The sequence below is a fragment of the Nocardia sp. NPDC023733 genome, from assembly GCF_040639775.1.
GTDB classification, from domain to species: domain Bacteria; phylum Actinomycetota; class Actinomycetes; order Mycobacteriales; family Mycobacteriaceae; genus Nocardia; species Nocardia rosealba.
On record NZ_JBFAAN010000004.1, the window covers coordinates 336,738 to 394,408 of the forward strand.

A 57,671-nucleotide genomic window follows, 5' to 3' on the forward strand; every position below is an offset into this window, starting at 1 on the left:
CGGCGAGCACACCCACCGCGAGCACCCCCGCCACCATCATTGTGCGCACCATCAGCCACCTCCATCCGGACCATTCCCGACGCTACTCCCGCCCGCGGCGAGCACCACAGGTGCGCCGCAGAACGGACAGCTGGCCACAGTTCTCCGCCGACCCACGGCAGGCGGCGCTGGAGGTCAGATGGTGGCGCCGTAGCTGCTGCCTGCGATGCCGCCTGCGACCGCACCGGCGGCCGCGGCGGGAATGCCGAGAACTGCGGCGCCCGCGGCCGCGCCGACGCCCGCACCGATCGCTGCGCCCGCACCGGTGGATGCGGCGGTGGCGGCAGCAGCCGTGCCGAGCGCGACCACGGCGCCGATACCTCCGGTGGGGACCGCCGACGCGGCGGCGATGATCGCGCCCGCGGTGCCGGTGGTGACAGCGCCGACCACGAAGCCGGCGCCAGCACCGACAGCGGCACCGGCAAGTCCGCCGCCGACCGCGCCGACGGCGGCCGCCGGAACACCGGCGAGGGCGGCACCGGCAAGGGCACCGCCGACGGTCGCGGCGGCGATCTTGTCGGAGCGGCTCGGGTTGATGCCGATGGAGCGGCCCTGGGTGGCGATGGCCGCTTCGACGTCGGCGGCGGTGGTGTTCACATCGTCGAGGATCTCGGCCGGAAGTTCCTCCGGAGCTGGAGCGGTGAAGTCACCCACGCGCAGAGTGCGCGGCGGCGGCGCGATCGGGGCGACGGGCTCGACCGGTTCGGGGAGGTGCAGCTCCTCGATCACGACGGGTGGCGCAGGGGTGGTGTATTCGGGCACCGGACGCGTTTCCTGCGGTTCGGGCGCCAGATAGGCCAGCGAATCAGGTCCCTCGAAATCCCCGAGACTGGAACGCCCCTCCTCGCCCGGCATGTTCACTCCCGGCTGCTCCGGCACCTCATCGGTCACACCCGGCTGCGGCACGGCGAGCGCGACACCCGCACAGGCCACCGCAACCGCCATCGGCAACACACCCGCGACCGCCCGAGCGCTCATCCGCCCCGTCGATCCCCACACACCAGCACACCGACGGACCACGTCGAACACCCACTCACACGCTAGAAGAAACCGGCACGTCCCCGCGTGCCGCAGCGACCATAGCGTTAGCCAGGTGGATGCTCAAATCGATAGCGTGTCCGCATAGTCCGAGCGTGTCGGGGGTGTAGACGACAAAGCCCGGCGCCGCTGCTGCGACGCCGGGCTCGACGACAGAACTACGCCAGCACGTCGTGGCGGACGATCGTCTGGTCACGCCCCGGCCCCACGCCGATGCACGAAATCCGAGCACCCGAGAGCTCTTCCAGCCGAAGCACATACGCCTGCGCGTTGGCCGGCAGATCCTCGAACGTGCGGGCGGCGGAGATGTCCTCCCACCAACCCGGCATCTCTTCGTAAATCGGCTTGGCGTGGTGGAACTCGGTCTGCGTGGTCGGCATCTGCTCGACCCGCTCGCCGTCGATCTCGTACGCCACGCAGATCGGCACCGTGTCCAGCCCGGACAGCACGTCCAGCTTGGTGAGGAAGTAGTCGGTGACGCCGTTGACGCGGGTGGCATACCGGCTGATCACGGCGTCGAACCAACCGCAGCGGCGGGCGCGACCGGTGGTGACGCCGACCTCACCGCCGTTCTTGGCGAGGAACTCACCGAAGTTGTCGAACAGTTCGGTCGGGAAGGGGCCTGAGCCGACGCGGGTGGTGTAGCACTTGAGGATGCCGAGCACCGTGTCGATCTTGTTCGGGCCGATGCCCGAACCCACCGCGGCACCGCCCGCGGTCGGGTTCGAGGAGGTGACGAACGGGTAGGTGCCGTGGTCGACGTCGAGCAGGGTGCCCTGCGAACCTTCCAGCAGCACGGTCTCGCCCCGCTCGAGCGCCAGGTTCAGCTCGAGGCGGGTGTCGGAGATGCGGTGCTTGAACGACTCGGCCTGCGCGAGCACCTCGTCCACCACCTGCTGCGGGTCGAGCGCGCGGCGGTTGTAGATCTTCACCAGCACCTGGTTCTTGAATTCCAGTGCGGCCTCGACCTTCTGGGTGAGGATCTTCTCGTCCAGCACATCCGCGACGCGCACGCCCACACGGGCGACCTTGTCCTGGTAGCAGGGGCCGATGCCGCGACCGGTGGTGCCGATCTTGCGGTTGCCGAGGAAGCGTTCGGTGACCTTATCGATGGCCACGTGGTACGGCATGATCAGGTGCGCGTCGGCCGAGAGCAGCAGGCCGGTGGTGTCGACACCGCGCTCCTCGAGCCCGGCGAGTTCCTCGAGCAGCACACCGGGATCGACGACGACGCCGTTGCCGATGACGTTCTTCACACCGGGGGTGAGGATGCCGGACGGGATGAGGTGCAGCGCGAACTTGTCACCGTTGGGGAGCACCACCGTATGACCGGCGTTGTTGCCGCCCTGATAACGGACTACCCACTGCAACCGCTCACCGAGCAGATCGGTAGCTTTGCCCTTACCCTCGTCGCCCCACTGGGCGCCGATGAGGACGATAGCCGGCATTTCGGAGTCTCCTACAGATCGACAGCAGCACGCTTGTACTGCAGCTACCTGCCGTACTGAGGCGGTGGCCGGAGACACAGTCTAGCCGACGGCACTCGCGCGCCCTGTCCAGCGCCCCGACCCGCGCCCGGCGGGCGTGCCATCATCGGTTACGGTTACTTGCCGGCAGGGGGATTGCCGCGCTCATGGGCGACACACCGTCGACCCGACCGAGGAGGGTGTACCGCAGTTTGAGTACCCACGTTCTCCGATGTGGTGACCTGCCGGTCCCGATCGCTCTCGCCTCACTCCCCACCACGCAGACCGAGCGGTTACCCGATGTCGCCGTGATCGACGAGCTGCTGCCGGTGCTGGCCGCCGACAGTCTGCCCCGCCTGATCGTGCTGGGCGACGACGCCGGCCTGGCCTCCGTGCTCACCCATCTGATGCGCACCGAACGGCTGCACGTGGAGATCGGCTATGTGCCGGTCGAAACCACCTATGCCTCGCGGGTCTATCAGACCGGCACCGGCAACGCGGCCGCCAAGACCGCGCTGGAAGGGCGGGCCGTCGAGACGCCGCTGATCCGCGACGACACGGGCACGGTGCTGGTGGGCCGGGCGAGCATCACCGGCGTCGAGGGCGCCAAGCTCGAGGGCGAGGCCTATGTCGACGACACCCTGCTGTTCACCGGCACGGTGACGACCATGCTGATCTCCCCGACGATGGCGATGCCGGGTGTGCGGGCGCGGGTACGCAAGGGCCTGCGCAAACGCCGCTGGGTCGGCGGGCGCGCCGCCCAGCTCGGCACGCCCGGCGCGATCGTGACCCGCGACGGGATCACCGCCGAACGCACCGTCCCCCGGTCGACCTTCTACCGCTTCGAACAACCCTGGCTGCTGGTGCGATGAGTTACTCCTTTCCGAGCACCCGTGGCGCGGTGCGGCCGAGTCCGGTCTTTCTGCTGATCGTGGCCGTCACCGTGCTCGGTGGTGCGCTGGCGTGGGACGCCGACGTGTCATCGGTGCGCGCCAAGGTCGGCGTGTTCGTGCTTGTGGTGTTCGGCTGGATCGTGAGTCTGTGCCTGCACGAATTCGCGCACGCTTATGTGGCGTGGCGGGCCGGTGACCACGATGTGGAGGCGCGTGGTTATCTCACGCTGAATCCACTGAAATACAGCCATCCGGTCTTGTCGATCGTATTGCCGCTGCTGTTCATCGCGCTCGGCGGAATCGGTCTGCCGGGTGGCGCGGTTTATCTGGACACCACCCGATTCCGTTCGGGCATACAGCGTTTGGTGAGCGCGGTCGGCCCGTTCTCGAATTTGCTGTGCGCGATCGTGCTGCTGATCGTGATCCGTGCGATGGGGTCGGCCACCGAACACGCCGCCTTCTGGTTCGGGCTGAGTTTCCTGGCGTTCCTGCAGCTCACAGCGTTTCTGCTGAATATTCTCCCGGTGCCGGGCCTCGATGGTTACGGGATCGTCGAGCCGTCGCTGAGCTATCAGACGCGGCGCTCGCTCGACCAGTTCAAGCCGTACGGCATGTTGATTCTTTTCGCCGTCATCTTTTTCACCCCGCTCAGCCGGGTGTTCTTCGAGGCTGTGTACTTACTGTTCGATTTCTCCGGCATCCCGCGGTATTGGGCGGGCAACGGCAGCCGGCTGACCCGCTTCTGGTACTGACGGCCTGCCGATCAGGTCACTCCTCCGGCGGGACATACGGGTTCGGCACGGTCGGCGGGAGCAGTGCGATCGCGGAGATGCGTTGCATCCCGCACACCACCATCAGGTCGACCACGATCGAACGAATCTGGGCGAACACCACATGTGCTGAAAGGCCCGCGCCCACAACGAGTTCCGGGCGGGCGTTCTTGGCGACGCTGCGCAGGCAGCGGGCCGCCTCGGCCTGGTCGGGTTGCTCGCCCGGGTCGGCGAGCATCATCTTGCGCACCACGTCGGTGGCGCCGCCGAGCTGACGGAGCAGGTCGATCAGGCGCGGATCGAGCACCTCGTCGTCGCGGACGAGGGTGAGCGAACGGCGCAGCAGCACACGGGTGTTGCGCACGGCGTTGTCGAGCGGGTCGGCGGTGGCCCGGATGCGGGCGAGACGTTTTCGCGAATTCCAGTACAGCGGGGAGATGCGGCTCACCTCGCGGCCGCCCTCCAGCGCAGAGCGGAGTCCGTCGATCTGGCTCTGGGTGGCGCGTACGGCGGTGAGCGCGTCGTGCACCTTGTCCGCACTCTGCTCGAGCAGACCGTCGGCGCACTCGGTCATGGATTTGCTCATCACATCCAGCACCTGCGCGGCGTGCTCACGCGCGCGACGAACCGGATGCAGCGGGATGGCGGCCACCATCAACACACCGACGAGGCCACCGACGAGCGCGTCGATCATGCGGGACGGACCCGCGCCCGGAGCCTGGTTCAACGTGGAGACGAGCACGGCCGAACCCGCCGCCTGAATCGTCATGATGGCCCCGGAGTCGAGGAACACCGACACCGCCATCGCACCGCCGACGACCAGCGCCACCTGCCACACACCGGTGCCCACCTGGGCGATGAACAGGTCACCGATACCGATGCCGACCGCGACACCGACGACCAGCTCCACCGAGCGGCGGATCCGTGCGCCGAAAGAGATGCCGATCGACACGACGGCCGCGGTCGGGGCGAAGAACGGCTCGATATGGCCGATCACATCGTGGGCGATGAACCAGGCAAGCGCGGCGCCCAGCGCGCACTGGATGATCGGGATCGCCGACAGCCGCAACCGCTCGACCGATTGCCGGAACCGGCCGACGGTACTCACCTTCGCGGCCGCTACGACGGGCGTAGCGACCTCGACGAACGGCCTGTGCTCGCTCACCTGCGAACCGGTGACCGGCTAGTCGAGACCGAGTTCGGTGGCGGCGTTGGGGTCGCAGTCCTCGAGCAGGTCGAGGCAGCGGGCGTATTCCTCGGTCTCCCCGATCACCTGCGCGGCCTTGGCCAGCGCGCCGACGCTGCGCAGGAACCCCTGGTTGGGTTCGTGCGACCACGGCACCGGGCCGAAACCCTTCCAGCCGTTGCGGCGCAGCAGGTCGAGGCCGCGGTGGTAGCCGGTGCGGGCGAAGGCGTAGGCGGCGACGGTGTCGTGATCGACCTCGCCGTTGCTGCGCTCGAGCGCCGCCTCGGCGAGCTGGGCCCACGCGATCGACGCGGCCGGATGATCGGCGGCGACCTTCACGGGGTCGGTGCCCGCCGCGATGGCGTCTTCGGCGTCGATCAGTTCAGGGAGGAGGACCGGCTGCGGTCCGAGCAGGTCACCGAAGGAGGTCATGGGTTCATTGTGCACCGCCACGCCCACCCACCCCGCCACGGGTGATCGACGAACTCCCCCGCGCGCCGCGCATTAGGCTGGGCGGGAGTTCAACGTTCGAGCCTGAGCGAGGGGTACTAGGTGTCCGACCCGACCGACGAGAACAACCCAGCAGCCGAGGACCGTGGTCCCGGTGCGGCCGGGACACACCATGACGCCGACCCGTCGCCCGACGAGTCGACCCGCCCGGGTTCCGAAGCCCCGAAATCGGTGCCGCACGCGGTGACCGAGCCGGAGCGCGCGACCGCCGGGACCTCGGAGACTGTTGTCATCCGGCGCAGTGAGCTGCCGGGCGATCAGGGTGCGGGACGTTCTTACGGACCCGGGTTCCGACCTGCCGGTGGGGCTGGTGCGCCGCAGGGTCCGGCCGGGCCGCGGGTGAGTGGTCCGCAGGGGCCCGGTTCTCCGAGTCCCGCCGGTCCGGGAAATCGTCCTCCCCAGGGTGGGAATCCGATGCCGCCGGGAGCGGGCAGCGCGGCGGGCCGTGGTCCGAACAACCCCGGCGCTGCCGGGCGGCCGGTCGATGCGCCGGGGGCGAACGGTCCGGGAAACGCGTCCGGGGCGGCTGGGCGTCCCGTGAACGGGCCCGGAGCTGGATCGGGCGGGCGACCAGCGAGTGGACCCTCGAACGATCGCTCGGGTACACCGGGGTCCGGTGACCCCAGGGCTGCGGGCCGGCGACCGGGGAACGCACCAGGGCCGAACGGGCCCAACGCTTCTGGCGCGCCCCAAGGAGGTCGGCCCGGCCCACAGCAGGGGCCAGGACGTGCGGCGCCGGTCGCGCGGGCAACGAATGGTCCTGCCGCACAGCGCCCTTCGGGTGAACAGGCAGGCGGTCGAGGTCGTCCCGGAGGCGTTGTCGAGAGTCAGCAGAGCTCTGCGGCTGGAGCACCAGCGAACCAGCCTGGACAGGGCGGCCACCCCGGTGGCGGCGAAGGTGATACTCGCGGCGGTAGTGGTGTGGGCGGCGCGGAGCGTGGAGCCGGATCGCAGCAGCGTGGTGACCGGCCGTCGAATGGGCCGGATGCGACCGCCGGACGTGGCAGTGGGCAGGGCCAGGCTGCCGGGCAAGGACGCGAGCCGGGCGGAAAGCAGGGCTCGGCAGCGGCGGCGAGCGGATCGCCGTTGGCAGGGTTGTCGAAGGGACTTCCCGGGGAATCGACTGGCGGCGAAGGCGATTCGCCGGTACAGCCTGATCCCGCAGGCCTCGGTGGTGCCGATGCGCCGACCACCGCGATGCGGATCCCCGGACGCGGACCGTCGACGTCTGCCGATCGAGGCGAGCAGGGTGCGGCAGATGTGCCGACCGTCGGGATGGAGCCGGGTGATCGTCCCAACGCCGGGAAGCAGGGCGCGCCCACTGACGCGCGTGGATCCGGACCCGGCACAAGCGATTCGATCGAACCCTCCGGTGCGTCCACCAACCGTGACACTTCCGCAGCGAACAGTGGCGTTTCGGCGGGGAGCCGAGGCGACGCGGAGCGCGTGGACCACTCGGGGGTTGATGAGCAGCGTGGCGAGCAGCGCCCGAACGCGGTCGAACGGGCCGTAGCCGCGGATACTCGAGCGACACAAGATGATTCGCGCGGGGAGCAGACTGCACGCGACATCGAGCGGGCTGGAGCACCCGACGCCCGTGGTGCGCGAGAAGAGTCGCGCGGCAGCCACGATGCGGGGCAGCCTCGACCTGTTGGCTCTGAATCCGCTGTGCGTGAGGGTGATTCGCAGGGCGCGGATGCGACGGAGAAGTTCTCCACGAGTTCCGGGCAGCAGCGCGGGGATGCCCGGGCGCAGGACCAGACGGGTGGGAGCGGCGGCAAAGCTCTCGGCGGTGCGGCTGGGGCTACGGCCGCTGCGGCTGGAGCTGGGGCTGCTGCCGGGGCCGGCGGGTTGTCGAAGAAGGGCGAGAGTTCTTCCGGCACGGGCGAATCCGGGTCGGAGGATCAGACCGTTGCTATGCGCGTGGTCAATCCCGCGGATGCGCCTACGACCACTTTTCCGGTGCAGCGGGGGACGGATCGGGTTGTCGGTGGGCGGGCCGTGACGCCGCCACCCAGCACGCCGCGCGGCCCTGCGGGGCCCAGGCAGGCAGGGCAGCAGGGAGCGCAGGGGCCCGGTGTCGAGGACGCGCGCCCGTCGGGACCGCAGGGTGGCCGTGGGGCCGGGGCCGAAGACAGACGGCCGTCCGCACCGCAAGGACCCCAGGGGCCGGGCGCTCCCCGCGGACCGCAGGGAGCCGGCGTCGAAGACACACGGCCATCCGCATCCCAAGGGCCGCGCGGACAGCAAGGACCGCAAGGACCGGGGGCATCTCGCGGACCGCAAGGACCACGGGCCGAAGACGCACGGCCATCGGCACCTCAAGGACCGGGAGTTCCGCGCGGCCTGCAAAAAACAGGGGCCGAGGACACCCGCCCGTCCGCACCCCAGGGTCCGCAAGGGCCAGGAGCTCCTCGCGGACCGCAAGGACCAGGGATCGAGGAGACCCGCCCGTCGGCACCCCAGGATCCGCAAGGGGCAGGAGCTCCTCGCGGACCGCAAGGACCAGGGATCGAGGAGACCCGCCCGTCGGCGCAGCAAGGTCCGCAGGGGGCGGGTATTGCTCGCGGCCAAGGGCCAGGGGCACCTTCTCCTGCTGATATCCAGCCGACGCGGCCCGCGCATCACCTGGCGGATGGGCAGCGGCAGGTGGCGCCTCCGCAACGGATCGAGCCGGGTCAGCAAGGGGCCGCACCGCAGCAGCAGGCGAACGCCGCGGGGGCGGGTCGTTCGAAGCGGTTGCTGTTGGCGGCGGCGGGTGCGGCGGTGCTCGTCATCGCGTTGATCGTGGGCGTCGTGCTGATGACGACGGGTGACAATTCGCCGGAGGGACAGGTGCGGGCGGTGATCGGTGAGTACACCGACGCACTGCGCGCCGGTGATCTCGAAACTCTGAGGTCCACCACCTGCGGGCAGCTGCACGACTTCTACCAGGGCATCAGCACCGAGCAGTTCCAGGGCGTGCATCAGCTCTCGACCGAGCAGGGGTCCATTCCGGTGGTCGACAGCGTGGACGCGGTACGGATCACCGACGACACGGCGCTGGCCGAGGCCACGGTGTACACGGCGGCGGAATCCAAGCGCACCGCACGCACCTTCGACCTGCAGAAGACCGACGGCGGCTGGAAGGTGTGCGACCCCACGGCGGCCCCCTGAACGGGTGATGACCCGTCGTAGCGCCGGTCAGAGGTGCTATGACGGGTCACACATAACTGGTATCGGGCACTGTGCACCCAGTATCATTTTTCGGATCATGAGCACGGAACACACAACGTCGCAGCCGGACATCGAAGCTGTGGTCCCGGAGGCGGCGCTGGTGGGCCAGCGCTTCGGATTCCGCGATCACTACGAGGTGGGGCGCGAGAAGATCCGCGAATTCGCCCGGGCGGTGCAGAACACGCATCTCGCGCACCAGAACGAGGTCGACGCCCGCAAGCTCGGCTACGACGCGGTGATCGCACCGCCGACCTTCGCGTCGGTGATCGGGATGAGCGCCACCCGCGCCCTGCTCGACGGGGTACTCACCGAGTACGACCTGTCGCAGGTGCTGCAGACCGACCAGGTGTTCGAGATCTTCCGCCCGATGCTGGCAGGCGACCGGATCCGCACGGAGATCGAGATCGAGTCGATCCGCCAGTTCGCCGACAACGACTTCGTCAATGTCGGCTTCAAGCTGGTGAACCAGCACGACGAGGTGGCGGTGCAGGGGACGACGACCATCGTCGCGCGCCGCGGCGTGGAGGTCGACCCCAATATCGTCGAGGCCGTCGAGAACATCAGCATGCACCCGCGTCCCGGCGACACCGGCATCGCCGACGACCTCCTGATCCGCCGCACCGGCCCCGCCCCCGCCGTGCCGCCGCGCGAGTTCGTGCCCGTGCACACCGGCCCCGCGTTCGAATCGCTGACCAAGGGCATGGAGCTGCCGGTCGCCACCGCGCGCGTCACCCGTGGCGACCTCGCCAACTACGCGGGCGTCTCGGGCGACCCGAACCCGATCCACTTCAGCGACCGCGCCGCCGAACTGGCCGGCCTGCCGACCGTCGTCGCCCACGGCCTGCTCACCATGGGCCTGGCCGCCCAGTACCTCACGGACTGGCTCGGTGACCCGACCGCCATCGAGAAGCTGGCCGTGCGTTTCTCCGGTTTCGTCCCGGTCCCACCGACCGCGGCGGGCGAGATCCAGTTCTCCGGCAAGATCAAGTCGATCGACACCGACCGCCGCGCGGCCACCGTGCTGCTGAGCGGAACCTCGGAGGGCCGCAAGCTCTTCGGCCGCGCCGCCGCGGAAATCCGCCTGACCTGAGGTGAAGCCCTGTGCACCGCGTAGCTGATACGCGGTGTCACATGTCGCTTACCTGCGTGTTGTCGTCCCGCAACACCCCGCGCGCACGCTTCGTTGATGAACGGGAATGTGCGGTTCATCGAGGTGCACGGGTATCGGCGTGCGTATCGGATGGCCGGGACAGGTCCGCCGGTGCTGCTCATCCACGGCATCACCGACAGTTCCGGGACCTGGGCTCCTGTCTTCGACGCGCTCGCCGAGCACTACACCGTCATCGCACCCGACCTGCTCGGGCACGGTGAATCCGCCAAGCCGCGCGCCGACTACGCGGTAGCCGCCTATGCCAACGGCATGCGTGACCTGCTCAGCGTGCTCGGCGTCGAACGGGTCACCGTGGTCGGGCATTCGCTCGGCGGCGGGGTCGCCCTGCAGTTCGCCTACCAGTTCCCGGAGAAGGTGGAGCGGCTCGCGCTGGTGTGCCCGGCCGGCATGGGTGCGGGCGTGCACCCGGCGTTCCGGCTGGCCACGATCGCGGGCGCCGGGCCGGCGCTGATGGCCGTCACCAGCTGGCCGGTGCGTACGGCGGTGCGTGCCGCGATCCCGCTGGTCACGGCGGTCGGCGGGCTCGGCCTCGGACCCGACGCCGAATACGTGCTCCGCCTCTACGGCGGCCTGGCCGAATCGGGCGCCCGCAACGCCTTCCTCCGGACCATCCGCGCGGCAGCCGACCGGCGCGGGCAGACCATCACCATGCTCGATCGCGGCTACCTGGCCGCCCACCTGCCCACCCTTGTCATCGGCGGCACCCGCGACACCGTCATCCCCTCCGGACACGCTACCCGCGCGCATCGCGCCTTCCCGGGCAGTCGCATCGAAATCTTCACCGGCGCGGGCCATTTCCCGCACCACTTCGATCCGGACCGCTTCGTGACGCTCATCCGGCAGTTCATCGAGGAAACCGAACCGGCCGTCTACGATCCGCTGCGCTGGCAGCGCACCCTGCGCCGGGGCAGCCCCCTTGTCGCGCTGCCCACCCCCGAGCCGGATCCCCCGATGATGACCGAGCAGGGTTGATGCCCCGGCTACCATGCGGCCTATGAGTTACCCGCTACCGCCGCAGGGCTACTACCGCCCGCCGGACCACCCGGAGTCCACCCTTGTGCTGGTGCTCGGGGTGATCGGGGTGTCGTTCTGCGGTCTCACCGCGCCGTTCGCCTGGCTGAAGGCCAAGTCGGCGCTGGCCGAGATCGACGCGTCCAACGGCACGATCGGCGGCCGTTCGCAGGTGTACGCGGGCTACATCATGGGCATCATCGGTTCCGCGATGCTCGGCATCATGCTGCTGTTCATCGTGCTCGCGGTGGTGCTCATGGTGATCGGTGCGTCGGCGGACACATCGACCTACTGAGCTAGCATCCTGCGGGTGATCGAACCAGAGGCCGACGTCGCGGGACCCACCGAGTGGGGTGAACATCCACACGGTCTCGGCCCGTGGGAGCAGGAGTACGGCACGCCCGCCCCCACCGACGAGCGCTACGACCCGGTGCTGCTCGCCGAGGGCGACCGCCGCAATGTGGTCGACGCCTACCGCTACTGGAAGCGCGAGGCGATCGTCGCCGACATCGACGCCCGCCGCTTCCCCTTCCACGTGGCCATCGAGAACTTCGGCCACGACGCCAATATCGGGACCGTGGTCCGCACCGCCAACGCCTTCGCCGCCGCCGCGGTGCACATCGTCGGCCGGCGCCGCTGGAACCGGCGCGGCGCCATGGTCACCGACCGCTACCAGCACCTGGTCCACCACGCCGACCTGACCGAGCTGCGTGACTACGCCGTCCGCGAAGGACTCACCGTGGTGGCCGTCGACAATGTGCCCGGCTCGGTGCCGCTCGAAACCGCCCAGCTGCCGCGCGAATGCCTCCTGCTGTTCGGCCAGGAGGGGCCCGGCGTCAGCGACGACGCGAAAGACGCTGCCGCCCTTACGGTTTCGATCTCCCAGTTCGGTTCGACCCGCAGCATCAACGCGGGTGTCGCGGCAGGTATCGCCATGCACACCTGGATCCGTCAGCACGCCGATCTGTCACTGGCCTGGCCGATCACCTGAATCCCGCGCGTCACATCAGGTCTGCCACGCCACACCGGTCGCCACAGACCACAATTTCCTTGCCCCGCATGCACACCGACCTGGCAACATGGACCCCATGACCTCGCGTGGGGGCCGGCGCCCGCAGCCGACTGATACCGGATCCGTACCGACCCCTGCGCTGTGGTCCGAACGCGCCGACATGGCCGAATCGGCCATCATCTCGCGCCACCTGCGCGCGCTGTGGGGTTGTCCCGGAACGGAATTGGGTGTCGTCGGCTGGCCGGCCACCCGGCGTGAACGCCTGTTCGGCAGCTGGCACTACTGGTGGCAGGCGCACCTGCTCGACTGCGCGATCGACGCCGCGAACCGGGTACCGACACCGGCCCGGCGCAGGCGCATCGCCGCCATCGCGCGCTCGCACCGCATGCGCAACATCACCGGCTGGACCAACCGCTACTACGACGACATGGCCTGGCTGGCCATCGCACTCGAACGCGCCGAACGCACCCAGGAACTCAGCGCGGCGCGTGGCGGTCTGCTCGCCCTGGAACAGCAGCTCTACAGCTCGTGGAACCCGGGGGTCGGCGGCGGCATCCCGTGGCGGGTGCGGTCCGACTTCTACAACGCACCGGCGAACGGCCCCGCGGGCATCGCCCTGCTGCGACTCGGCCAGGTCGAACGCGCCCAGCAGATGGCCGACTGGCTGCACGACACCCTGCGCGACCCGGCGACCGGTCTCGTCCTCGACGGCATCCACCTGCCCTCCGGCGAGATCGAACGACCCACGTTCACCTACTGCCAGGGTGTGGTGCTCGGCCTGGAAGCCGAGCTGGCGGTGCACACCGACGACGACCGCCACATCGACCGCGCCGTCGACCTGGTCGACGCGGTGGAAGACCACATGACCCACCGACTGGTGATCTCCGGCGGTGGCGGGGGCGACGGCGGCCTGTTCAACGGCATCCTCGCCCGCTACCTGGCCGTCGTCGCGCTGATGCTGCCGGGCGAGGGCAAACGCCCCGAGGCCGCGCGCCGCATCGCCGCGGCCATCGTGAAGACCTCGGCCACCGCCGCCTGGAGCAACCGCCTCGAGGTGGAGGGCGAACCGCTGTTCGGCTACGACTGGAGCAAACCGGCCCGCCTGCCGGGCGGTTCGGCGGGCGCGGGCAAGTTCACCGCGGGTGGTTCGGTGACCGCGTCGGTGGTTCCCGAACGCGATCTGTCGGTGCAGCTGTCGGGCTGGATGCTGATGGAAGCCGCCTACCAGGTGAGTGCTGCGGGCCTCTAGCGCTCGCCGACGCCCGCCTCGCACTCGACTTCGTAGTCCTCGGCGGGCTTGGCCATTTCCTGGCGGTAGTGCCGGATGCCGATCACCGTGCCGATGATCAGGCCGACGACGAGGGTGCCGATCACCGCGGGCATCAACCACGACACCCGCTCGAGGAACTCACCCGCGTAATAGCCGATGAGCAGCAGCACCGGCGCCCAGATGATCGCGCCGATGGTGCTGGCGATCGTGTACTTGCGGTGGTCCATCCCGGCCGCGCCCGCGACCATCGGGCACAGCGTGCGCACCCACGGGATCCAGCGGGCGATCATCACCGCGAAGAACCCGTGCCGTTCCAGCAGATGCGTCACCTTCGCCAGGTTCTCGGTATTGATGTAGCGGCCGTTCTTGCGCGCGACCACACGATGGCCGGTGCGCTGGCCGACCAGGTATCCCACCTGGTTCCCGGCGATCGCCGCCAGCATGGTGCCTACGGAAAGCCCCCACACCTGCGCTTCGCCGTTGGCGTGGGAGGCGAGCACGATACCCGCGGTGATCAGCATCGAATCGCCGGGCAGGAACAGCCCGATGATGAACGCGCATTCCAGGAACACGAACACCAGCACGACCGTGCAGACCACAGCGGGCCCGGCCGAGACCAGCGGATCGAAGCTGCCGACGGCGTAGGTGGATGGTCCCGCTGTCACGTCGATCAGAGCGTCTTGTTCGTCGAGACGGCCAGTTCGGCAGGCTCGGCGGGCACCACGGGGACAACCGGGACAGCGCGACGCGCGAGCACGACCTTCTTACCGACGGTGATGATGGCGGGCAGGATCGAGACGAACACGATCAGCAGGAAGATCGCTTCCACATGGTCGCGAATGAAGGGCACATTGCCGAGGAAGTAACCGATGATCGTCACACCGCCGCCCCACAGCACGGCGCCGACGATGTCGAACGCCACGTACTTGCGGTAGCTCATCTTCGACACACCGGCGAGCACCGGCATGAACGTGCGGACGATCGGCACGAACCTGGCCAGGATGATCGTCTTGGGGCCGTGCTTCTCGAAGAACTCGTGGGTCTCGACGACGTACTGCTTCTTGAAGAAGCGGCTGTCCTCCTTGCGGAAGATCGCGGGCCCGATTTTTCGCCCGATCCAGTACGCGCACTGGTCGCCCGCGAACGCGGTCGCGATCACCAGCGGGACGAGCACCCAGATGTTCGGGCTGCCCTGCGCGGCCAGCATGCCACCGGTGAACAGCAGCGAGTCACCGGGCAGCAACGGGAAGAGCAGGCCGGTCTCGATGAAGACAATCGCCAGGATGGCGGGTAGCACCGCGTTCTTCAGCCACGTGTCCTGGAGCAGATACATCGGGTCCAGCAACTGGGTCAACGCGAGGTTGTGCGTCATCACATCGGAAACCGCCAGCAAAGTCACGGGCCCCACAGTACCGGTCGCGGCTGTGAAGTGAATGGGTGTGGGCGAGGAGGTGGAAACCAGCCGGTGAACTCATCGATCACTTCCTAACCTAGGGTGTGGCCTGACAGAATTGGTTTTTTGCTCCCCACAGACGGAGGTCACTGCTGTGCCTATCGCGACTCCGGAGGTCTACGCCGAGATGCTCGGCCGGGCCAAGGCGCACTCGTTCGCATTCCCGGCTATCAACTGCACTTCGTCGGAGACGATCAACGCCGCCATCAAGGGCTTCGCGGAGGCCGGGAGCGACGGCATCATCCAGTTCTCCACCGGCGGCGCCGAGTTCGCTTCGGGCCAGGGCGTGAAGGACATGGTCACCGGCGCGGTGGCGCTGGCCGAGTTCGCGCACGTGGTCGCCGCGAAATACGACGTGACGATCGCGCTGCACACCGACCACTGCCCCAAGGACAAGCTGGACACCTACGTGCGTCCGCTGCTCGCCATCTCCCAGGAGCGCGTGAACAACGGCCTCAACCCGCTGTTCCAGTCGCACATGTGGGACGGCTCGGCCATCCCGATCGACGAGAACCTCGAGATCGCCAAGGAGCTGCTCAAGCTCTCGAAGGCCGCCAACATCATCCTCGAGGTCGAGATCGGCGTCGTCGGCGGTGAAGAGGACGGTGTCGAGGCCGAGATCAACGACAAGCTCTACACCTCGCCCGAGGACTTCGAGAAGACCATCGACGCGCTCGGCGCCGGCGAGAACGGCAAGTACCTGCTCGCCGCCACCTTCGGCAACGTGCACGGTGTGTACAAGCCGGGCAACGTGGTGCTCAAGCCCGAGGTGCTGGCCGAGGGCCAGCGCGTGGCGGCCGCCAAGCTCGGCCTCGACGCCGACGCGCAGCCGTTCGACTTCGTCTTCCACGGCGGTTCGGGCTCGCTGAAGTCCGAGATCGAGGACTCGCTGCGCTACGGCGTGGTGAAGATGAACGTCGACACCGACACCCAGTACGCCTTCACCCGCCCCGTCGCCGGGCACATGTTCACCAACTACGACGGTGTGCTCAAGATCGACGGCGAGGTCGGCAACAAGAAGACCTACGACCCGCGCAGCTACCTGAAGAAGGCCGAGTCCTCGATGGCCGCGCGCGTGCTCGAGGCCTGCAACGACCTCAAGTCGGCCGGTCGCTCCGTCAGCGGTTCCTGAATTCGGTATCGAACAAACGGGGCCCGAGCTCATGAGTCTTGATGTCCGTGTGCTCGGGCCCGTTCGACTGCTCGTCGGCGGTGAGCCGGTGGCGGTCGGCGGGCCCAAGCCGCGCGCGCTGCTTGCCGCGCTCACCGTCAACCGGCGGCGCGCGGTGTCGTCGGCTGTGCTCGCCGAGATGGTGTGGAACGAGGATCCGCCCGACTCGTACGCCGCGAGCCTGCAGGTGTTCGTCTCCAATATCCGCAAGGCGCTGCGCAATGCGGGGATCGACTCCGCACAGGTACTGCGCACCGAGGGCGCCGGATATCGGCTCGAAATCCCCGACACCGCTTGCGATCTTGGCCGCTTCGAGAACGCACGCGAGGCCGGTTCGCGCTGCCTCGACGCCGGTGACCACCCCGGTGCGGCCAACCTGTTCGGCGCGGCGCTGCGGGAGTGGTCGGGGCGTGCGCTGGCCGACCTGGCCGGTCTGCAGTTCGCCGACGGTTTCGCCACCGCGATGAACGAGGAGCGACTACTCGCCGCCTCTGCCCGCATCGATGCCGAAATCGCCTGTGGGCGTTCGTCTTCGGTGATCGGTGAGTTGGTCACCATGACCAACGAGAACCCGCTGCGCGAACCGCTGTGGGGTCAGCTCATCACCGCGCTGTACCTGTCTGGTCGTCAGGCCGACGCGCTCGAGGCGTGCCGCCGGGTTCGTTCCGTCCTCGCCGAGGAACTCGGCATCGACCCGGGCGCGGCGCTGATCGAACTCGAGCAGCGCGTTCTTCGCCAGGAACCGTTGAATGTGCAGGCCTTCAAGCGATCCGAGCAGGTCGCCGCCGCGATGACGGAGACAGTCACCGAGGTGCCACGCTCGATCCGCAACGGCAACCTGCGCTTCGCCGACGGCCGCACCATCCCGATTCCGCACGGCGGCTTGCGAATCGGGCGCATGACCGACAACGAACTGGTCCTCGACGACCCCAAGGCGAGCCGCTACCACGCCCACATCATGCCCAGCCGCGCCGGCCTGCTGATCAAGGATCTGCATTCGGCCAACGGTGTCTATGTGAACGAATTGCCCATCGACAGTGGGGCTTTGCTCGGCGACGGCGACATCATCCGCATCGGCGCGACCGTCCTGACGTTCCTCGCGGTGAGCTGACCAGCGGGTCGGCACGCGTCGACCCGGCCTGAGGGTCGACGCTCGCGACCTAGTGCACCCATGCCGCCAGGTCGCCGTCGAGGCAGTCAGGGTGCAACTCGAGCCGCGTTCAGCGCACCTTCTGGTCGGCGGCTGTCGCAGCCCGGGTCGGCGGTGCGACGGTGAGGTGGTACTGGGCCGCCGCGTAGGTGGCGAGGATGATGCCTTCGGTAATGCGGCGGGATCTTTCGGACTTCGCGAAGAGGCGGCGCAGGACGATCAGGCCGTCGGAAACGGTGAACAGCAACGCGCCCGAGCCGTAGCGGCTGCGCGGGTCCTCGTTCGGAATGTTCAGTCCGGCAATATTTTTCGCATCGGGAGCCAGGGCAGGGTCCGAGGCGAGGGTCGCGGCGGTTCCGAGCGTCGCGCCGTACGCGGTGAGCGGCAGAGCAAGTGCCGGGGCCTTGGCGCGGAGCAGCGCGGCCGCGCCCGCCCAGGCGAGCAGGCGCGGCACGGCGATCTCGGGACGGGGACGGGCCCCACGCTGCCACCACAGCAGCGCGTATCCCGTCTGCATCACCGCGAACGACGACGCGCCCGCGATGAGGCGGCGGTCGTCGTCCGGGTCGATGAGCAGGACGTCGCCGACGGTGGCGGCGGCCAGTGAGGCGAGCAAGATCCGGCGCTCGGCCGGGTCGACAGCGCCGCTGGTCACCGCGTCGGCCGCGAGCAACGGCATCAGCAGCGGCTTGGCCACCCATTGCAGGCGTTCGCGGCCGGTGACGGCACCGAGAACGGTGACCGCCGCCGCCGCGAGATAGCCCGCGCGCAACGGACGCATCGTCAGAAGCTCGGTTCCTTCGGGGCGGGCGGCAAGGTGACGACCTGGCCCGCGTAGCTCAGGCCCGCGCCGAAGCCGAGCAGCAGCGCCAGCTGACCGCCCTTGGCCTTACCGGTCACCAGCATCTCCTCCATCGCCAGCGGGATCGAGGCGGCCGAAGTGTTGCCGGTGTTCTCGATGTCGTTGGCCATCGGGATGTTCTCGGCGAGGCCGAGGTTCTTCTTCATCAGCTCGTTGATGCGGGCATTGGCCTGGTGCGGGATGAACACCTCGATGTCCTCCTTGGCCACACCGGAGGCGTCCAGCGCCGCCGACAAGGCGCGCGGCAGGGTGACCGCGGCCCACCGGAAGACCTTGGGGCCCTCCATGTGCAACGACATGCGGCCGACCGGCTCCACCTCGGGATCGGTGCCCTGCATGGCCTGGGCCTTGTTCATGTAGGCGAGGAAGTCGACGTCCTGGGCGATGGCTTCGGCGTTCTCGCCGTCGCTGCCCCACACCGTGGGCGAGATGCCGTTCTCCTCGGCCGGGCCGACGACGACGGCGCCCGCGCCGTCACCGAAGATCATCGCGGTGCCACGGTCGGTCGGGTCGAGACCGACCGTCATGGTCTCGGCGCCGATCACCAGCACGTATTCGGCCGAACCGGCGCGGATCAGGTCGGCGGCGACGCCGAGGCCGTAGCCGAAACCGCCGCAGCCGGAGGTGAGGTCGAACGCGGCCACACCGTTGAGGCCGAGGTCGTAGGCCACCGACGGCGCGCCGTGCGGGGTGAGCTTGAGCCAGCTCGAGGTGCACAGCAGGACCGCACCGATCTTGGCGCGGTCGACCGGGCTGTTCTTCAGCGCGCGCTCGCCCGCGGCCGCCGCGATCGAGCGGATGGTCTCGTCGCCGCTGATCCAGCGCCGGTTGTGGATGCCGGTGCGTTCGAAGATCCAGTCGGGCGTCGAGTCGAGAACCTCACACACCTCGGCATTGCTGACGATGCGCTGCGGGCGGTAGGCACCGATCCCGAGCATCGCGACGTTGTCGCGACCTTTGTTAACTGCAATGCTCACCACGGGTGACTCACACGTCCTTCTCACCTGCCGGACGGCTTCGTCGCCGTCCGAGTTTTCCGATGTTCAGGCTAACTCAGAGCCAAGTCGTCGAGACCGAGGATGGAGCGGTATTCCAGCCCCTCGGCGGCGATCACCTGGTCAGCACCGGTTTCGCGGTCCACGACGGTGGCCACACCCACCACGATGGCGCCCGCGTCACGCAGCGCGCGCACGGCGGTGAGCGGCGAATTGCCCGTGGTTGTGGTGTCCTCGACCACCAGCACGCGCTTGCCGACGACGTTGGGGCCCTCGATCTGGCGCTGCATGCCGTGGGCCTTGGCGGCCTTGCGGACGACGAAGGCATCGATCGGGCGACCGGGCGCGTGCATGACGGCCATCGCGACGGGATCGGCGCCCATGGTGAGCCCACCGACGGCGTCGAAGTCCCAGTCGGCGACCAGCTCACGCAGCAGCGACCCGATCAGCGGGGCGGCCTGGTGGTGCAGCGTCGCGCGGCGCAGGTCGACGTAGTAGTCGGCCTCCTTGCCCGAGGACAGTGTCACCTTGCCGTGCACGACCGCGAGCTCGCGCACGAGCGCGGCCAACTGGTCGCGATCGGCTTCGGTGAGCGCCTGACGTGCCTGGTCGATCATGCGGTTTCCTTTCGGTCATCTGCGTGGGCCCTGCGCGATTACGCTACGCTGCCGCCGCCGGGGCCCACGCCATGCCCTAGGTCCTGCCGCGTGCGTTGAACAGGCCGCGATTGAGCCGCGTGATGAGGGTGCGCGGAACCATCCCCGCCACCGTGGTGATGACCTTGTACTGCAGACCGGGAACGCTGATGACCCGGCCCGCTTCCAGGTCGTGCAGGCAGCCGTCGACCACCTGGTCCACCTCGAGCCACAGCGCCTTGGGCAGCGAACTCATCTCGATTCCGGCGCGCTCGTGGAACTCGGTGTGCACGAAGCCGGGGCACAGGGCCTGGATGCGCACACCGGTGCCGGACAGTCCACCCGCGAGACCTTCGGTGAAGGCGACGACATAGGCCTTCGACGCCGAATAGGTGGATCCGCGGCCGGGCACGAGCCCCGCCACGCTGGCCACATTGACGATCGAACCGGACGCGGCCGCGATCATCGCGGGCAGTGCGGCCCTGGTGAGCTGCACGACCGAGGTGACGTTCACATCGAGCTGGGCCTGCAACTCGGCGGGCTCAAGGGTCCAGAACTCCCCCGAGTGCGCGAAACCGGCGTTGTTGACCAGGAATTGGAGGCCGGCCTCGGCACGTTCGGCGACGCGGGCGCGGTCGTCGTCATCGGCGAGGTCGGCGACGAGGACCTCGGCGGAGGTGGCGTACCGGCGGCCGAGTTCGTCGGCGAGGCCACGCAACCGCACCTCGTTCCTGGCGACGAGCACCAGGTCGTAGCCGAGGGCGGCGAGGCGATGGGCGAAGCCGAGGCCGATGCCGGAGGTGGGGCCGGTGATCAGGGCGACGGGTCGGGACGCACCGGGCAGGCGCGCGGGAATATCGGTCATAGCTGGTCGATTCGGGTCGACGGATGATGCCGTGTCACGGCATCGGGATCACTTCGGGACGGGGCCCTGGTAGGGGCGGAAGCCGGGGTGGAAGGGGCCGCCGGGCTGGTCGGACTCGTCGTCGGCACGCTGTTCGTCCGCGCGCGGACGCGGGTCTTCCGTGCGCGGACGCGGCGGCTCCACGCGCGGGCGCGGTTCCGGGACGACGGCGAGCGACGGGCGCTTCGGCGGTTCGCCGAGCGGACGGCGGCCGGGCGCGGGCTGGTCCTCGAAATCCGGGTCGTCGAGGTCGGGATCGAAATCCGGGTCGGCCGCGAAGGCGGGTTTGCGCGGCGGCAGGCGGTCGTAGTCGTCGTCGGGTGCCTGGGCGGGGCGCGCGGGGAACAGCGGTTCGGCGGCGCGGCCGTAGTGGTCGTCGACATCGGTTTCGTCGTCGGGACCGGGGAAGCGGGCGCGGCCGTCGGTATCGGGCACGCGGGCGGCCGGAGCGTAGTCGTCGTCGTACTCGTCGCGGAACCCGTCGGGCGAGGGTTCACCGATTCCCGAACGGGGACGGGTGTATTCGTTCGGCTCGGCCACCGGCGGCAGCACGTGCAGCAGACCCGACAGACGAAGCACGGCGTCGATCGCGGTCTCCCAGTCCTTGGACCCGCTGCCGACCGGGAGCATGCCGAGGGTCCAGTTGCCCTCGCTCCACAGCATCTGCACGGTGTCGGACAGGGATTCGATGAAGCCGACCATCCGCTGGTCGACGGCGTGCCGGGCGATCTCGGGGTCGGTGGCGAACACCACCCGGTCGCCGATGGCGCCGAGCAGTTCCAGATCGTGGTCCTTGGGCGGCGACGCGGTCTTGAGCCGCATGTCGACGTCGATCTCGGACCCGATCTGGCGGCGCACGGCCACCAGCGTGGCGGCGTCTTCCAGGTCGAAGAGCACGAACTTCTCGCCCTTGCGGATGCCGGAGACCACGTCGACCGCGGACAGGTACCCGAGCTTGGTCAGCGCGCCGCGCCGCCACGTCGAGGCGAGGGCGGGCTCCACCGACACATAGGTATAGCCCTGGGACTTCGCCCACACCTGGCGGGCGTGTCCGGTGCGCTGTCGCTGGACCCGATCGAAATACAGCAGTACGACCGCACCAACGAGTGCGATCGCCGCCAAGCCGAACCACATAGCCGTCATCGTCGCCTAGCCTATCCAGCCGTCGCCGTGATTGCCCGGTAGCACCGGGGATTCGACGCGCGGGTCGCTCATCGGGGGCCGCTCGGGAGCGCCGTGCTGATGATGATCTTGGCGCGGATCGACCCGTCTGGGTTCTTGTCGCCCTGCACCATAACCATGTCACCCACCGGAAGTTCGCTCGCCTTGGTGGTGCTCAGCGAGATCACCTGCGTGGCCTCGTCGATCAGCACCCGCACACTCGACCCGCCGAGGGTGCTCATGGTGATCTCGGAGCCGGTGTTGGCGGTGATGCTGCCCATGGTGGCGCCGAGGTCTTCGGTGCCGCCGAGGCCGGGTAAGCCGGGCAGGCCGCTCGCGTTCGGCGGCGCGGTCGGGGTGGTCTGTCTGGTCGGTGGTTGCAGGGTCTGGGTGGTGGGTGGTGCGGCGGCGGTGTCGTCGTCGGAACCGCCGCCACCGGTGAGCATCAGACCGGCCAGGATGCCGCCGAAGGCGATGAGCGCCACGACGGCCAGGCCGAGCGCGATCCACAGGCCGGTGTGCTTCTTCGGCGGTTCCTGGTCGCCGTCCTGTGGTCGCGGTGGATATTCGGGCTGCTGCGGCGGCCCGTAGCCCGGCGGCGGGGCGGGCGGATATCCCTGCCCGTAGGCCGGTTGGGGTGCGGGTTGCTCTGCGGGATAACCACTTTCATACGGTCCCCATTGAGCGTCGTGCGGCGGTAACGCCTGGGTGGGGTTCGACGGTTGGCCCCACTCGTCGAACCCACCGCCGTACGGCCGTGTGGTTTCGTTCCCTGGCGAACCCAGCCGTTCCGTCGGCGAATCCTCCGGGCGTTGTCCCCACGGATCGTTCGGATTCGTCATGTCCCCAGCGTAGGTCAGCCCGGCGCGTAGAGAGGGTCCTACGCACCGGGCTGTGGATAAATCATGAACTGTGGACAACTTCGCGGCCGACGACCAGCTTGTCGGCGGCGTCGTCCACACTCACCGACACCGTGTCGCCATCGGTGACCGTGCCGGAGAGCAGTTCCTTGGCCAGGCTGTCGCCGATGGCCTGCTGGATCAGCCTGCGCAGCGGGCGCGCGCCGTAGGCGGGGTCGTAACCGCGCACCGCGAGCCACTGCTTGGCCTCCTCGGTGACATCGAGGGTGAGCCTGCGCTGTGACAACCGCTTCTGCAGCTGACGCAGGTTGATGTCGACGATCGACTCCAGCTGTTTCGCGTCGAGCGCGTGGAACATCACCACGTCGTCGAGCCGGTTGAGGAACTCCGGCTTGAACGCTCGGCGCACCGCGTCCATCACCTGGTCCTTGGTGCCACCGGCGCCCAGGTTGGAGGTGAGGATGAGGATGGTGTTGCGGAAATCGACCGTACGGCCCTGGCTGTCGGTGAGCCTGCCCTCGTCGAGCACCTGCAGCAGGATGTCGAACACGTCCGGGTGTGCCTTCTCGATCTCGTCGAACAGCACCACCGAATACGGCCGCCTGCGCACCGCTTCGGTGAGCTGACCGCCCTGGTCGTAGCCGACGTAACCGGGAGGCGCACCGACCAGGCGAGCCACCGAGTGCTTCTCGCTGTACTCGCTCATATCGATGCGGACCATGGCGCGTTCGTCGGCGAACAGGAATTCCGCCAGCGACTTGGCCAGCTCGGTCTTACCGACACCGGTCGGCCCGACGAACATGAACGAGCCCGTCGGCCGGTTCGGGTCGGCCACCCCGGCACGCGAGCGGCGCACGGCGTCGGACACCGCCTGCACGGCCTCTTCCTGGCCGACGACACGCCCGGCGACCTCGGTCTCCATCCGCAGCAGTTTCGCGGTTTCGCCTTCGAGCATCCGCCCCACCGGCACACCGGTCCACGAGGACACCACATCGGCGATGTCGTCCGGGGTGACCTCCTCGTTGAGCATCACCTCACCGCTCGCGGCCGCACCGCTGGCCTCTTCGGCCGCGGCCAGCTGCTTCTCCAGCGCCGGGATGCGGCCGTAGCGCAGCTCGGCGGCCTTGCCGAGATCGCCGTCGCGTTCGGCACGTTCGGATTCGCCGCGCAGGCGCTCGAGCTCCTCCTTGAGCCCGCGCACCGAGTCGATGGCGTTCTTCTCGTTCTGCCAGCGGGTGGTGAGCTGGTTGAGCTTCTCGCGGTCGTCGGCCAGTTCCTGGCGCAGTTTCTCCAGGCGCTGCTTGGACGCCTCGTCGGTCTCCTTCTCGAGCGCGACCTCCTCGATCTCGAGTCGGCGCACCGCGCGCTCCACCTCGTCGATTTCGACCGGGCGCGAGTCGATTTCCATCCGCAGCCGCGACGCCGACTCGTCGATCAGGTCGATCGCCTTGTCCGGCAGGAAGCGGGAGGTGATGTAGCGGTCCGACAGCGTCGCGGCCGCCACCAGCGCGGAGTCGGTGATCCGCACGCCGTGGTGCACCTCGTAGCGTTCCTTGATGCCGCGCAGGATGCCGATGGTGTCGGCCACCGTCGGCTCGCCGACCAGCACCTGCTGGAACCGACGTTCCAGCGCGGCGTCCTTCTCGATGTACTTGCGGTACTCGTCGAGCGTCGTGGCGCCGACCAGGCGCAGCTCACCGCGCGCGAGCAGCGGTTTGATCATGTTGCCCGCGTCCATCGACGAGTCGCCGGTGCTGCCCGCGCCGACGATGGTGTGCAGTTCGTCGATGAAGGTGATGATCTCGCCCGCGCTGTTCTTGATGTCGTCGAGCACGGCCTTGAGCCGCTCCTCGAACTCGCCGCGATACTTCGCGCCCGCGACCATCGCGCCGAGGTCGAGGGAGACGACCTTCTTGCCGCGCAACGACTCCGGCACGTCACCGTCGACGATGCGCTTGGCGAGGCCCTCGACGATGGCGGTCTTGCCGACGCCCGGTTCGCCGATGAGCACCGGGTTGTTCTTGGTGCGCCGCGACAGTACCTGCACCACACGGCGGATCTCGGTGTCGCGCCCGATCACCGGGTCGAGCTTGCCGGTGCGGGCGGCCTCGGTGAGGTCGGTGGAGTACTTCTCGAGTGCCTGGTAGGAGGCTTCGGGGTCGGGATTGGTGACCCGCGCGCTGCCGCGCACCGTGGTGAAGGCATCACGCAACGCTTCGGGAGTGGCGCCGTGTCTGCGCAGCAGCTCGGCCACCTCGCCGCTGCCGTCGGCCAGGCCGACCAGCAGGTTCTCGGTCGAGACGTATTCGTCGCCGAGTTCGGTGGCCAGCCTTTGCGCGGCGGTGATCGCGGCCAGCGCCTCACGGCCGAGCTGCGGTGTGGTCGTGGCGCCGGTGGCGCGCGGCAGCCGGTCGACGATGTCGCCCGCTTCCCGTTCGACGGTCGCGGGGTCGACACCGATGGCCTTGAGCAGCGGGGCGGCGATGCCATCGGTCTGATCCAGCAACGCCACCAGCAAGTGCGCCGGACGGATCTCCGGGTTGCCCGCCGCCGACGCGGCCTGCAGGGCGGCCGTCAGGGCCGCCTGGGTCTTGGTGGTGGGATTGAACGAGTCCACTGGTCTCCTCGGGGTAATTCCGGTATCGACTTGTTCAACGTCGGCAAAGTTGAGTCTGTTCCGCTCAACTTAATCTTTTTCTCGCCGGTTCGCCACGCCGCCTCACGCTACGCCGCATGTCGGAGCCCCCTCAGCCTAGGATTGCGGTGCCTGGATCACCCCCGATACGAGGAGTTGTCGACCATGCGCGCCATCGTGGTTCACAAGTTCGGTGCCACTCCCGAACTCGCCGATATGCCGGTGCCCGAACCCGGTCCGGGTGAAGTGCAGGTCGCCTTGGACGCCGCGGGGGTCAACCCGTTCGACCTGAAGATGGCCGACGGGCTGCTCGAAGGAAAAATGCCGACCGACTTCCCGATGATCCTCGGCGTGGACGGCGCGGGCACCGTGTCAGCGGTCGGATCGGGCGTCACCTCGTTCGCCGTGGGCGACAAGGTGGTCGGCAAATTCCTGACCGCCCCCGCCGGCCACGGCAGCTGGGCCCAGTACGCGACGGTTCCCGAGGACGCCACGCTGGTGAAGATCCCCGACGGCATCACCACGGTCGCCGCCGCCGCCCTGCCCATCGCCGGGCTCACCGCCCAGGACCTGGTCGATGCCGCCCACATCCAGCCCGGCCAGACCGTGCTGATCGTCGGCGCCACCGGCGGTGTCGGTTCCTTTCTGGTGCAGCTGGCCAATATCGCCGGCGCCCACGTGATCGCGACCGCCCGCGCCGACGCCACCGACCAGGTCGCCCGCCTCGGCGCCGCCGAAACCGTCGATTACACCCAGGTCCGCACCGACCCGCACGACCCCTCCACCCAGGTCGACTCGAACATCGTCGACGCCGTGCGCTTCACCCACCCCGACGGCATCGACGTCCTGTTCGACCTGGTCAGCACCGCACCGGCCTTCGCCGACCACGCCACCCTCGTTCGCCGCGGCGGCCACGCCTACTCCACCGTCTGGGCCGCCGACGAACAGGCACTCACCGAGCGCGGCATCACCGGCGGCAACTTCGAATCCAAAGGACGCGGTCCGGAACTGAGCCGTTTGCTCGGGCGCGTGGCGGCAGGCGATGTGGTGGTCCCGGTCCAGATGACGGTGCCGCTGGAAGCCGCACCCGCCGTACTCGGCGCGGGGAGCGCACGCGGAAAGACCGTGCTGGCCATCTGATCCACCCGCCTCGAGCTGCCGGGGCTGCAGCCGACCTCGACCGGGCGCCCTCGACGATCAGGCCGGGCGGTAGGTGCCGGTGCGGGCTTTGGTGGCGGTGGATTCGAGGATGGTGGTGAGGGTTCTGTGGATTCGGGTGGGGGTGGTGGGTTTTACGGTGAAGGTGGTTTCGCCGTAGAAGACGTAACGGCCGTCGCCGGGGAGGTCGTGGAGCTGGAAGTCGTCGCGGCCTTCGGTGTGGCGGTTGTCGACGCTGGCGTGGGCGTAGACGCCGATGTGGGTGAGAGTGTCGGTGGGTTTGGCGAGGAAGGTTTCCAGTTGTTCTCGGGGGGTGGGGTTCCAGCGGTCGCGGGTGTGCGGGCGGGGGGCCGCGAGTTCGGCTGCGGTGACGCGGAATTCGCGGCCGCGGCCGGGTGAGACTTTGGGGAGGGTGGAGAGGACGGCGGCGGCCAGGGCGTTGGGGGTCATCAAGTGCAAGGTGATGTCGCCGGGGTTGCGGGTGTCGCCGGGGGCCTGCACGGCGAGGGAGGCGTAGGTGTCGCGGGTGCCGCCGTGGGCGCGGATGGTTCGCACGCCGCGCGACGCACCCGCCACCTCGACGCGGGCGTGCGGTGCGAGCAGGGCGGCCATGGCGCGGTCGAGGTCGGAGTCGAATTCGGCCATCAGGTTCTCGGCGGCCTTGCGACGCAGGCGCAGGACCTCGGCGTAGGTCTCGACGTCGGTGTACTGGTGATGTAAGGGGTACGGGAGGACGTCGCGCCCCGCGGCTTCCCACAGGGTGCGGAAGTCGAGGGCGGTGAGATGCCAGGTGCGCACGGGAAATCTACTCTGTTCCATCGAGATCGGCACTCAGTCGGCGCCGATGACGGGCGGGACCATCTTGGGCAGGCTGTCCAGGCCGGTGAGCTCCTCGCCGTTCTCCTGTGTGACGAGGTAGTCGGGGATGTCCTTGGTCGACTCGTCGTCCTTGCCGACGCCACGCCCCGCGCCCGGGCCCATCATGCCGGGCATCCCGGAGCGGCCCGCAGCGCCCGCTCCGCCGCCACGGTTCGCCCCTGCACCGGCCGACGCGGGGTTGCCGGGTACCGCCGCACCCGCCCCCGGCGAACTGGCGCCGGGCGAACCGGCACCCGGCACGCCTGAGCCCGGTGAGCCGCCACCGGGAAGGCCTGTGCTGCTCGGACTTCCGGGAGATCCTGGAGTCGTCGATTGCGGGGTGGTCGCGGCGGGAGTCGTCGAGGCCGGGGTGGTCGACGAGGGGTCGGTGGCTTGTGGGGTGTCGTCCTCGGAAGAATTCTGGTCTTCGTCGTCGGCGGAGGTGTCGCCGGGCGTTTCGCCGGGGTCGGTCGCCGGGGTGACAGCCGCGGGCGTGCTCGGTGTCGCCGCGGGCTGACCGGTCGGCGAGTCTTGATCGCCGGGACGTGCACCACCACCGGGAATTTCGGGATCCCCAGCGTTGTCCACAGCCTTGGGGATCGGAATGACCGGAACATTCGTGTCGGACTCGTAAACGACCGGCGCATAGACGGTTTGGAGTACACGCACCGCCTCGACCCGCGCATTCTCCTCCGCCACATCGTCATCGCGCCACGCTCGGCCGGTGAACAGGCCGGTGAAGTTGTCGACCCCGCTGCGGTGCTCAGGCTGATGGGGCACAAGACGTTTCGTCGGTTCGAGGCCCGTCCGCAACTCGACCAGTTTGTTGCTGGTGAGGGCGGCCGCGGTGGTGACCCGTTTGCCCGTGGTGTCGTAGGCCGCGACGGTCTGGGCGGCGGCGTTCGCGGCCGAACCCGCCCAGACATCGGGCGACATCCCGCGCGAGATCTGCTTGCGGAACTCGTCGAGGGAGGTGGCGTTGCGGGTGGAGATCTCGGTCCACGCGCCGATCAGATCGTTGACGGCATCGAGATCGATCTTGTCGACCTTGGCGCGAAGCTCGGCGACGGTACCGGCGAACAAGTTGTTCTCGACCACCGTTCGCGGACGGAATTCGCCGTCGAAACCGAGCTGGCTCGCCTGCTGCCGGGTGACTGCGCGCTGGTCGTTGTATTCGTCCTGGATGTCGGCGATTTCGGAACTGTCGAGTTCGCCGTCGTCACCGGAGAAGGAGACCAGGTCGCGCAGCTTGCCGTAGAGGTCGAGGCCGTTGATGCTCTGCATGCCGGTCATGGGGTCACCTGCTCGGAGATGTAGTCCATGGCGTTGGCGTTTTCGATATCGGTGCTGGTCAGGCGTTTGAAGGAAATGGCGAAGACTTCGCGGAGTTGCTGCACGGCCTCGATGTCCTGCAGGATTACCTCGTAGATCGAATTCGGTTCGCCGACGGCTTGTGCACGGAACTTCGTCTCCAACTGCCTGGCGATATCGAAATCGCCGAAGCCGGTGACGTTCTGCACACGTTGGGCCACATTGAGCAACTTCTGGAGATCTGTCAGTCGCGTGTCGCAGGCCTTGTACATGTGGAAGGCTGCGGCTTCGTCGTTGAGATAGACCTCGCCCGACTTCGTTTGTTCGACCAGTCGGCTGTACGGCGTTGGCTGCGTCATCGCATCGCTCTTATGCCGGAAAGGTCGGCACGAGGACGGAACCCGCGCGCTGGAGGTAAACGCATGGGTCCTCGAGCGGGCCGTCGGCGATCGCCGAATTGCCGATCGCGAGCTGGACTACGCCTTGTTCGGCTGGGAACACCACATCGCACCACAGGTTGCGGGTGTCACCTTCGACCTTGAACTGGCGACCCTGTCGCCCGGCAATGGTGACGTCGGTGAAGTCGACGTTGCCCGGCTTCTGCTCGAAGTAGCTGACCTGCTTGTCGGTTGTGTAGACGGTCAGCGCGAACTCTGGTCCGTCCCAGCCACAGACCTCCCACCCGGATTGCGGAACACCCGCAACCCCCTTCTCCTCCGTCGCCGGGTCGACCCCCACCTCCGTCAACAACGCATCAGGAATCTCCGTACACGGATTCCACAACACCGGCTTGGCCGTCGTAGTCGTCCCCTTCGACGTCGACTTCCCCTCCTCGCATCCGGCCGCCCCGACAACCGCCAGACCCGCGAGCACTATCGCCATCCCCGCCCGTTTCATCCCCACCCCTTCTCGCCGGTCCACTGCTTTGACCTGGGAGATTAGCACGGGCCTCGGACCCGGAACCGGGCTCGAGGGGTGAGCAAACCGGCAGCAGCCGGCCTCTCATCGTGCGGTCAGCGACTCCACACCTGCGCCCGTCAGGGCGGGCAGAACGCTCGGTCTTCCGGTGAGAAGTAGGAGCAGATCCAGCGTGGAGCCGTGGATTTCGGGGCCGGTCCCAACGGTCCATGTGGAGTCTTCGGCCACGAGGGTCACACCGCGTAGCCGGCGGCGGGCCCAGAACGGCCAGCCCATCGTCCAGACACGCTGTGCGGCAACCGCACACGCCTGCGCGTCGACTTCGATCGGGCGCGAGAGCGGGCGGGCGATGTCCTGGGCGTGGACGATCATGTCGAAGTGGATGTTGCGATGGTTGGTGACCACGGGCAGGTCGCGGGAATCGGCCAGCCTCGCGAGTGCGGTGGCGAGGTCGGGGGTGGTGTCGGCGTAGCGGACGGCCAGGTCGTGGTTGAGGCGGTGGAAGCTGCCGTGGGCGCGGGCGGCCTCGCGCAGCATGGCGAGGGGGCCGGGCGGCTGGGGTGCCAGCGCGACGTGCGCGGCGACATCGCGGACGCGCCAGCCCGTGCACAGCGAGGGGGCGTCGAGTTCGGCGGGAGTGAGCTCGGCCAGGAGCCCGGCGATGGCGCGGCGCTGATCGGTGATGGTTCGCCAGTACTGATCGGGGTCCATGCTCGGCTCCTTGTAGTCAGCCTTTCTGACTAATATAGTCAGCATTACTGACCGAATCAAGGAGTGCCATGCCCGCTGACGAGCTCAATCTCGGAGTTCTGCTCTTCATCCCGTACCGGGAGATGGAGCGGCGGGTACTCGACGCGCTGAGCGAGGGCGGCTTCGACGACCTGACCCAGGCCCAGGCGCGACTGGTCGCGCGGATCGGGCCGGACGGGTCGCGGTTGACCGACTTGGCCGCCCAGGCGCAGGTCACCAAGCAGACCGCGGGGGTGCTAGTCGACCAGTTGGTGCGCGCCGGGTACCTGCGACGCGAACCCGACCCCAGCGATGGCCGCGCGCGGCTGCTGCGACCATCGGACAAAGGGGCACGGGCCGTCGAGGTCGCGAATCAGGCGGCGCGCCAGGTGGAGTCGGAATGGCTCGCCCACCTCGGGCCGCGACGGTCGACCGCGCTGCGCGGGGCGCTCGAGGAACTACGGAAGATCACCGACCCATATCGATGACGCGAACTCGCGGACGCACGGCAGCGCTGGGCATACGATCCGCGGGGCGTGATGAGCATCCCTGCACCGAGCTGGCGTTTTCGGGGGATACTTGAGACGGCGTCCGCCGCGGGGGCGGGGCTACCGGGCAACAATTCTAGGAAAGGGAGCTTGACGACGTGGATGCGCGTTCGCTTGCGCTGGTCCGCGCCGATTTTCGCGGAGTGATGGAGGCACCGGGCGGCCCCGAGCGGCTGACCAGGGCTTTTTACGGACACCTGTTCGCACAGGACCCAAGGTTGCGTGATCTCTTTCCGCCCACCATGGACATGCAGCCCAAACGGCTGACCACGGCGGTGCAGTTCGTCCTCGAACATCTCGACGACTTCGACCGCGCTCAGCGGTTCCTCGAGCAATTGGCGCGCGACCACCGCAAGTACGGGGTCGAGGCCGACCACTACGACATGGCGGGGCTCGCGTTGCTCGGTGCGCTGCGCACCTACCACGGCAACCGCTGGAACCGGGAACTCGACGAGGGCTGGCGCGATGTCACCATCGTGATCTCGGCGGCCATGGCGATCGGTGCCAACCAGGACAAATCGCAGCCGTACTGGGAAGCGACGGTGGTCGGCCATCGCCGGGTGCTCGACGATCTGGCGATCGTCCGGCTGCAGGCCGACAGCCCGATCCCGTTCAAGGCGGGCCAGTATGTGCCGATCGCGGTGCCGCAACGGCCGAACATGTGGCGTTACCTCTCGCCCGCCATTCCCGCCAACCCGTACGGCGAGATCGAATTCCATGTGCGGCGGGTGAGCGGCGGCTGGGTGAGCCCGGCCATCGTGAACGACACCAAGGTGGGCGACCGGTGGAAGATCGCCGGACCGCTCGGCGGGCTGCAGGTGGACCGCGAATCCGGGCGTGACGTGCTGATGATCGGCTCGGGCACCGGGATCGCGCCGCTGCGCGCGCAGCTGATCGAGATGAGTCAGCGCGGCATCAACCCGCGCGTGCACTTCTTCATCGGCGGACGCTTCCCCGGCGACTTGTACGACGTGAACAACATGTGGCAGCTGTCGCAATCGAATCCGTGGCTCACGATCGTGCCGGTGTGCGAGGAGCCCGACAACCCGTGGTGGTATCCGCCCACCCCGTCGGAGCCGCCGCCGGGCATGCACCGCAGGCTCACCGGGAACCTCGGTGCGGTGGTCACCAGTTTCGGCGCCTGGGCCGATCGGCAGATCCAGATCGCCGGATCCGCCAAGATGATCGACGACACCCGCCGCGCCCTCATCCGGGCGGGCACCCCGACCGATATCATCGCGGCCGATCCCGTCGGCTGACCGCGCGAAAGTGACTGATGAGCAACGAGTTTCCCCACCCCGCCTGGACGGCGACCGTTGTCGGTCATCATCGGCTGCGCAACGATCTGGCCGTGATCCGGTTGATCGGTGACTTCGTCCCGTTCGCCGCGGGCGGGTCGGTGGAGGTGGAGGTGCCGCAGCATCCGGGGGTGCGGCGGCGGCTGTCGCCCGCGCTGCCGCCCTCGCTGGACGGCAAACTCGAATTCCATGTGCGGACGGTGCCGGGTGGGTGGTGTTCGGGATCGATCGTGGCCGACACGCAGCCGGGCGATCAATGGCGAATCAACGCACCGCACACCGTGTTCGCCGTCGATCCCGACGCCACCGAGGTGGTGATGATCGCCGGCGGCACCGGACTGGCGCCGATGCGCGCCCAGATCCTCGACCTCGCCCGGCGCGAAACCCCGCCACGCACCTACCTATTCTTCGGTGGTCGCAGCCCACGCGACCTCTACGCCGCCGACATGCTGTATTTGCTGTCGGGTGAATTGCCCTGGCTCACGGTGATTCCCGTGGTCGAAAGTCCCGACGACCCACCGATCCGCGACGAATGGCACGAACAGACCCGCGTCGACATCGGCTTCGCCCCCTCGGAGATGCTGCACGGCACCCTCGCCGACGTAGCCGCCGCCCACGGCCCCTTCGACCAGCACCAGGTCCTGATCTGCGGCTCCCCCGCCATGGTCGCCACCACCACCGACCGCCTCGTCGCCGGCGGCACTCCCCCAGCCAACATCACCTCCGAAGGTGCTTGAACATCGCCCTTTTCGAGGTTGTCGCCGCAGTGCGCCTGACGACCTGAGATCGGCTCAGAACAAGGGGTCGTGGCGGATGGATTTGGCTTGGGTGCCTGCGGCCATGAGGCGGAACTTGGTGGTCTGGACCATGGAAGGGGAGCCGACGATTTGGACGTCGCGGTCGGCCCAGGGGCCGAAGGCGGCTACTACCTTGCCGATCTGGCCGGTCATACGGGGTTCCAGGCCGGGGAGTTCGACCTGGGGTTCGCCGGAATCGTAGTACCACCAGGGGTTTTCTTCGTTTTCGGTGACGGGGGTGACGGTGAGCCATTTGTTGGCGACGGCCAGTTGGCTCAGGACCTGGAGGTCGTAGAGGTCGCAGGGGTGGTGGCCGCCGACGAACAGGTGGACCTTCGGGTTCACCCGGCGCTGGGCCATCGCCATGATCTGGGCGCGCAAGGGGGCGATGCCGGTGCCGCAACCGATCATCAGCATCTTGCGCTTGGTGTTGCGCGGAACGCCGAGACCGCCGAGGGGGGCGCCGAGTAACCACTGGTCGCCGACGGTGGTGTGCGACACGATCGCCGGACTCACCCAGCCGCCGAGAACACTGCGGATGTGGAATTCGATCTCGCCGTTGCTGTTCGCGGGATTGGCGGGTGACAGGTAACGCCACATACGCGGACGCGAAGGCACCTGCACACTGATGTACTGGCCTGCCGCGTACTCCATCGGATGCTCGAGCTGGACCCGGACGATCGACAGGTTGCGCAACACTTCGCGGCACTCGACGACGGTGGCGGTCCACGCGGCGGGGCTGGTCTCCTTGTCGGCGGCACCGATCATCGCGCCGCTGATATTGGCCAGGCCCTCGTCCCAGGCGGCGGCGACCTCGTCGGTCCACATCTCCTCGCCCACACATGAACGGATCGCCGACTTCAGCGAATTGGCCACCGCCACATAGTGCGCCGGTTGCACGCCGTACTTGCGATGGTCGCGCCCGAGCTGAGCGAGGAACGGCAACAGCTTGTCGGGCTCCTCGAGTCGGTCCAACGCGTAGGAGATCGCATGGACGAGGCGGTCGCGCTGGGCATCCATGGCGGCTGGGAAGAAATCGCGGACACCGGGGTAGTCCGTGAACAGGATCGAGTAGAACGACCTCGCCAGCGTCTCGGACCCACCCTCTTCCGCAGCAACCGCCTTGAACGTGGTACGGATCAAAGCGACAGTCCGCGAATCCATATGTGTCACAACCTCGTTTCGCCATCGAACGCTTGTCGCGCCGGCGAGTGACGGGCTGGGAGGACACTCGTCAGCAGCCGATGCGAGAAGTCTAGGCGAGGTTTGCCAGCTTAGGAATCGTACTCTTAAACATCACGCATGTAATTCTGACAAAACTGGATACAGACCCAGTGGCGCGCCAAAGAAACAGACCTAGAGCCCGTGAATGAGGCGTGGACGTGACCGATTGGGCCCGGAATTCGGACGTCCTCGCCGCGCGCTTCTACTTCCGGACGGCAAGATCGAAAATAAATGAGTTGCTGGATAGTCACCAGCCGATCGCCGGGGGTTGACCAGCACACGAACGAGCCCCCGATCCGCGACCGCCGTGGCGGACAAGCGAACCGGGGGCTCGGTGGAACGAGTGCCTCAGCGGCGGTGACGTGGCTGCCACACCACGAGCGCGGTACTGCGTTGCGGCGGAGACAGATCGGGCCGGTAACCAGCCCGCAACCGCTCCAGCTCCGCGCTCATCTCATCCACCCGCTGCTGCAGAGCCTCCACCTGATTGGTGAGCTCGATGATGCGTTTGATGCCCGCCAGGTTGACGCCCTCGTCCTGCGACAGCCGCTGCACTTCGCGCAACAACTCCACATCGCGGGCCGAGTAACGGCGTCCGCCACCCGAAGTACGTTGCGGGGTGACCAAACCCAGCCGGTCGTAGGTACGCAACGTCTGCGCGTGCATCCCCGCCAACTGAGCCGCCACCGAGATCATGAAGAACTCGGCTCGCGAGGAACCCACAGACTTCGGATCATCGGACATCAAGCACCTGCCCATCCTGCACGCGGATCGAAACCGCTCGCCTTCTCCGCCTCCTGGTACCGCTTCAGGGCCTCGGTCGCCTCGGCATCGAGCGCCTGCGGAACCGCGACCTTCACCGTCACCAGCAGGTCACCTGCACCACCGGCCGGACCGCGCTTGGGCACACCCCGGCCACGTACCCGCAGGATACGCCCGTCGGCGGTACCCGGGGGCACCTTCACACCGACCCGGCCGTCCAGCGTGGGCACCGAAACGGTTGTCCCGAGCACCAATTCGGCATAGCTCACCGGCAGTACAAGGGTGAGGTCGTCGCCCTGACGGCCGAAGACCTTGTCCTGACTCACGTGCACCGTGACATACAGATCACCCGACGGCGCGCCACGCAGGCCCGCCTCACCCTGACCGGCGAGCCGGATCTTCTGCCCGTCGCTGACACCCGGTGGGATGCGGACAATGATGGTGCGGGTGCGGTTCTGGATGCCGGTGCCCGCGCAATCGGTGCACGGGTCGTCGATGATCGAGCCGGTGCCGCGGCAGTCGTCGCACGGTTCACTGAAACCGAACGCACCCTGATTGCGGCTCACCACACCCGCGCCGTTGCAATGCGGGCACACGCGCGGGCTGGTGCCCGGCTTGGCGCCGCTGCCGTGACACGTGGTGCACGGTGACGGACTCGTCATCCGCAGCGGAACGGTGACACCCTGGGCCGCCTCACGGAAGCCCAACGTGGTCTCGGTTTCCACATCGGCGCCGCGACGCGGACGGCTCGACGCGCGCCCGCCCCGGTTGAACAGGCCGCCGAGCAGATCGCCGAGGCCACCGTCGCCTGCACCGGCAGCGCCGGGCTGGCCGAAGATGTCGCCCAGGTTGAAGTCCTGCGAGAACCCGCCGCCCGCACCGGGAGTGAAGCCGCCGCCGTAGCCGCGCCCACCACCACCGGCGAACAGGCGCCGCGTCTCGTCGTACTCCTTGCGCTTGGCCGGATCCGACAGCACCGCGTTCGCTTCGCTGACGGCCTTGAACCGCTCCTCGGCCTTCGTGTCACCCGGGTTGGAGTCCGGATGCAGGTCACGCGCGAGCTTGCGGTAGGCCTTCTTGATCTCGTCCTGCGACGCGCCGGAGGAGACACCCAGCTCCTTGTAGAAGTCCTTCTCGATCCACTCCCGTTGACTCACCGGGCATCTCCTCCTCTCACGCTATTCGTTATCGGCGTCGGCATCCGAATCCGATGCCCCCGGGGTCTCGGGATCGGTTACCCCGACCATCGCGTGCCGAAGCACCCGATCGCCGAACCGATAGCCCTTGCGCATGACCACGCCGATCACCGGCTCCGAACCCGAACCCTCGTGCTGCACGGCCTCGTGCAGCGTCGGGTCGAACGGGTCACCGACAGCACCGAATTCGACCAGGCCCTGCTTGGTGAGCGCGGTCTCGAGCTTGTCGGCCACCGACTTCAACGGGCCCGAATCCAGGTCGCCGTGCGCCCTGGCGCGGTCCAGATCGTCGAGCACACCGAGCAATTCGGTGACCACGCTCGCCTTGGCCGCGTCGATATTGGCCTGGCGATCGCGCTCGACCCGGCGGCGGTAGTTCGCGTACTCCGCGGTCAACCGTTGCAGGTCGGCGGTGCGCTCGGCGAGCTCGTCGCTCTCCGGTGCCGCCTCGGCCTCGGGTTCGGTCCCGGTGTCGGACGCCGCCTCCTCAGCGGCGTCCGGCTCCTCGACGATGTCCTCGATCAATTCCTGTTCGGAGTTGGCCTCGGTCACTTCTTCTCCGTATCAACCGGCTCGTCGACAACCTCGGCGTCGACGACCTGGTCGTCGGCCGCGGTGTTCGGGCCCGCGCCATCGGTGGACTGGCCTTCGGCCGCACTGGCTTCGTAGAGCGCCTGGCCCAGGGCCTGCGACTCGGTGGCCAGCTTCTCCACCGCCGACTTCACGGCGGCGATATCGGTGCCCTCGAGCGCCTTCTTGGCCTCGGCGATGGCCTCTTCGACCTTCGACTTGGTGTCGGCCGGGACCTTGTCCTCGTTGTCGGAGATGAACTTCTCGGTCTGGTGCACCAGCGACTCGGCCTGGTTGCGGGTCTCGGCCTCCTCGCGGCGGGCCTTGTCCTCGGCGGCGTGCGCCTCGGCGTCCTTGACCATCCGGTCGATCTCTTCCTTGGACAGGCCGGAGCCGTCCTGGATCTTGATCTTGTTCTCCTTGCCGGTGCCCTTGTCCTTCGCGGTGACGTGGACGATGCCGTTCGCGTCGATGTCGAAGGTGACCTCGATCTGCGGCACGCCGCGCGGGGCCGGGGGCAGGCCGGTCAGCTCGAAGGAGCCGAGCAGCTTGTTGTGCGAGGCGATCTCGCGCTCACCCTGGAACACCTGGATCTGCACCGACGGCTGGTTGTCGTCGGCGGTGGTGAAGGTCTCCGAGCGCTTGGTCGGGATGGTGGTGTTGCGCTCGATGAGCTTGGTCATCACGCCACCCTTGGTCTCGATACCCAGCGACAGCGGGGTGACATCGAGCAGCAGGACGTCCTTGACCTCACCCTTGAGCACACCGGCCTGCAGGGCGGCGCCCACGGCGACGACCTCGTCCGGGTTCACGCCCTTGTTCGGCTCACGGCCACCGGTCAGTTCCTTGACCAGGTCGGAGACGGCGGGCATACGGGTGGAGCCACCGACGAGCACGACGTGGTCGATATCGGCCACGTTGATGCCGGCGTCCTTGATGACGGACTGGAACGGCGCGCGGGTGCGGTCCAGCAGATCGGAGGTGATCTTCTGGAACTCGGCGCGGGTGAGCTGCTCGTCGAGGAACAGCGGGTTCTTGTCCGCGTCGACGGTGATGTAGGGCAGGTTGATCGAGGTGCTCTGGCTGGAGGACAGCTCGATCTTCGCCTTCTCGGCGGCCTCGCGCAGACGCTGCATGGCCATCTTGTCCTTGGTCAGGTCGATGCCCGAGCTGGCCTTGAACTTGTCGACGAGCCAGTTGACGATGCGCTCGTCCCAGTCGTCGCCACCGAGGTGGTTGTCACCGGAGGTGGCGCGGACCTCGACGACGCCCTCGCCGATTTCCAGCAGCGAGACGTCGAAGGTACCGCCACCGAGGTCGAAGACCAGGATGGTCTGCTCTTTGTCGCCCTTGTCCAGGCCGTACGCCAGCGCGGCCGCGGTGGGCTCGTTGACGATGCGCAGCACGTTCAGACCGGCGATCTGGCCGGCTTCCTTGGTGGCCTGACGCTGGGCGTCCTCGAAGTAGGCCGGGACGGTGATGACCGCGTCGGTGATCTCCTCACCGAGGTAGGCCTCGGCGTCGCGCTTCAGCTTCATCAGCGTGCGCGCGGAGATTTCCTGCGGGGTGTACTTCTTGCCGTCGATCTCCACGGTCCAGTCGGTGCCGATGTGGCGCTTGACCGAGCGGATTGTGCGGTCGACGTTGGTGACGGCCTGGTTCTTGGCAGGCTGACCGACGAGAACCTCACCGTTCTTCGCGAACGCGACGATCGACGGAGTGGTGCGCGAGCCTTCCGAGTTCGCGACGACGACCGGCTCGCCGCCTTCCAGCACGGAGACGACAGAGTTCGTGGTCCCGAGGTCGATTCCGACCGCACGAGCCATAGTGGGTTCCTCCTGATAATTGACGACAACTCCCAGCAACGCTGAGCGTGATGCGCTCAATCCTGCCTGTCGGCTCCGCCGGGCGTCAACCCGAACTTGAGTGACATGCGCTCAACATCGTTGATCTGCACAACCAGCAGCTGCGGCGATTCATTCCCGCCACCCGAAAAATTCTTCCCCACCCGTCGGCCATTCTTGCTAGGAGGAGGCTCAGGTGCGACGGGTGATGCTGGATCGTGACAGGGAAGAGAGCGGACTCACGCGGGCGCGGGCAGCTACCTCGGGAGGGCCGCGAGGGCGGTGGCGTGGTTGCGGAGGGCGGCTACGGCGGTGAGTTGTTGTTGGAGGGTTGCCGTGCGCTGGGTGCGGTGGGTGGCCTCGGCGGAGGCTGCTTCCTGGGCTGCGGTGAGGGACTCGTCGATGGAGCGGAGGCTGCGTTCGGCTATGCCCGCGTAGTGGTCGCGCAGGGCGCGGTGGATGCGGTGGATGCGGTCTCGGGAGTCCTTCCCCGCCTGGAAGGCCACGTCGTCGAGGAAGCGGCGGACGGCGTTCTTGGCCTCGGTGCGGCGGCGGGTGAGGCGGGCCTGCTTATCGTCACGGTACGCCTTGCCGCCAACCAGCACGCCCGCACCGAGGGAGATGGGGTTCAGCAGGGCCAGGCCCGCGAAAGTCGTTGCGAGACCGACCATCAGGACGCCGCCATAGGAACCGCGCATACCGACCAGGACCTTCGACAGGACGCCGATATCGGGTTCGAGGTCGCCCAGGGTGCCGGTGCGGTGAGTGGAGCCAGAGGGGTCCAAGGCGGCGGGGAGGTCCACGGCGCCCAGCTCGAGGAAGTGTTCGGCCACCTTGTCGGCCAAGGTTTCCGCTCTCGTGTGAGCCCAGAGCAGGTTGTCGCCCAGGGCTGAATCGACTGTGCCCGTGAGCCATTCGGTTATGGCGCCCCAGTGGCGCCCGGGGTCGTGGTCGTCGATCCACTCCTCGCCGGTGCGAGCGATCTCGCGGAGACGTTCGCGCAGGTCGTGGTCGACGTCGCCGGCCAGGTCGGTGATGCCGTCGGCGAGGGTTTGCTGCCAGGCGGCAGTGCGGCGATGCAGTTGCTGTGCGCGGGCTTTGGCCGACTGCAGCTCGCCGACCGCGGCTGCGGCTTGTCGCGGATCGCGCAGGGCGACGAGCTCGCTGCCGAGAGCCAGTGCCAGATGCTCGGCCGCCGAGGACATCTCGCGAGCGATGGCGGCGCGGGTCGCGGCTTCGTCGCGGGCGACCACCTGCTCACGCAGGAATTGATAGAGCTGCCCGTAACCGGACTCGGCGCCCAACTGGGCGTCTTGCAGGCGCAGGGCGTGGGAGCGGAGCAGGGCCGAGATCGGGAGCAGGGGGAGGTCGAGGTTCGCCTTGCGCAGGTGCTCCCGGTCGGCTTCGAAGACCTGGCGCCAGTGCGGGTAGAGGTCGGTTTTCGACATCAGAACCGCTGTGGCCGGGCATAATTCGGATGCCTGCCGCAGGAAGGTGAGCTCCGGGGAGGTGAGTTCGGTTGAGGCGTCGGAAATCACCAGGACGGCGTCGGCCGCAGGGAGCATCTCCAGGACACCGAGGGTGCCCGCCGTGGTTCGGGCGCCGATGCCGGGGGTGTCGATGAGGACTATGCCGTCGGCGAGCAGGTCGGCGGGGAGGTGGACCTCGATGCGAAGGATTTGTTTGCCCGCCGCGGATCGGTGGTCGATCGAGGGCAGATCGGCGATCGGGAACTCAACCCGCTCCTCCTCGGAAGAAGTTGTAGCCAGCACCAATTCAGCGCGCGGCTGCGGTGCGTAGGCGAGCTGCATCGGGAAACGGGTGGTGACGTCGTCGCCCACGGGACAGATCTCGACATTGAGGAGCGCGTTGATGAAACGGCTCTTGCCCTGATCCAGCTGGCCCGCGACGACGATCCGCCGCCGCGGGTCGCGCACCCGGACCGCCGCCGTCTCCAGGCGGGCGACCAGGTCGTCGCGACCCGCGGCACGAGCCGCCGCGACAGTGTTGTCGAGAACCGACAGCAACGAATCCATCGGCCTGAACTACAGGGCTTCAGGGGCGTCGAACGGGGTCTCCGGGGCGGTGAACGAGCTGTCGAGCAGGCCCGTTCCGCCGGAGAGCGGGGCATCGTCGAGGGCCGGGCCGAAGGCGCTGTCCACGTCGACCGTCGACCAGGTGTCGGCGGCCGAGGTGAAATCGATGGTCGAGGTGGGTTCGGCGGCTTCGCCGGTGAGATTCATGGAGGTCTCCGAGGTGAAGGCGGTGTCCACGCCGGTTGATGCCACGGTTTCGAAGCCGGTGGTCGCCCCGATGGTGGATTCCGAGCCGGTGGCTGTGGTGAAGGTGGAATCGAGTTGCGGCTCGGACTGGATGGTCGAGCCGAGGCCTGCGGCTACGCCGGTTTCGGTCGACCAGTCGGGAGTTGTGCCGAGGCCGAGTTCGAGACCTGTTGTGGTGGAGGTTGTTACGTCGGCGGCGGTGTCGATCGCGCCTGCGACCGTGGCTCCGGCACCGGTGGCTGCCGCGCCCAGTGCGGCGTCGGCGGTGCCGATCAGACCGGCTGCGCCTTCCGCTGCGTTCGCGGCAATGCCGGCTGTGAGGTTCGCGCCGACGTCGGCTGCGGCATTCGTAGAGAAACCGCCTGCGGCGTTCGCGGTAGCGCCGGCTGCGGCCTCGGCAGACGCGGCTGCGTTGGCGGCGGCGTCTGCGGAAGCGTGGGCTCCGGCGGTGGCAATGCCGCCGAGGCCGGTGGCGATGCCGGTCGAGTTCGCTACTGCGCCGGTGAGAGTCGACTGGAGTGCGGTGGTGGTGTTCGCAGCGCCGACCAGGGCGGTATCGAAGGCCGAGGTGGACACGAGTTCGGCCGCGGTGTCGACGGTCGAGGCTACGGAAAGGTCGGTGTTGAAGGCTGTGGTGAGGGCGGTTTCGAGGCCGGTGGCCGGGGCGGCGGTGAAGGGAGCGCCGAGAGTTGCGGCTGCGCCGGTGGACAGGCCTGCCGCGATTTGAGTGCCGAGGTCCGCTGTCGCCGCGGCGCCCGTGAGACCGGCGGAGAGACCGGCGCCCGCACCGGTGAGGCCGATGTGTGTAGTGGAGGCGACCGCACCGGTCAGCGAAGTCGCCGCAGCAGCACCGGCATTCGCGGCCGCACCGACCTGCATCCCGACCCCACCCGTCCCCGAAAGCCCTGTTTCGAGACCCGTCTCGAAGGCGCCACCAACGGAAGTGCCCGCCCCCACAACACCTTCGGTCAAACCGGAAGCAGTGGCATCGAAACCCGAACCCAACGAACCCACACCGGACAGAGCGGCGGCGTTCAGGCCCGCCGTGGAGTCGGCGGCCAGATCGGCGACAATATCCAGCGCACCCCCGGCGGCGAGACCCGAAGTCGCGCCGAAGCCCGCAGCGGCCTCCACGCCCGCAGCGGTATTCGAGGCGAGGTCCGCCGAGGTTTCCACGCCCAGCGCACCCACGGCCGAAAGACCAGAGGTCAGATCGACGCCAACAGCGGATTCCACGCCCATAGCGGCGCCGGCGGTGAGGTCGGCGGCAGCGTTCGTGCCGATCGAGCCTGCGGTCGTGAGGCCGGTTTCGAGGCCGGTAGTCGCAGCAGCGCTGCCGGACATTCCGGCTTGGACGGCAGCGTTGGTGGCGCCGAGTGCCGCGGAGACGGCGAGGTCGGCGTCGGTTGTTGCTGCCGTCAGGCCGCTCACAGTCGTGCCGAGGCCGGCGGCGACACCCGTGGTGGCGTCGAGTGCACCTGTGACGGCGGCACCGATTCCAAGGTCGGTTCCCGTCGTTGCGGAGAGGTCGGCACCGGCGGTGGTCACCGACTCGAGGGCGGAATCGAGACCGGTTGCGGCACCGATCACCGAATCATGTCCGAACGAAAGGGTCTCGTCTACTGCGCTATTCGTGGCGGCGGTCAGTTCGAGGCCGAGGTCTGCGGTGGTGTCGGCGCCCAAGTCGACGGCGGCATCCGCGCCTGCACCGAGACCGGCCGTGAGGTCGGTGGTTACGTCGGTTGCGGCTTCGAGGGTGGCTCCGAGGCCGGTAGTTGCGGTGGTCACCGCGTCGAGGGTGATGTCAGTGGTTGCACCCAGATCAGCTGTTGTGCTGCTGATGGTGCCCAGGCCGGCGGCGATGTCGGTGGCAGCTGTGAGGCCTGGGTTCACGCCGGCGCCCAAACCTGTTGTGAGGCCCGCTGCTACGTCGATTGCCGCGTCGAGGGTGGTGTTCAGGGTCGCGCCGATACCTGTGGTTGTGTCAGTGGCGGCACCCAGCCCGGCACCCACAGACGTACCCAAACCGGCGGACACATCAGCGGCAGCACCCAGGCTGGCACCCACAGACGAACCGAGACCGGCGGAAACGTCAGCGGCAGCACCCAAAGACGCACCCAAACCAGCAGACACATCAGCGACAGCACCCAGACCAGCCCCCACAGACGCACCCAAACCAGCAGACACATCAGCGACAGCACCCAGACCGGCGCCCACAGACGCACCCAAACCAGCAGACACATCAGCGACAGCACCCAGACCGGCGCCCACAGACGCGCCGAGACCGGCGGACACATCAGCGGCAGCAGTCAGGCCGGTGCCCACGGTGGCGCCGAGGTCGACGGTCGTTTCCAGGCCGGTCTCGATGTCGGCGGCCGTGGTGACGGCTGCGGCGGTGGTGGCGGCTACCGAGGTGGCGGCGGTGGTCACCGAGGCGGCGGCGGTGTTGAGGGCGGTGAGGGTGGTGGTGCAGTCGGTGGAGAGGGTGGCGGCGATGGTGGGGGCGGCGGCCGCGATCTCGGCGGGGGTGGCGGGGATGTCCGCTTCGCAGAGGACGTGGACGGGGTTGGCGCAATAGTTTGCTGCGGCTTGGGGATCGCGCAGCAGGTTCAGGATGAACTCGAGGATCGCGGTGGGGTTCATTCGGGTCAGCTCCTCCAGATCGGCGCAAGCGCTGCGATCCGTACTCGTCTGTCGGTGGGTGCTTTTCACGCTTGGCCATGCGAGTGTTCGGAAAGCTAGTCCGATTCCGCAACGAAATCGTTACCGATGAAGAGTGTGACCTTTTCGGAGCCGAAAAATCGGTGTCTCCTAAATATCTCGCCGCATCCAAGCGAGGTTGCCCGCGTCGTCGGCCATAGCGGCCAAGGCGGTGAGTAGACGGTCCCATGTGCCGTCGGCCTGGTAGCGGCGCTGACGTTTCCAGACCGTCTGCCACGGACCGAATTCGGCGGGCAGCTCACGCCACACGATCCCGCTACGCAGCCAGAACAGCATCCCCTCGACCACGAGACGGTTGTTGGCGAAGTCACGGCCCGCACGACCCGCCGAGGTGGGCAGCAGCATTTCGAGCAACGCCCATTGCGCGTCCGTCAATACCCGGACGGGGTCGCCGATCGTCGTGGTCACGGCGGAATCATGCCGTATCGAGCAGCGACAAGCCCAATCGACCGGCGAAAAAATTGGGAGACAGGATCAGCCCGGTAGCTGGGAGAGTGCTCCCTCGACACTGCGTACGGCGGTCAGACACGCCTCGACTGTCGTCTTGTCGATGAGCGGATGCCGGGATCTGGTGCGCCACTTGCGCGCCGCCTCGAGCGCGTGGGCGCGCATCGTCGCCGGGTCGGTCTCGGCGGGTACGCCCAGGCGCACATGCGGGGCGACGCCGGCGCCGCCGACCAGGCGGAACAGTTCGGCGAGGTCGTCGGGCGGCAGCGGCAACTCGTCGGCGCGCAACCGGCCGAGCAGGCGCAACTCGGCGAAACCGTGGACGTCGGCGAGCAGCATGCGCACGCGCGGCAGCAGTTCGTCGGCGGGGGTGCCGGGGTGGGCGGTGATGACCCGGTCGAGGGTGGTGAGCGCGGAATGGGCCTTGAGCTGTTCGGCACGCTGACCGAACTGCACGTCGAGGACCCGGCGCAGCTCGTCGATGCCGCTGCGGGCTCCGAGCTCGGCCGACAGCGACGCCGCGTCGCGCACGCCGGTGCGCACGAGTTCGGTGGCCATCCGCACACCGAACATGCCGAACCGGTCCAGCAATTGGGCGCGGACCAGCGGCGATACCGGCAATTCGATATCGGGGCGCGAGAACCGGTCGGCCGAGAGCAGGGCCAGTTCGAGGGTGTCGGCAGGCAACCCGGCCAGGGCAGCGAACGCCGCGAACTCGGGCTGGGTGAGGGTAGCGGCGGCGAAAGCGAGCAGGCCCGCCACGGGGATCACCGCCTGGCACAACCCGGTGCGTTCCAGCTCGGTGGCGAAGCGGGACGCCACATCGCGCGCCGAATTCAGGGCATTGATGTGGCCGGCGCTGATCTCGTCGGCTCGCGACACCACCCCGACCACACCGAGCGGACCGGCCGGACCACCCGAACCGATCTGCTCGAGGAAATGCACGTCGGTGGCGTCGAGGCGACGCAGCAGGTAGACCACGGCGTCGGCGCCGGGGATGCGCAGGGCGTCGGGTTCGATATCGGCGGGGGTGAGCAGGCGCATGGTTCGCTCGGACACCTCGTGCGACAGCGACGACGTGCCCGGCGTGTCGATGATGGTGGTGCGCGACAACTCGGCCGTCGGCCAGCGCACTTCCAGGTGGTCGACGGCGTGCGTACCCGGTGGCTGCCAGCGCAGACCCGACAGTTCGAAGGTGAGACCGTGCGCCCCCGCCCCTCGACGAACCGCCACGTTCGCCGACGCGCCGTCCGCCGCGAACGCCGTCACCGTCGGGGTGGTTCCGCTGCGATACCAGGTGACCACGCGGGTGCACTCGGTGGCGTCGGTGGGGGCGATGCTCTGCCCGACCAGGGCGTTGAGCAGCGTCGACTTGCCCGCCTTGATCGAACCGGCCAGCGCGACCCGCAACGGCTGACGCAACCGCTCGGCGCATTCGTCGATCACCTGCCGGGCGCCGGGGTCACGCAGTTCCCGCGCGGCGGCCTCGACGAGCCGGTGCGCCTCGCCCGCGCCGGTCGGGGGTGCGGTGGGTCCGCCGCCGGGAAGCGGGGATTCGGGCCGATAGTGTCTCATCGGCGCGCGGCCTCCACTTCGGGCGCGGCGAGCATCATTCGTTCACTTAAACACACCCTCGCGCGCCGGAGCGAACACGACGTTCACCTGCGTCCGTCCTCGCCGGGCACCGGCCGCACACCGGGCGAGGGCGCCGAATACGAACGCTGCCTGCCAGGCGTCGAGGTGAGCTCGAGCATGCCGTCGGCGTAGCGGCGCAACTCGGCGACCCGCACCAGCTGGTGTTCGAGCTCGCCACGCCGACCCGACCGGCTGTTCACCGCCGAATTCGCCGCATCCTGAGCGGCCTTCAGCGAGGCGTCGATCGAGCGCAGGCTGCGTTCGGCGACACCGGTGAAGTGGTCGCGCAGGGCCCGGTGGATGCGGTGCATGCGGTCCTTGGCCTCCTTGCTCGCCTGGAACGCCACATCGTCGACGAAACGCCGCACCGCCGCCTTGGCCTCGGCGCGTTTCCGAGCCAGGCGCAACTGTTTGTCGTCCTTGTAAGCCTTGCCGCCGACCAGCACACCCGCGCCGATCGACAGCGGATTCAGCAGCGCCAGGCCGGCCAGAGTGGAGGCGAGACCGACCATCAGCACGCCACCGTAGGAACCGCGCAAGCCGACGAGGACCTTGCTGGTGACGCTGATATCGGGTTCGAGACCGGCCAGGGTGCCCGCCGCCGCGCCCGTGCCCTCGGCGTCCATCGCGTTGTCCACATCGGGCAGGTCGACGGCGCTGGCCTTGCCGAAATGCTCGGCGACCCGCTCGGCCAGGGTTTCGGCCCTGGTGTGCGTCCACAGGAGGTTGTCGCCGAGGGCGGTGTCGACCGTGCCGGTGAGCCATTCGGCGATGGCCTGCCAGTGCCTGCCCGGATCGTGTTCGTCGATCCAGTCCTCGGCGGTGTGGGCCACCGCGCGCAGGCGTTCGCGCAGGTCGTGGTCGATATCGCTCATCAGGTCGGTGATGCCGTCCTGCAGGGTCTGCTGCCAGTAGCCGGAGCTGCGGCGCAGGTCCTCGGCGGCGGTGCGGGCGCGTTGCAGTTCGCGGATCGCGTCGTCGGAACGTTCCGGGTCGCGCAGGGCGATCAGTTCGCTGCCGAGGACCAGGGCCAGATGTTCGGCCGCCGAATGCAGTTCGCGTGCCACCGCGGCCCTGGTCGACACCTGGTCGCGGGCGACGACCTGTTCCTTCAGGAACGCGAACAGCGCACCGAAACCGGACTCGCGACCGAGCTGGGCATTGCTGGTACGCAACGCGTGCGCGCGCAGCAGCGACGACACCGGAAGCATCGGGATCTCGAGGCCCGAGCGCGCGATGTGCCCGCGATCGGCCTCGGCGACCTGACGCCAATGCGGATACATGTCCACCTTGGTGAGCAGCACCGCGACCGTCGGACACAGTTCCTTCACCTGCCGCAGGAACGACAGCTCGGGCTCGGTGAGTTCGGTGGAGGCGTCGCTCAGCAGCAGCACCGCGTCGGCGGCCGGAACCATGCCGAGCACGGCCGCCGAATACGCGCTGCTGTGGCCGCCGACGCCGGGGGTGTCGACCAGCACGATGCCCTCGCTGAGCAGCTGATTCGGCACCGCCGCCTCGATCCGCGCGATCTGGCGGCCCTGCGCGTACGGGCTGCGGGCGTCGAGGGAACCGATCTCGTCGAACGGCACCTCCACGCGAATGTCGCTCGCGCCGGGCGCGGTGAGCACCAGCTCGGCGCGCGGGACGGCACCGTACTCGAGCTGCAAGGGGATGGTGGTGGTCTGGTCGTCGCCGACCCGGCACACATCCAGCCCGAGCAGCGCGTTGACGAAACGGCTCTTGCCCTGTTCCAGCTGACCGGTCACCACGATCCGCCTGCGCGGATCTCTGACTCGTTGCGCGACCGCCTCCAACCGGACGACCAGGTCGTCGCGGTCGGCGGCGCGCGCCGCCTCGATCGTGTCGCCGAGCACCGTCAGCAGCGGGGTGGCTGCTGACGGTGCGGCCGACGTCTTCGCCGGAGTCGTCATGACGATCCTCAGAGGAGGCCGCCGCCGAGGAGGCCACCGTCGTCGGCCTCCGGGGTGGTCGTGCTCGACGAGTCGCCCAGCAGGCCGGTGTCGGTCGCACCGAGGCCCGGGCCGAAGGCGCCGCCCACATCCACGCTGTCCAGGGTTTCGGTGACGCCGCCGGTGGCCGCCTCGGTGGTGTCGTAGACCCCGCCGGTCGCCGCTTCGGTGGTGTCGGACAGGCCGCCCGTCGCCGCGCCCGTGGTGTCGGAGGCGTCCGGTGCCGTGGTGGGCATCGGCGTGTAGTCGTAGCCGGGGACCGGGGCTTCGACCGCGTCGCCGACCGCCGAGCCGGCGCCGGTGAGGGTGTCGAACGGTTCGCCCGTACCGACCACCTCGGTGGGCACGTCGCCCAGGAGGCCGCCGCCGGTGAGGCCTTCCACCGCGCCGAAGCCGGTCTCCAGGCCCGAGCCGACCAGGTTTCCGTCCTCGTACGGCATGGTGTGCATGGTCGGCAGCACCTCGTCGACCAGGTCGCCGGCCACGTCGCCGCCGGGGAGGACCTCGCCCGGGTCGCCGTCGGGGAGCACTCCGCCGAGGAGTCCGCCGGTCGCGTCGTCGAGGCCGGCACCGGTCGCGTCGCCGGTGATCGCGCCGGTCACCGCGTCGAGGGGGCCGAAGCCGGTCTCCAGGCCGGTGCCCGAGGGGTTCGGTTCACCGGGTGCGATGCCGGTGAGGCCGGCGTTGTCGAAGGTGTTGCCCAGGTCGAAGCCGAGGTCGTCGTCGCTGAGGCCGGCCAGGCCCGCGGTCGAGGCCGCCGCGCCGGTGAACGCGCTGGCCGCGTTGGCCGCCGATGCCGCACCGTCCGAGGCCGCCGAGGTGGCGTTGCTGTACGGCGAGGAGTTCGTCGAACCGGTGTTCTCGTGGGTGCTGCCCGTCAGACCGTTGCTGAACAGGCCCGCCACCGCGGTCGGGTTCAGCACGTCGGTCATGCCGTTCATGACGCCGCCGACGCTGTCGACATTGCCGCCGACACCGGTGATGTCCTCGAAGTTCGAGCCGTTGATCAGGCCGTCGACCAGGTCGTTGCCGATCGGGCTCTGGTCGATCGCGGCGCCGATGCCGTTCGCGGTGATGTCCTGGAAGGCGGCGCCGTTGAGAACGTCCACCACACCGTCGTCGACGGCGTCGTTGAGGATCGGGCTCTCGTCGATCGCCGCGCCGATGCCGTTCGCGGTGATGTCCTCGAAGTTCGCGGCGCCGAGCAGGCCGCCTTCGCCGCCGAGCAGACCGGAGGCGACGCCGCCGTCGACCACATCGTTGAGGATCGGCACGTACGACTCGTCGATCGCGGCGCCGATGCCGTTGGCGGTGATGTCGTTGAACACCGCGTTACCGAGCACGCCGCCCTCGCCACCGAGCAGGCCGCTCGCCACGCCACCGTCGACCACATCGTTGAGGACGTTCGACTCATCGATCGCCGCACCGATGCCGCTGGTGGTGATGTCCTCGAAGTCGCCGCTCAGCACACCACCGGCCAGACCGGTCACATCGGCGTCGTTGGCGAGACCGCCGGCCAGCCCACCGTCACCGTTCACGAGGCCGCCGATGCCGCCGTCGTTGATGTTGTTGAGCACGTTGGACTCGTCGATCGCGGCACCGATGCCATTGGTGGTGATGTCCTCGAACACCGCGCCGTTGAGGATGCCGTCGTCCACTCCGGCCACGCCGCCGTCGACCAGATCGCCGACGCCGGTGACGTCGCCGGTGTTGGTGACACCACCGAGCAGGCCACCGTCACCGCCGCCGAGCAGGCCGCCGTTGAGGACGCCGCCCGCACCGGCCAGGCCGCCGTCACCGTTGAGGATGCCGCCCATGTCGTCGACGTTGCCGCCGATGCCGGTGATGTCCTCGACGTTCACGTTGTTGAGGATCGCGCTTTCGTCGATCGCGGCACCGATGCCGTTGATGGTGGTGTCCTCGGCGCCGCCGAACAGGCCGCCGTCACCGCCCGCTGCCAGCAGGTCGTTGCCGACGCCCGCCGCGCCGAGCAGGCCGCCGTCGCCGTTGAGGACGCCGCCCGCGCCGGCCAGTCCCCCGTCGCCGTTGAGCACGCCGCCGGTGCCGAGCAGACCGCCGTCGCCGTCGCCGGTCACCGCGCCGACGATGCCGCCGACCACGTTGCCGTTGCCGATACCGTCGCCTGCCGCCAGGTCGTTGAGGACCGAGCTCTCATCGATCGCCGCGCCGATGCCGCTGGTGGTGATGTCCTCGAAGGTGTTGCCGGACAGGATGCCGCCGTCGACCACATCGGACACGTCGTCCACCGCGGCGCCGACGCCGTTGGCGGTGATGTCTTCGAAGGTGTTGCCGTTGAAGACGCCGCCCGCGCCGGCCAGACCACCCTCGCCGTTCAGGACACCGCCTGCCACACCGGCCACACCGCCGTCGACCACGTCGTTGAGGACCGAGCTCTCGTCGATCGCGGCACCGATGCCGTTCGTGGTGATGTCGGTGAAGTCGGCGAAATCGGTGACGTCGTTGCCGCTGAGCAGACCGCCCGCACCGGCCAGGCCGCCCTCGCCGTTCAGGAGGCCGCCTGCCACGCCGGCGACATCGCCGTCGAACACGTCGTTCACGTCCACCGCGTCGGTGACATCGTGGGCGCCGATTCCGGTGAGGTCGCCGCCGACCAGGCCCTCGCCGAGAGCGCCTGCCAGCACGCCGTTGCCGAGGCCGCCGAAGTTGTTCAGCGATTCGTCGACCTGGCCGCCGATGCCCTGGATCTGCACGTCTTCCCAGTTGTCGGCGATGCCGCCGAAGTCGTCGCCGATGCCGTTCACATCGTTGAGGCCCGCACCGAAAATGTTGTTCTCGCCGCCGATATTGATGTCACCCATGTCACTCACATCCCCAATTCCAGAAAGGTCAAGGTCGCCTACCACCCCGGTCACGTCGCCGACTGCGCCGACGACTCCGGTCACATCTCCCGCGATGTCACCGAAGACGCCGGTCACATCACCACCGATATCGCCGACGTCGACCGAGCCGGTCACGTCGCCGATCGTGTTCGCCAGATCCAGATCACCGATCAGCCCGGTCGCGCCGGTGATGTCACCGACCGAGCCGGTCACATCGCCGACCACCTCGCCGACCACGCCGGTCACGCCGACGCCGGTGAGGTCACCGACCGAGCCGATCAGGTCGCCACCGACACCGGTGAAGGTGCCGGTCAGGTCGCCCGTGAAGGCGGCCACGTCACCGGCGATACCGGTGAAGTCTCCGAAGAAGGCGGTGAGGTCGCCGACCGAGCCGGTCAGGTCACCGCCGATGCCGGTCAGGTCGGCGACGAAACCGGTGACGTCGCCACCGAAACCGGTGAGGTCGCCGAAGGAGCCGGTCACGTCGCCGAACAAATCGGACAGGTTGCCGCCGATGCCGGTGAGGTCGCCCGCCACGCCGGTGAGATCGCCCGCCACGCCGGTAAGCGAGCCCGTGATGTCGCCGACCGAACCGCCGATGCCGGTGAGCGAGCCCGTGATATCGCCGACCGAACCGCCCACGCCCGCGACCGAGCCGACCAGGTCGCCGCCGACGTTCACCACGTCACCGCCGATGCCGACCACGTCGCCGAAGCTGCCGGTGATGCCCTCGACCGTGTTGTTCCAGTCGCCGGACACGTTCACCAGCTCGCTCACCACGCCGCTGCCGAAGCCGGTGATCTCGAGGGCGTTGTCGCTGATGCCGGCGATCATGGCGGACCAGTCGCCCGAGACCCCGGTCACGTCGCCGAAGACGTCGCTCACGTTCAGGTTCTCGAACGCGCCGGACAGGTCGCCGAAGGAGCCAGTGATATCGCCGATCATGTTCGACCAATCACCGAACACATTCGTGATGTCGCTGAACGAGTCGGTGATGCTCACCAGGTCGCCGACCCAGGTGACGTCACCGGTCCCGCCGCCACCTCCCCCGCCGCCATTGCCGCTGAGGATGTCGCCGATCGTGCCCGAGATGTCGTTACCGCTCAAAGGTCCGGTCATGTCGCCCACCGTGCTGGTCAGGTCACCGGCAACGCCGGTCACGTCGATGTCGGTCAGGTTGGAGATGAGGTCGTTGTCAGTGATGTCGATGAGGTCGCCCGTGGTATCGCCGTCGATCAGATCGCCGGTGATATCGCCGACGAGGTCGCCGTCGATCAGATCGCCCGTGACGTCGCCGTCGATGAGCTCGCCGGTCACGTCGCCGACGAGGCCGCCGTCGATCAGATCGCCCGTGACGTCACCGTCGATGAGGTCGCCCGTCACGTCGCCGATCGATCCGATGTTGGTGAGGTCACCGTCGATCAGGTCACCGGTCACGTCACCGATCGATCCGATGTTGGTGAGGTCACCGTCGATCAGGTCACCGGTGATGTCGCCGTCGACCAAGTCACCGGTGATATCGCCGATGGTTCCGACTTCGGTCAGGTCGCCGACGATGCCGGCGATGTTGCCGACGTCGGTGAAGTCGTTGTCGATCAGATCGCCGGTGATGTCGCCGATGCCGTTGAGGTCGCCCGCGACACCGGTCAGGTCACCTGCCACTCCCGTGAGATCCCCGACCACGCCACCGTCGATCAGGTCCCCGGTGACGTCACCGATGCCGTTGAGGTCGCCCGCCACACCGGTCAGGTCTCCTACCAAGCCCCCGTCCACGAGGTCGCCGGTAATGTCGCCGATCCCGTTCAGATCGCCTGCGACGCCGGTCAGGTCACCGACCAAGCCACCGTCGATGAGGTCGCCGGTCACGTCACCGTTGATGAGGCCGCCGGTCACGTCGTCGATGGTGCCCACGTTGGTCAGGTCGCCCACGATGCCTGCGACATTGCCCACGTTGGTGAAGTCGTTGTCGACCAGGTCGCCGGTGATGTCACCGACAGAACCGACGTCGATCAGGTCGCCGACGATGCCACCGTCTACAAGGTCGCCGGTGATGTCCCCGATGGCGCCGACGCCCGTGAGGTCTCCGGCGACGCCGGTGACATCGCCGACCAGGTTTCCGTCGATCAGATCGCCGGTCACGTCGCCGACATTGCCCACGTCGGTCAGGTCGCCTACGAGACCGCCGGTGATGTCGCCCACCGAACCGTCGACCAGATCACCCGTCACGTCACCGATGGCGCCGATGCCGGTGACGTCGCCCGCGACACCGGTCAGGTCGCCTGCGACACCGGTGAGATCACCGCCGATGTCACCGTCGACCAAGTCACCGGCAATGTCGCCGATGCCCGTGAGATCGCCTGCGACTCCGGTCAGGTCACCGACCACGCCGCCGTCCACGAGGTCACCGGTGATGTCGCCCACCGAACCGTCGACCAGATCGCCCGTCACGTCACCGATTCCGTTGAGGTCCCCGGCAACTCCCGTCAGGTCGCCGACGATGTCGCCGTCGATGAGGTCGCCGGTGATGTCACCGACCGAACCGACATCGGTCAGGTCGCTGGTGATATCGCCGATCGAACCGACGTTCGTCAGATCGCCGACCAGGCCTCCGTCGATCAGGTCGCCGGTGATGTTGCCGACGTCCGTCAGATCGCCGACGACGCCGCCATCGACCAGGTCGCCCGTGATGTCACCGACCGAACCGTCGATCAGGTCGCCCGTCACATCACCGATGGCGCCGACTCCGGTGAGGTCGCCGACCAGGCCGCCATCGACCAGGTCGCCGATCGAACCGTCGATCAGGTCGCCGGTCACGTCCCCGAGGGAGCCGTCGACGAGGTCGCCGGTGTTCGTGATGTCGCCGACCAGGCCACCGATGTCACCTGTGTTGGTGACGTCGCCGACCAGGCCGCCGATGTCGCCCGTGTTGGTGATGTCACCGTTGAGGATGCCGCCGACCAGGTCGTTGTCGGTGATGTCGCCGACAACGTCGCCGTTGACGAGACCGCCTGCGACGCCGGTGATGTCGCCGGAGTTGTCGAAGAGGTCGCTCGCCAGGCCGGCGAGGTCGAAGTTGCCGATGAGGTCGCCGGTGCCGACGTCGCCCGCGATGCCGGTGACCGCGGCGGCCAAGCCCGTGAGGCCGATCAGGTTGGCTACGTCGCCGGTGTTGGTCACGTTGCCCACGTTGTCGGCCAGGTCACCGGTGATGTCGTTGTCGGTGATGCCGCTGAGCACGTCGCCGTTCACCAGACCGTCGACGATGTCGTTGTCGGTGATGTCGCCGTTCACCACGCCACCCGCGGCACCGGTGATGTCGCTGAGCACATCCCCGTTGACCACGCCGCCGGTGACCGCGGACAGATCGTTGAGGAAGTCGCCGGTGAGGACACCGCTGTCGGTGATGTCACCGACGATGTCCCCGTTGACGATTCCGCCTGCGATGCCGGTCAGATCGCCGTCGACGAGGTCGCCGGTGATGTCGCCCGCGTCGACGATATCGCCGACCACATCGCCGTTCACGAGTCCGCCTGCGGCACCGCTGATGTCGCTGATGTTGTTGACGATGTCGCCGTTGACCAGACCGCCGGTGACGTCACCGTCGACCAGATCACCGGTCACATCCCCGATGTCCCCGTTGAGGATTCCGCCCGCGACACCGGTCAGATCACCATCGACGAGATCGCCATTGACCAGCCCTGCGGTGAGATCGCCTGCGACGCCGGTCAAGTCACCGTTGGTGATGTCGCCGTTCACGAGGCCGCCGGTGATGTCGCCGACCACGTCGCCACCCACCAAACCGCCGGTGATGTCGTTGTCGGTGATCGAACCCTCCAGGCCGCCGATATCGCCCGAGTTGTCGAAGAGATCGCCGGTTACATCCCCGTTCACCAGGCCTGCGGTGAGGTCACCCGCAACACCGGTCAGATCGCCGTTCACCAGTCCGCCGGTGATGTCACCGGTGTTCGAGACCAGCCCGCCCGCGATGCCCGTGATGTCGCCGTCGACCAGATCACCCGTCACATCGCCGTTGACGAGGCCGCCCGTCACGTCGAGCAAGTCGCCGGTGATATCGCCGTTGACCAGGCCGGCTACGAGGCCACCGTCGATGAGATCGCCGGTCACGTCCCCGTTCACCAAGCCACCGGTGACATCGCCGACCACGTCGCCGTTCACCAGGCCGGCGGTGAGATCGCCTGCGACGCCGGTCAAGTCGCCATCGACCAGATCGCCGGTGATATCGCCGACAACGTCGCCACCCACCAGGCCGCCGGTGATGTCGCCCGTGTTCGAGATCAGGCCACCCGCGACGCCGGTGATGTCGCCTGCCACACCTGAGATGTCGCCGTCGATCAGGTCGCCCGTCACGTCTCCGTTGATGAGACCGGCAAGGCCACCGTCGATGAGATCGCCGGTGACGTCTCCGTTGACCAGACCGCCGGTGACATCCCCGATCACATCGCCGTTCACGAGGCCACCGGTGATGTCGTTATCGGTGATCGAGCCGACCAAGCCACCGATGTCGCCGGAGTTGTCGATGAGATCGCCGGTGATGTCACCGACAACGTCGCCACCCACCAGGCCGCCGGTGAGGTCGCCGGTGTTCGAGATCAGGCCACCCGCGATGCCCGTGATGTCACCGGTGTTGCTGATGTCGCTGAGCACATCGCCGTTCACCAAACCGCCTGCGACGCCGGTCAAGTCACCGCCCACCACGTCGCCCACAACGTCGCCGCCGACAAGGCCTGCGGTGAGATCGCCTGCCACACCGGTCAAATCGCCGTTCACCAAACCACCCGTGATGTCACCGTCGACCAGGTCGCCCATAACATCGCCGTTGACAAGGCCCGCAGTGAGATCGCCTGCCACACCGGTCAAATCGCCCGAGTTGTCGAGCAGATCTCCCGTGATGTCTCCGTTGACGAGGCCGCCGGCGATACCTGTCAGATCGCCGTCGACCAGATCGCCGGTGAGATCGCCGTTGACAAGGCCGCCGGTCAGGTCGCCCGCCACGCCGGTGAGATCACCCGTGTTGCCGGTGATGTCACCGACGGAGCCGATGAGGCCGCCGATCTCACCGGTGTTGTCGATGAGATCGCTTGCAGCGCCAGTGAAATCGCCATCGACCAGGTCACCGGTGAGGTCGCCGTTGACAAGGCCGCCAGTGAGGTCGCCCGTGTTCGTGAGGTCGCCGACCACCCCACCGATGGCACCCGAGTTGTCGAGCAGGTCGCCGGTGATGTCACCGGTGTTGTTCACCAGGCCGCCCGCCACGCCGGTCAGATCGCCCGCGACTCCGGTGACATCGCCCGCACCGGTGATGTCACCGACCGAGCCGATGAGGCCACCGATGTCACCGCTGTTGTCGACCAGGTCGCCGGTGAGATCGCCTGCTACACCGGTGATATCGCCGTTGACCAGGCCTGCGGCGAGATCGCCGGCCACACCCGTGAGGTCGCCGTTCACCAAACCTCCTGCGACACCGGCGATATCACCGTTGTTCGTGATGTCGCTCAGGATCCCGCCGGAGTTGTCGACCAGGTCGCCCGCGACACCGGTCAGGTCACCGCTGTTGCCGGTGAGGTCCCCGATGAGCTCGCCCGTGTTGGTGATGTCGCCGACGACGCCGCCGATCGCGCCCGAGTTGTCGACCAGATCGCCGACCACGGTGCCCGAGTTGTCGAGCAGGTCGCCGGTGATGTCGCCGTTCACCAAGCCGCCCGCGATGCCTGTCAGATCTCCGCTGTTGCCGGTGATGTCACCGACCACGTCTCCGGTGTTGTTCACGAGTCCTCCTGCTAGGCCGGCGATATCGCCGTTGTTGGTGATGTCGCCTACCGAGCCGATTAGGCCTCCGATGTCACCCGAGTTGGTGATGTCACCGACCGTGCCGCCGATGTCACCCGTGTTGTCCAGCAGATCGCCCGTGAGGTCGCCGCTGTTGCCGGTGATGTCACCGACCGAACCGATCACGCCGCCGATGTCGCCGTTGTCGGTGATATCGCCGACCACGCCGGTCAGATCACCGGTATTGCCGGTGATGTCGCTGAGCACGTCGCCGTTGACGAGGCCGCCCGCCACGCCCGTCACGTCCATGAGGTCGCCGGTGATATCGCTGATGTTGCCGACGTTCGTGAGGTCGCCGACGGTGCCGTCGATCAGGTCGCCGGTCACGTCGCCATTGACCAGGCCGCCCGCCACGCCGGTCAGATCGCCGGCGACGCCGGTGAGGTCCCCGGTGTTTCCGGTGAGATCCCCCGCCACGCCGGTGAGATCCCCCGCGACTCCGGAGATGTCTCCGACGGTCCCGATGACGTCACCGGAGTTGTCGACCAGGTCGCCTGCGATGGTGCCGCTGTTGCCGATCACGTCGCCCGCGACGCCGGTCAGGTCACCGCTGTTGCCGATGTCGCCGACCGAGCCGACGAGATCGCCCGCGATTCCGCTGATATCGCCGGTGTTGACCAAGTCGCCCGCGACGCCGGTGACGATGACCGCGTTGTCGATGAGATCGCCGGTCACATCCCCGTTGACGAGGCCGCCCGCCACGCCGGTCAGATCGCCCTCGATGCCGGTCACGTCACCGTCGATCAGGTCACCGGTGATGTCGCCGCTGTTGCCGATCACATCGCCTGCGACTCCGGCAATCGTGCCGGTGTTGTCGATGAGATCGCCCGTCACATCGCCGTTGACAAGGCCCCCTGCCACTCCGGTCAGATCGCCCGCGATACCGGTCACGTCCCCGTTCACCAGGCCGCCGGTGATGTCACCGACCGTGCCGTCGATCAGATCACCCGTCACGTCTCCGTTGACGAGACCGCCCGCCACGCCGGTGATGTCACCAGCGATGCCAGTCAAATCGCCTGTATTGCCGGTGATGTCGCCGACCGAGCCGACCAGATCACCCGCCACGCCTGTGATGTCACCGGCATTGTTGACCAAGCCACCTGCGACACCGTTCACATCACCGACAGTGTTGGTCAAATCGCCTGCAACACCGCTGATGTCGCCCGAGTTGGTGAGTAGATCACCGGCGACACCGGTGATGTCGCCGACCGTGTTGGTCAGGTCGCCCGAATTGCCGGTGAGGTCGCTGAGGAGGTCGCCACCGACACCGGTCACGTTGCCGATCGA

General features: G+C 68.2%; 44 protein-coding genes (2 of these 44 cut by a window edge). 14 read left to right on the forward strand and 30 right to left on the reverse strand.

Translation table 11 applies throughout. The features are described 5' to 3' along the window. From AB0F86_RS20055 to AB0F86_RS20065, 3 genes are all read right to left on the reverse strand, one after another. Positions 1-52: the 5' portion of a hypothetical protein gene (locus AB0F86_RS20055; protein ID WP_181701183.1), read on the reverse strand. The gene continues 242 nt to the left of window position 1, outside the view; the window shows 52 of its 294 coding nt (coding positions 1-52); the start codon lies at positions 50-52; its stop codon lies beyond the left edge, outside the window. A 122-nt stretch (positions 53-174) separates the two neighbouring features. Continuing rightward, entirely contained in the window at positions 175-1,017 is an 843-nt protein-coding gene (locus tag AB0F86_RS20060) for a hypothetical protein (protein ID WP_356987189.1), read from the reverse strand. Positions 1,018-1,235: 218 nt separating this feature from the next. Continuing rightward, positions 1,236-2,525, reverse strand: a complete 1,290-nt coding sequence (locus tag AB0F86_RS20065) for an adenylosuccinate synthase (protein ID WP_181699942.1) — start codon at positions 2,523-2,525, stop codon at positions 1,236-1,238. A 230-nt stretch (positions 2,526-2,755) separates the two neighbouring features. Between AB0F86_RS20065 and AB0F86_RS20070 the strand changes: the two genes are divergently transcribed. Both AB0F86_RS20070 and AB0F86_RS20075 read left to right on the forward strand, forming a co-directional pair. Then, positions 2,756-3,415, forward strand: a complete 660-nt coding sequence (locus tag AB0F86_RS20070; protein ID WP_225278314.1) for a hypothetical protein — start codon at positions 2,756-2,758, stop codon at positions 3,413-3,415. Continuing rightward, positions 3,412-4,188 (forward strand): site-2 protease family protein, encoded by a 777-nt coding sequence (locus tag AB0F86_RS20075; protein ID WP_356987186.1) that lies wholly within the window; start codon positions 3,412-3,414, stop codon positions 4,186-4,188. Before AB0F86_RS20070 ends, AB0F86_RS20075 begins: the two co-directional genes overlap by 4 nt. A gap of 16 nt (positions 4,189-4,204) precedes the next feature. On the opposite strand, the gene AB0F86_RS20080 is transcribed toward AB0F86_RS20075, so the two are convergent. Beyond that, positions 4,205-5,314 carry an FUSC family protein gene (locus tag AB0F86_RS20080; protein WP_225279185.1) on the reverse strand — a complete coding sequence of 370 codons (1,110 nt, stop codon included), beginning with the start codon at positions 5,312-5,314 and terminating at the stop codon, positions 4,205-4,207. Between the two features lie 75 nt (positions 5,315-5,389). Next, on the reverse strand, positions 5,390-5,824 hold the full coding sequence (locus tag AB0F86_RS20085) for a DUF3151 domain-containing protein (protein ID WP_067484401.1): 435 nt from the start codon (positions 5,822-5,824) through the stop codon (positions 5,390-5,392). Positions 5,825-8,551: 2,727 nt separating this feature from the next. Here AB0F86_RS20085 and AB0F86_RS20090 point away from each other — a divergent pair. The 6 genes from AB0F86_RS20090 (at position 8,552) to AB0F86_RS20115 (ending at position 13,561) form a co-directional block, all read left to right on the forward strand. After that, a complete protein-coding gene (locus AB0F86_RS20090; RefSeq protein WP_225278311.1) occupies positions 8,552-9,058 on the forward strand; it encodes a hypothetical protein in 507 nt (168 codons plus the stop codon). Between the two features lie 97 nt (positions 9,059-9,155). After that, on the forward strand, positions 9,156-10,208 hold the full coding sequence (locus AB0F86_RS20095; protein ID WP_356987184.1) for a fused (3R)-hydroxyacyl-ACP dehydratase subunits HadA/HadB: 1,053 nt from the start codon (positions 9,156-9,158) through the stop codon (positions 10,206-10,208). Positions 10,209-10,304: 96 nt separating this feature from the next. Beyond that, positions 10,305-11,261 carry an alpha/beta fold hydrolase gene (locus AB0F86_RS20100; RefSeq protein WP_225278310.1) on the forward strand — a complete coding sequence of 319 codons (957 nt, stop codon included), beginning with the start codon at positions 10,305-10,307 and terminating at the stop codon, positions 11,259-11,261. Between the two features lie 22 nt (positions 11,262-11,283). Next, entirely contained in the window at positions 11,284-11,595 is a 312-nt protein-coding gene (locus tag AB0F86_RS20105) for a DUF4190 domain-containing protein (RefSeq protein WP_225278309.1), read from the forward strand. Between the two features lie 15 nt (positions 11,596-11,610). Continuing rightward, positions 11,611-12,291 carry a TrmH family RNA methyltransferase gene (locus AB0F86_RS20110; RefSeq protein WP_356987182.1) on the forward strand — a complete coding sequence of 227 codons (681 nt, stop codon included), beginning with the start codon at positions 11,611-11,613 and terminating at the stop codon, positions 12,289-12,291. A gap of 181 nt (positions 12,292-12,472) precedes the next feature. Then, positions 12,473-13,561, forward strand: coding sequence for a glycoside hydrolase family 76 protein (locus AB0F86_RS20115; protein ID WP_225279184.1), 1,089 nt, complete (start codon positions 12,473-12,475; stop codon positions 13,559-13,561). Here AB0F86_RS20115 and AB0F86_RS20120 read toward each other — a convergent pair. Both AB0F86_RS20120 and AB0F86_RS20125 read right to left on the reverse strand, forming a co-directional pair. Then, positions 13,558-14,247: a DedA family protein gene (locus tag AB0F86_RS20120; RefSeq protein ID WP_181699926.1), complete on the reverse strand. Its 690-nt coding sequence runs from the start codon at positions 14,245-14,247 to the stop codon at positions 13,558-13,560. The two genes, AB0F86_RS20115 and AB0F86_RS20120, sit on opposite strands and share 4 nt — an antisense overlap. A gap of 5 nt (positions 14,248-14,252) precedes the next feature. Continuing rightward, positions 14,253-14,954 carry a VTT domain-containing protein gene (locus AB0F86_RS20125; protein WP_181699951.1) on the reverse strand — a complete coding sequence of 234 codons (702 nt, stop codon included), beginning with the start codon at positions 14,952-14,954 and terminating at the stop codon, positions 14,253-14,255. Positions 14,955-15,129: 175 nt separating this feature from the next. Between AB0F86_RS20125 and fbaA the strand changes: the two genes are divergently transcribed. Continuing rightward, complete coding sequence (fbaA, locus tag AB0F86_RS20130; RefSeq protein WP_181699924.1) at positions 15,130-16,167, forward strand: class II fructose-bisphosphate aldolase; 1,038 nt, start codon at positions 15,130-15,132, stop codon at positions 16,165-16,167. A 31-nt stretch (positions 16,168-16,198) separates the two neighbouring features. Then, the gene (locus tag AB0F86_RS20135) at positions 16,199-17,317 is read left to right on the forward strand and encodes a BTAD domain-containing putative transcriptional regulator (protein WP_181699922.1); all 1,119 of its coding nucleotides are present in this window, start codon (positions 16,199-16,201) and stop codon (positions 17,315-17,317) included. A 109-nt stretch (positions 17,318-17,426) separates the two neighbouring features. Here AB0F86_RS20135 and AB0F86_RS20140 read toward each other — a convergent pair whose 3' ends face one another. From AB0F86_RS20140 to clpB, 7 genes are all read right to left on the reverse strand, one after another. After that, a complete protein-coding gene (locus tag AB0F86_RS20140) occupies positions 17,427-18,137 on the reverse strand; it encodes a lysoplasmalogenase (protein ID WP_356987180.1) in 711 nt (236 codons plus the stop codon). A 2-nt stretch (positions 18,138-18,139) separates the two neighbouring features. After that, positions 18,140-19,198 carry a beta-ketoacyl-ACP synthase 3 gene (locus AB0F86_RS20145; RefSeq protein WP_181699918.1) on the reverse strand — a complete coding sequence of 353 codons (1,059 nt, stop codon included), beginning with the start codon at positions 19,196-19,198 and terminating at the stop codon, positions 18,140-18,142. A 68-nt stretch (positions 19,199-19,266) separates the two neighbouring features. Further along, complete coding sequence (gene pyrE, locus AB0F86_RS20150; protein ID WP_067484319.1) at positions 19,267-19,830, reverse strand: orotate phosphoribosyltransferase; 564 nt, start codon at positions 19,828-19,830, stop codon at positions 19,267-19,269. Between the two features lie 76 nt (positions 19,831-19,906). Further along, positions 19,907-20,713, reverse strand: a complete 807-nt coding sequence (locus AB0F86_RS20155; protein WP_067484317.1) for an SDR family NAD(P)-dependent oxidoreductase — start codon at positions 20,711-20,713, stop codon at positions 19,907-19,909. 48 nt (positions 20,714-20,761) lie between these two features. Next, complete coding sequence (locus AB0F86_RS20160; RefSeq protein ID WP_356987178.1) at positions 20,762-21,895, reverse strand: hypothetical protein; 1,134 nt, start codon at positions 21,893-21,895, stop codon at positions 20,762-20,764. 68 nt (positions 21,896-21,963) lie between these two features. Continuing rightward, positions 21,964-22,755 (reverse strand): DUF5666 domain-containing protein, encoded by a 792-nt coding sequence (locus AB0F86_RS20165; protein WP_181699914.1) that lies wholly within the window; start codon positions 22,753-22,755, stop codon positions 21,964-21,966. 61 nt (positions 22,756-22,816) lie between these two features. Beyond that, entirely contained in the window at positions 22,817-25,390 is a 2,574-nt protein-coding gene (gene clpB / locus AB0F86_RS20170; RefSeq protein ID WP_181699912.1) for an ATP-dependent chaperone ClpB, read from the reverse strand. Positions 25,391-25,573: 183 nt separating this feature from the next. Here clpB and AB0F86_RS20175 point away from each other — a divergent pair, with 183 nt between their 5' ends. Next, a complete protein-coding gene (locus AB0F86_RS20175) occupies positions 25,574-26,548 on the forward strand; it encodes an NADP-dependent oxidoreductase (RefSeq protein ID WP_356987176.1) in 975 nt (324 codons plus the stop codon). Positions 26,549-26,605: 57 nt separating this feature from the next. Here AB0F86_RS20175 and AB0F86_RS20180 read toward each other — a convergent pair whose 3' ends face one another. From AB0F86_RS20180 to AB0F86_RS20200, 5 genes are all read right to left on the reverse strand, one after another. After that, positions 26,606-27,364 (reverse strand): ESX secretion-associated protein EspG, encoded by a 759-nt coding sequence (locus AB0F86_RS20180; RefSeq protein WP_356987175.1) that lies wholly within the window; start codon positions 27,362-27,364, stop codon positions 26,606-26,608. 33 nt (positions 27,365-27,397) lie between these two features. Continuing rightward, positions 27,398-28,717, reverse strand: coding sequence for a hypothetical protein (locus AB0F86_RS20185; RefSeq protein ID WP_356987173.1), 1,320 nt, complete (start codon positions 28,715-28,717; stop codon positions 27,398-27,400). Further along, positions 28,714-29,094, reverse strand: coding sequence for a hypothetical protein (locus AB0F86_RS20190; RefSeq protein ID WP_356987171.1), 381 nt, complete (start codon positions 29,092-29,094; stop codon positions 28,714-28,716). The genes AB0F86_RS20185 and AB0F86_RS20190 overlap by 4 nt, the downstream gene beginning before the upstream one ends. A 10-nt stretch (positions 29,095-29,104) precedes the next feature. Next, a complete protein-coding gene (locus AB0F86_RS20195) occupies positions 29,105-29,632 on the reverse strand; it encodes a DUF3558 domain-containing protein (RefSeq protein WP_356987170.1) in 528 nt (175 codons plus the stop codon). A 105-nt stretch (positions 29,633-29,737) separates the two neighbouring features. Next, on the reverse strand, positions 29,738-30,364 hold the full coding sequence (locus tag AB0F86_RS20200) for a maleylpyruvate isomerase family mycothiol-dependent enzyme (RefSeq protein WP_356987168.1): 627 nt from the start codon (positions 30,362-30,364) through the stop codon (positions 29,738-29,740). Between the two features lie 68 nt (positions 30,365-30,432). On the opposite strand from AB0F86_RS20200, the gene AB0F86_RS20205 reads away from it, so the two are divergent. From AB0F86_RS20205 to AB0F86_RS20215, 3 genes are all read left to right on the forward strand, one after another. Then, the gene (locus tag AB0F86_RS20205) at positions 30,433-30,870 is read left to right on the forward strand and encodes a MarR family transcriptional regulator (RefSeq protein WP_356987166.1); all 438 of its coding nucleotides are present in this window, start codon (positions 30,433-30,435) and stop codon (positions 30,868-30,870) included. Positions 30,871-31,028: 158 nt separating this feature from the next. Next, positions 31,029-32,189 carry an FAD-binding oxidoreductase gene (locus tag AB0F86_RS20210; RefSeq protein ID WP_181699895.1) on the forward strand — a complete coding sequence of 387 codons (1,161 nt, stop codon included), beginning with the start codon at positions 31,029-31,031 and terminating at the stop codon, positions 32,187-32,189. 17 nt (positions 32,190-32,206) lie between these two features. Continuing rightward, on the forward strand, positions 32,207-32,965 hold the full coding sequence (locus tag AB0F86_RS20215; RefSeq protein ID WP_356987164.1) for an FAD-binding oxidoreductase: 759 nt from the start codon (positions 32,207-32,209) through the stop codon (positions 32,963-32,965). A 54-nt stretch (positions 32,966-33,019) separates the two neighbouring features. Here AB0F86_RS20215 and AB0F86_RS20220 read toward each other — a convergent pair whose 3' ends face one another. The 11 genes from AB0F86_RS20220 to AB0F86_RS20270 form a co-directional block, all read right to left on the reverse strand. Then, positions 33,020-34,189: a globin domain-containing protein gene (locus tag AB0F86_RS20220; protein ID WP_181699889.1), complete on the reverse strand. Its 1,170-nt coding sequence runs from the start codon at positions 34,187-34,189 to the stop codon at positions 33,020-33,022. 408 nt (positions 34,190-34,597) lie between these two features. After that, a complete protein-coding gene (locus AB0F86_RS20225; protein ID WP_225278297.1) occupies positions 34,598-34,993 on the reverse strand; it encodes a helix-turn-helix transcriptional regulator in 396 nt (131 codons plus the stop codon). Continuing rightward, positions 34,993-36,168, reverse strand: coding sequence for a molecular chaperone DnaJ (gene dnaJ, locus AB0F86_RS20230; RefSeq protein ID WP_356987163.1), 1,176 nt, complete (start codon positions 36,166-36,168; stop codon positions 34,993-34,995). The genes AB0F86_RS20225 and dnaJ overlap by 1 nt, the downstream gene beginning before the upstream one ends. A 21-nt stretch (positions 36,169-36,189) precedes the next feature. Continuing rightward, entirely contained in the window at positions 36,190-36,759 is a 570-nt protein-coding gene (gene grpE, locus AB0F86_RS20235; RefSeq protein ID WP_356987162.1) for a nucleotide exchange factor GrpE, read from the reverse strand. After that, the gene (gene dnaK, locus AB0F86_RS20240) at positions 36,756-38,603 is read right to left on the reverse strand and encodes a molecular chaperone DnaK (RefSeq protein ID WP_225278296.1); all 1,848 of its coding nucleotides are present in this window, start codon (positions 38,601-38,603) and stop codon (positions 36,756-36,758) included. The genes grpE and dnaK overlap by 4 nt, the downstream gene beginning before the upstream one ends. A 275-nt stretch (positions 38,604-38,878) precedes the next feature. Continuing rightward, positions 38,879-40,657 carry a dynamin family protein gene (locus AB0F86_RS20245; protein WP_356987161.1) on the reverse strand — a complete coding sequence of 593 codons (1,779 nt, stop codon included), beginning with the start codon at positions 40,655-40,657 and terminating at the stop codon, positions 38,879-38,881. 9 nt (positions 40,658-40,666) lie between these two features. Next, on the reverse strand, positions 40,667-43,546 hold the full coding sequence (locus AB0F86_RS20250) for an IniB N-terminal domain-containing protein (protein WP_356987160.1): 2,880 nt from the start codon (positions 43,544-43,546) through the stop codon (positions 40,667-40,669). A 168-nt stretch (positions 43,547-43,714) separates the two neighbouring features. Continuing rightward, the gene (locus AB0F86_RS20255) at positions 43,715-44,032 is read right to left on the reverse strand and encodes a transposase (protein WP_356987158.1); all 318 of its coding nucleotides are present in this window, start codon (positions 44,030-44,032) and stop codon (positions 43,715-43,717) included. Positions 44,033-44,098: 66 nt separating this feature from the next. Beyond that, complete coding sequence (locus AB0F86_RS20260) at positions 44,099-45,646, reverse strand: dynamin family protein (protein WP_356987156.1); 1,548 nt, start codon at positions 45,644-45,646, stop codon at positions 44,099-44,101. Positions 45,647-45,729: 83 nt separating this feature from the next. Then, on the reverse strand, positions 45,730-47,637 hold the full coding sequence (locus AB0F86_RS20265) for a dynamin family protein (RefSeq protein ID WP_356987154.1): 1,908 nt from the start codon (positions 47,635-47,637) through the stop codon (positions 45,730-45,732). Between the two features lie 8 nt (positions 47,638-47,645). Continuing rightward, positions 47,646-57,671 carry the 3' portion of a hypothetical protein gene (locus tag AB0F86_RS20270; protein ID WP_356987152.1) on the reverse strand. Its footprint extends 7,563 nt past the window's final position, so the window shows 10,026 of its 17,589 coding nt (coding positions 7,564-17,589); its start codon lies beyond the right edge, outside the window; its stop codon occupies positions 47,646-47,648.

Excerpts from the sequence above, each read along its gene's own strand:
- AB0F86_RS20260 (WP_356987156.1), bottom strand. The coding sequence starts at position 45,646 with ATGAGACACTATCGGCCCGAATCCCCGCTTCCCGGCGGCGGACCCACC.
- AB0F86_RS20125 (WP_181699951.1), bottom strand. The coding sequence starts at position 14,954 with ATGACGCACAACCTCGCGTTGACCCAGTTGCTGGACCCGATGTATCTG.
- AB0F86_RS20075 (WP_356987186.1), top strand. The coding sequence starts at position 3,412 with ATGAGTTACTCCTTTCCGAGCACCCGTGGCGCGGTGCGGCCGAGTCCG.
- dnaK (WP_225278296.1), bottom strand. The coding sequence starts at position 38,603 with ATGGCTCGTGCGGTCGGAATCGACCTCGGGACCACGAACTCTGTCGTC.
- AB0F86_RS20175 (WP_356987176.1), top strand. The coding sequence starts at position 25,574 with ATGCGCGCCATCGTGGTTCACAAGTTCGGTGCCACTCCCGAACTCGCC.
- AB0F86_RS20140 (WP_356987180.1), bottom strand. The coding sequence starts at position 18,137 with ATGCGTCCGTTGCGCGCGGGCTATCTCGCGGCGGCGGCGGTCACCGTT.
- AB0F86_RS20190 (WP_356987171.1), bottom strand. The coding sequence starts at position 29,094 with ATGACGCAGCCAACGCCGTACAGCCGACTGGTCGAACAAACGAAGTCG.
- AB0F86_RS20100 (WP_225278310.1), top strand. The coding sequence starts at position 10,305 with ATGAACGGGAATGTGCGGTTCATCGAGGTGCACGGGTATCGGCGTGCG.
- AB0F86_RS20185 (WP_356987173.1), bottom strand. The coding sequence starts at position 28,717 with ATGACCGGCATGCAGAGCATCAACGGCCTCGACCTCTACGGCAAGCTG.
- AB0F86_RS20265 (WP_356987154.1), bottom strand. The coding sequence starts at position 47,637 with ATGACGACTCCGGCGAAGACGTCGGCCGCACCGTCAGCAGCCACCCCG.
- AB0F86_RS20245 (WP_356987161.1), bottom strand. The coding sequence starts at position 40,657 with ATGGATTCGTTGCTGTCGGTTCTCGACAACACTGTCGCGGCGGCTCGT.
- AB0F86_RS20095 (WP_356987184.1), top strand. The coding sequence starts at position 9,156 with ATGAGCACGGAACACACAACGTCGCAGCCGGACATCGAAGCTGTGGTC.
- AB0F86_RS20065 (WP_181699942.1), bottom strand. The coding sequence starts at position 2,525 with ATGCCGGCTATCGTCCTCATCGGCGCCCAGTGGGGCGACGAGGGTAAG.
- AB0F86_RS20220 (WP_181699889.1), bottom strand. The coding sequence starts at position 34,189 with ATGGATTCGCGGACTGTCGCTTTGATCCGTACCACGTTCAAGGCGGTT.
- AB0F86_RS20165 (WP_181699914.1), bottom strand. The coding sequence starts at position 22,755 with ATGACGAATCCGAACGATCCGTGGGGACAACGCCCGGAGGATTCGCCG.
- AB0F86_RS20225 (WP_225278297.1), bottom strand. The coding sequence starts at position 34,993 with ATGTCCGATGATCCGAAGTCTGTGGGTTCCTCGCGAGCCGAGTTCTTC.
- AB0F86_RS20205 (WP_356987166.1), top strand. The coding sequence starts at position 30,433 with ATGCCCGCTGACGAGCTCAATCTCGGAGTTCTGCTCTTCATCCCGTAC.
- AB0F86_RS20060 (WP_356987189.1), bottom strand. The coding sequence starts at position 1,017 with ATGAGCGCTCGGGCGGTCGCGGGTGTGTTGCCGATGGCGGTTGCGGTG.
- AB0F86_RS20135 (WP_181699922.1), top strand. The coding sequence starts at position 16,199 with ATGAGTCTTGATGTCCGTGTGCTCGGGCCCGTTCGACTGCTCGTCGGC.
- AB0F86_RS20115 (WP_225279184.1), top strand. The coding sequence starts at position 12,473 with ATGGCCGAATCGGCCATCATCTCGCGCCACCTGCGCGCGCTGTGGGGT.
- AB0F86_RS20160 (WP_356987178.1), bottom strand. The coding sequence starts at position 21,895 with ATGACGGCTATGTGGTTCGGCTTGGCGGCGATCGCACTCGTTGGTGCG.
- AB0F86_RS20215 (WP_356987164.1), top strand. The coding sequence starts at position 32,207 with ATGAGCAACGAGTTTCCCCACCCCGCCTGGACGGCGACCGTTGTCGGT.
- AB0F86_RS20085 (WP_067484401.1), bottom strand. The coding sequence starts at position 5,824 with ATGACCTCCTTCGGTGACCTGCTCGGACCGCAGCCGGTCCTCCTCCCT.
- AB0F86_RS20155 (WP_067484317.1), bottom strand. The coding sequence starts at position 20,713 with ATGACCGATATTCCCGCGCGCCTGCCCGGTGCGTCCCGACCCGTCGCC.
- AB0F86_RS20105 (WP_225278309.1), top strand. The coding sequence starts at position 11,284 with ATGAGTTACCCGCTACCGCCGCAGGGCTACTACCGCCCGCCGGACCAC.
- AB0F86_RS20250 (WP_356987160.1), bottom strand. The coding sequence starts at position 43,546 with ATGAACCCCACCGCGATCCTCGAGTTCATCCTGAACCTGCTGCGCGAT.
- pyrE (WP_067484319.1), bottom strand. The coding sequence starts at position 19,830 with ATGATCGACCAGGCACGTCAGGCGCTCACCGAAGCCGATCGCGACCAG.
- AB0F86_RS20195 (WP_356987170.1), bottom strand. The coding sequence starts at position 29,632 with ATGAAACGGGCGGGGATGGCGATAGTGCTCGCGGGTCTGGCGGTTGTC.
- AB0F86_RS20200 (WP_356987168.1), bottom strand. The coding sequence starts at position 30,364 with ATGGACCCCGATCAGTACTGGCGAACCATCACCGATCAGCGCCGCGCC.